The organism is Sinanaerobacter chloroacetimidivorans, from assembly GCF_018128545.1.
GTDB lineage: Bacteria > Bacillota > Clostridia > Peptostreptococcales > Anaerovoracaceae > Sinanaerobacter > Sinanaerobacter chloroacetimidivorans.
Map to the genome: position 1 here is coordinate 115344 of NZ_JAGSND010000011.1, position 40456 is coordinate 155799.

Sequence of the window (40456 nt, forward strand, 5' to 3'; positions counted from 1 at the left end):
ATATAGATATCTATGATAGACTTATTCATCATGCAGATACTATGGGAGACTACTTTACAGAAGGTTTATTTAATTATATAGCTTTGAATCAGCAAAGCACTAATAACACTATAACCTAGTGAATTTTATAAACTATTTATAATATTTTATAAAGAACGTCTTAAATCAGCACCACCCGTTTTACGGGTGGTGCTGATTTAAGCGGAAAAAGGATTCGAACATCCGACGAGACGGGAAGAATCATAAAAATATAGTTTTCTGGCAATTAATTGATTATAATGTATTTATAAATAACAAAGGATTAATAGGAGGAATCACTTATGAAAGATCAAAATTGCGCATATTGCATGCAGGGTGAGCTCGTCGCTCAATTTGGATATCCATGCTGTGAACTGGAGCACAGTATCGTTTATATATTCAAGGAACAGAGTCACAAAGGACGCTGTATCGTTGCATCGAAACAGCATGTAAGCGAACTGGTTGATTTTACTGATGAAGAACGTAACGGGTATTTTTCTGATATGGCGAAAGTAGCTAACGCTCTTCATAAAGCCTTCAACCCGGATAAAGTCAATTATGGAGCCTATGGAGACACCGGAAAGCACCTTCATTTCCATCTGGTGCCTAAGTACAAGGATGGTGTGGAGTGGGCAACAACCTTCGAAATGAACAGCGGAAAAGTGAAGTTAACTGATTCAGAGTATGAGGCATTGGCCGAACAGATTCGTTCTAATATGCTATAAAACTCGGGTACGCTATAGGTCCGGAGGTTGTTCGAATCATCTTATGAGTTTAAAAGACCCTATAACTTCAATAGTTATAGGGTTTTAATCTTTCTGTTGCACCAAATTATTATGGGGCCATCCTATCTAACTTGACAGGTTACCCAGCCATGAATTCCCCCTAACTCTTCTTGGGAAGAATATTATCCAGAATTAGTGCAAGCAGGATCCCGTCAACCAAGCCGTTAGGCAAAATATATGCGGCTACACCCGGAAGCGCCTGAAAGGTCTCTTCCGGCAAAAACATCGTGCCAATCCCGACGATCAGTGAAATACCGATAACAAAACACTCTCTGTTGGTTAGTTTCGTATTTTGCAGTTCTTTCAGACCCTGGCCCAAAATCAGGGCAAAAATCACGAGGAGCGCGCCGCATCCAACTGCCATCGGAATTGTGGCCAGCAACATTCCCACCGGGGTAATCATTCCCATTAAAATCATCACAGCACCAGCCAGTATAAAAGGTGATCTGGCGGCAACACCTGTCATCGCAAGAAATCCTGTGGAAGATAAGTATGGCATAAATGCGATGATGGAAAAAACACCGGTCAATGAGGTCGTGAAACCATGTATGGAAAAGGAACGATTCCATTGTTTTACGGAAACTTGATCTTCCATCAATTCCGCCATGCTTTTGATGCTGGTATAGGTCATGGACAGCAGAACAAGTGAGGCGAGCACACAAGTCGCTGTGACTCCTGCATCAAAGGTTGGCTTTCCCCAGGCAAATATCTCCGGCAGGGAAATCCATCCCTTTCCGGTCTGGTAGGGCGAATTTGTCATCCCTAGAAATGCTGCTGCGATCCATCCGGTCAGGATGCCGATTAACGTTGAAATGCTCTGCAAAAATCCCCTGGTGAAAAGATTCAGCATTAAGTTGATCACCACAACCCCGAAAAACACTGCGGCCACTTTGAAGTCTGCCGTTTGATTGGTCGCTGTGATTCCAAGCATACCCTTCACAATACTTGGACTGATCTGAAGAACCATCAAGAGAATCAAAACACTGTTGACCGCAGGAGTGAACAGTTTTGTAACACGCGGAATCCATCCCGCCATCGTGATCAGTATCACGACGATGCCCGCAATCATCAATCCTCCTTCCATGTCTGTACGCAGAGTCGGCAGATCCTTCCCCACCGCAGGAGCGAGGCCTGCCATAAGAGTCAGAATACCGATCCAAAACCCGGCCGGAGCCTCAAGAATGGGATATCCATGTCCGAATTTCACCTGCAGGATCGAAATGACCCCGCTGATGAGAAAGGTTCTTTGCAGCATGTCTGCAATTTCATTTTGGGAAAGTCCCAGCAGCGGCCCGGCTACCACTGGCATTACCACCGTAGATAGCGCAATAAAGATCACATGTTGGAACCCATAGATCATATTTTTTCGGATCGTAAGTTTATCATTCAGTTTATACAGCATCGTTGTCTATTGCCCCTTCAACTGCAGCAATGATATTTTGATAGCCTGTGCATCTGCAGAGATTTCCCGAAAGAGCGATCTTGATTTCTTCCTGCGTAGGGTGTGGATTTTTTAAAAGTAAGGCTTTTGCACTCATAAGCATTCCGGGAGTACAAAACCCGCATTGCACTGCATGATGGTCGATGAAGGACTGCTGAAGGCGGTCAAGCTTGCCATCCTGCTCAAGGGCTTCAATGGTTATAATTTCGGCTCCATTGATCTGAGGTGCGAGTACAAGACAGGAGTTCACAGCAATTCCATCCATCAGCACGGTGCAAGCGCCGCATTCGCCCGAGCTGCAGCCCTCCTTTGTTCCTGTGAGAAATAGTTCTTCACGAAGCAGGTTTAAAAGTGTCATTTCAGGGTCAACAGCCATACCAACTTCTTTTCCGTTTAACAGAAAACGAATTTCCAATTTTTCCATATCTTATTCCTCCTTTCCCAAAGCCTCTTTAATAAGTGAAACCGTAAACTTTTCAATAACCGGAAGCTTATAGGCGCTTGACGAGCGTGTTCCGGTCTGTGTAAATACGTACTCTGCTGCAAGTTTCCCCGCCTTGTTCAGAAGGTCCGCGGTTAATTCCCGGCCTGTCAGAAATTCTTCTACGGCTCTGATTCTTTCCGGTTTTGAGGTAGACGCTCCTAAAGCAAACTTCACGCTCTCCGCGATGTTGTTATGCAGCCGGAATACACAGCATCCGTTTATTCTTGCAATAGCCAAAGCATTTCGCCTTCCGATTTTTTTAAAAGAGGAGCGGATGTCTGCTGCAGGATGTTTCAATATAATGCTTGTCAGTATTTCACTGCCTTTTAGTGCGATTTTCTTGCTGTCAAGTATAAAATCTTCCAGCGCCAAGATCCGGATGTCAACGGTTCCATCCGCAGCAAGTGATTGAAGCTCCATTTCTGCATCAAGGCAGAGAAGCGGAGTCAAACTATCTGCGGCTGCACTGGCATTGCAGATATTGCCGCCGATTGTGCCCCGGTTTCTGATCTGTGGCGAACCGATGGTCGCCGCAGCATTACAAAGCATCTTTGCCGCATTTCTTAAAATCTCCGAGTCTGAGATCTCCGTAAAGCTGGTCATTGCGCCGATTCTTATGCGGCCTCCCGCTGCTTCTATACCTTTTAGCTCATGAACCTTGGATAAATCGATCACGCTTCCTTCAGGTCCCTTGTCATTGTGCAAGGCGACCACAAGATCCGTTCCGCCTGCGAGCAGGGAAGATCCTTCATAATCTCTTCTCAGCTGAAGTGCTTTGATTAAAGTATCGGGTTGAAAAAATTCCCTAATCATTGCGTCTCCCCTCCTTTTAACATTCTTTCCGGTTCTTCAGAACCGTTGACAGAATTTAGGCTAGAAAATCGCAAATCTTTAATTTGCTGATTTTCATCGTTAATAGATCCCAGCCTTTCGCTTTCTTGAATTGCTGCGAACACGCTCTCCAAATCTGCCGGAAGCTTCCGTATTCTGACACCTAGTGCATTTTCAATGGCGTTGATCACCGCAGGTGCAAGGGTTGCGGTGGAGGATTCTCCGATTCCCTTTACCCCCAGCGGATTGACCCCCGGTTGCTTCGGTTCCAGAGGCATCGGTCTGAAGTTATGGAAGTCCAAGGTTGTGGGCAGTAAATATCCATCAAAATTCAGCGTTTTTACCTGGCCCTTCTGGATCACAACTTCTTCTGTCAAAGTAAAGCCCAGGGCCATAGAAGCCCCTCCGGCGATTTGACCCTTAACCTCGGGTTCATTCAATACCCGGCCAACATCGTGAATCGCAACTAAATCTATGATTTCAACCTTTCCTGAGGATAAATCGATTTCAACCTCTGCGCCGCAGGCTCCATAGTTAAAGGAGGCATAGGTATCGCCGCAGTTTTTATCAAAATCCCACCACACCGGGGGGAGCGACCACCAACCGTAACCGAAAACACCCGGAAGCTTTGTATAGCATAGAGTGATGGCATCCTGGAAGCTGATTTGTTTTTCTTTATTTTTTGTAAAGATGCTGTTATTTTCGAATATTAATTCCTCGGAAGCAACCGACCAAGCTTCAGCCACGACTTTAGCGATTCTAATTTTGGCATCTTCTGCAGCAACGACTGCGGCATTCCCTGATGTGATCGTTCCTCTGGAGCCTACTGTTGCTCCGCTGTCCGGCAAATAGGCAGTATCCAGCGGGCTGACCTTCAGGTGATCAATGCTGACTCCTAGAGTCTTACTGACCATCTGAAGCACAATATTGCTTCCTCCCTGGCCCATTTCTGCGATTCCGGTGAGTACCGTTACGCTTCCATCCCGTTCAATATGAATGTTTACAGCTGCAGCGTCCAGGGTTGTAACTCCGGCCCCGTTGGCCTCCCCGCGGAATATGCAGGAGATGCCTCTTCCCCGTACCTTTCCCTCTTGTAGGGCTGCAGGCTTTTCATGAAGAGGAAAAACCTGTTCAAGCTTGTCGAGACACTCTATCAGATTGACGCTTTTCAGTTCCTGACTGGTTGCAGTAATCGAACCTTCCCGGTAGGCGTTGAGGCGCCTGATCTCCAGAGGATCCATCCCAAGTTCTTTCGCAAGTTCGCTCATCAGCGACTCTGAGGCAAAGTCTACCTGAGGCGAGCCAAAGCCTCGAACTGCGTCAGAATATACATTATTTGTATAGGCACCGACAATGGTTGTAGAGACGTTTTCGATATTATAGGGTCCAGTTGCCTCTACGGTAGCTCTCCATATGGTAGCTTTACTCTTTGTTATGTATGCGCCTACATCCACAAGGCCGTTAATTTCTATTGCAGTAATGTGTCCGTTCTTTTTGGCGCCTATTTTATATTTTAATTTGAAGGGGTGTCTTTTACTCCCCTCAAGCAGCACTTCCTCCCGGCTCCAGGTCATTTTACATGGTCTTCCGGTAAGCATTGCAGCCATGGCCGCACGGGAAGCTATGACATTGATATCACAGTCCTTTCCTCCAAAAGCACCGCCAATGGCAGGCTGAATCAGTCTGACCCGATTTTCGCTGAGGCCGCAGGCAGCGGCTACAGCTCTTTTCACATTAAAGGGGCCTTTTCCCGGGCAGTATACAGAGATACCGTCGGCTTCCGGCACAACGATGGCGCCATCCGGTTCTATAGCTGCATGCATTGCCCTTTGGGTAGCGTATTCCCTTTCAAGTATGACATCTGCCTCCTTAAAACCTTCAGCAATATTACCCTTTACGGTTTTATGGGTGATTGCACAATTCGAGTCGCCGTGCAAGATGGGAGCACCTGGTTCAAATGCCTCTTCGGGAGTAAAAATAGCCGGAAGTTCCTCATACTCTACTTTTACAAGTTTTGCTGCCTTTAATGCCAGTGACTTTGTCTCTGCTACAACAAGGGCTACGCCGTCTCCGGTACACTTCACCGCCTCCGCAGCAAGTACGGGCTTATCGTTTGGCAAATGATTTCTTCCAAAAACGTCCTTTGCAGTGAGTACTCTCACAACACCCTTCAACTTCAGGGCCTCCGAGCTGTCAATATGTAAAATCCTTGCATGGGGAACGGGAATTCTGACTGTTTGTACGTAGAGCATCCCGGGAAATTTTAAATCATCCACATACTTGGCTTTGCCGGTTATCTTCCCATAGGCATCCTGCCTGTCAATTGGGCTTACTTTTTCATTTTCCACGCGTTTCGCCTCCTTTGGTTTGATCGGCGGCATCAGCGGCGGGTTTCATGCCCCTGCCAACGCCTATAGCATTTCCTTCATGGAAGAATAGTCATAATAGGTCTGAAATCCTCCGGTGTGAAGGAAAACCACCCTTGAGCCCTTTTGGATTGCACCACTTCTGATCAGTCCGATGAGCCCGGCCAGCGTTTTTCCTGAGTAAACAGGATCAAGAAGGATTCCTTCGGTCCTTGCCAGAAGCTCTATGGCCTCCTTCAATTCAACAGTGGGTCTGGAATAGCCTTCTCCAACGTACTCCTCATAGCAGCGGATCTTATCCTTCTGGGGCGTTTCCAGATTCAGAAGGGAGGCCGTTCCTTCAAGGGCTCCGGAAACAGAATTCAGCTGTCGCTCATTCTTTTGAGCAACATTGATTCCAATGACGGAAGCCGGGTAGCCAGCCTGCTCAAATCCGAGTATCAAGCCCGCCTGTGTTCCTCCGGTACCGCTTGGGCATACCACATAGTCGAAATCAAGATTTCGTTCTCTGCCCTGCTGGATCAGTTCCTCGGCACAAAGGATATACCCGCAATTTCCCAGAGGACAGGTTCCGCCTCTTGCGAGTATGTAAGGCTTCCTGCCTTGCACCTCAAGGTCTGCTTTCATGTCCAGTGCAAGCTCCATGGTATGAAGCGGTCCGGTAACGGGAGCTCCGCAGCTGACTGTCCTTGAGACACCGGCAAACTCATATAAGTGCTTATTTGGGTCAAGCTCGTAATCGTAGTCTGACTTTGCCCAGTTTTCAAGAATCAGCTCGGTTTTCATCCCCTCTATATTGGCCATTAAGATGGCCATGAGGTTATGATTACACTGAACCGTACTTGCTGTAATGATCGTGTCAGCAGAAAGATCCACTGCTTCCTGGAAGAGAAATTCCAGCTTTCTAGTCTTGTTGCCGCCGAAAGGAAGCAGGTCATCCCGCTTTATATAGAGTTCCACGTTCCCGCCTAGAGCCTGTGATAAATGAGCCAGTCTCTGCAGCGGGGTTATCTGCGTAATATACCTTCTTCTTGGAATATCCTTGATTTTTTCAAAAAAACTCTTTTCTGACATATCCATTCACTCCTTCTGCTTTGCTTCCATCTCTACAATCAGCTCTTCCAAATGAGAAATGGCAGCCTGTAATGCTTTTCCTTCATTACGCTCAGCAAGAGCATCATAAATCGACTCATGACGTACAGCCAGATTTTTCAAACCCTTGTCTGAAAGTTTTTTCGTCGCAATATAAGTCCATTCTCTTATATAGCATTGACTCCACAACCGAAGCAGCATTTTATTCTCAGAAACTTCAATGATCTTCTGATGAAACAATGCATCAAGCTTTATGTATAAATCAAACTCATGGTTCTCTGCAGCAGCTTCCATCTCCTTCATTACGTTGAAAAGGTCCTGAAGCTGTTCATCGGTAATGTTTTGCACCGCATACATCATTCCCAGGGTCTCAAGGCTGATCCGCACTTTATAGGAATCCTTCACATCCTTGATTGTATGCTCTTTTACATAACATCCTTGAAACGGTATGTTTTCTACAAGTCCTATTATTTCAAGCTCTCTGATTGCTTCCCTTACAGGAGACTGTGATACGCCAAGTTCCTTTGCACACCGTGTCTCTACAATGCGGTCTCCTGGTTTCAATTCTCCCGAAAGGATCGATTCTTTTATGTAATCACAGATTTCTTCCCGAAATAAGCTACGTTTTTTTAGTTGCTTTTTAGTTGCTTCCTCTGCCATAATGAGTCCTTCCTACCAAGTATACATTTATGGAATTTGGTTAAATCATCTTGTGGGAGTATCTTGTTTCTTTCTTCAGTTACCTTTTACGTCTGTCACTGACATAGGCAATCAGTAAAGCGAACAGTACGATGCCAAATCCCAGCCATTTTCCTGCATCTCCCCAGCCCAAAGCAACAAGAAGGTTTGTAAGTGTCTGAAGGAAAATAGAGCCTAAAATTACTCTGAAATAATTTCCTTCTCCGCCTACAAGAGATACTCCTCCAACTACCACTGCGGCTATGCTCGGCATAACATAGCTTGAACCCATATCTTTAAAGGCAATGCCCATATTTCCGATCAACAAAAGTCCTATCAGACTCGCTGCAACTCCGCTGATCATAAAGGCAACAAGCCTTACTGCCTTAACGTTTACACCGCTTAGGTAGGCAGTTTTTTCGTTTGTGCCGACCCCAAAGAGCATTAAGCCCCATCTCGTTTTATAAAGAAGGATCATTACAATCACAGCCAGAGAGATCAAAACGAACAAAATATTGGGAAAGATTCCTGTTGATTTAGCCGCAATGATTTCCAGGATCGGGGACGGTTTACCCGTAATATTTCTGCCTGCTGTATATACGTTGATAATCCCCTGTATGATACTGGCCATTGCCATTGTAACAACCAGCGGAGGAAGCTTTATATAAGCAATCAGTGCTCCGTTTGCGAAACCGATCACAGCACCGACGACCAAAGCGACCAGGATGGCCGGTAACAGGTTCCCGTTTTGTCCGTCCATAATCGATGCAGTCAGAATTGCGGTCAGTGTTGCCGTATAACCCACAGACAAATCGAGCCCGGCGCCTCCCGCGGCTATAACGATCATCTGGCATAGCGCAAACAATGCGATAAAAGAAGATAGCTTGATTGTCAGAAGGATTTGTCCTACACTGAAAAAGTTTGATACAATGGCCTCCCCCAGTATAAACAGCAATATAATCAGAAGGAAAGCAACAATAGTTTTTTTATTTTCATTGAGAATTACGCTTAGCGTACCCTTCTGCGCAATGCTCATGTTCTCTGCATTTTTCATGGTATTCATATCATTCTTTCTCCTTTAGCATGGCCTTTTTATTGATGTGAGAATATGCCATGGAACCTGATATGGCAACAATGATAATCAGCCCGCTGACAAGGGTCTGATATGCGTTTGGAATGTTGGCAAAAAATATAATCTTATTTACAAAGCTTAAAATCAAGGCTCCGACAATGGCCATATAGACGCTTCCCCGGCCTCCGGTCAGTGCAATCCCCCCAACAACTGCGGCTGCGATGGCCTTTAAGGTCATCGGGTCTCCCATTCTCGCATCTCCCGATTGGTTCTGCCCTACAAAGAACAGCGCTGCCAGAAAAATGAATACGGAATTGATAATACATGCCATCATTTGCACCTTTGCAGTGTTGATTCCTGTGGAATAAGCACTGTCATTATTACTGCCCACTGCATAGATATATCTGCCGGTCTTAGTCTTACTTATGAAATACCAGAACAGGCAGCCGACAATCAATAACCCCAGAGCAGGCTGTAAAACCGAGCCGATTGCCTGAACAAACCCGGGAACTCCCTCTGCTGCCTTAGCATCATAGAAGATCTTAAACCATTTTACCGATTCTCCGCCGGGAGTAGGCCTGATAAAAAGCGCTGCTCCAAGCCATATGTAAGAGGTTGCGAAGGTGATGATGACCGGCGGAATTCTCAGATATCCGATCCCTATCCCATTGATCACACCAATGAGCACAGCAACTGCAAAGGCAATGACAAGAGCGTAAGCTCCAGTAACCGGACTATCCTGCTTCATGATATAAGTCAATACACAGGTAAGAAGCGAAAGGGCCGCACCTGCAGAGAGGTCGAGGCCTCCGGATATAATCACCACCGCCTGCCCCATTGCCAGCAGGATCAGCGGAACAAAAGCATTGATATTTCTGACGACGGAACCACGTTCAAAAAAGTTATCCTGAAGGATAGCGGTAACGGCAAACATTACCAATAGAATCAACATGCTTGAAAACTCTTGCTTTAAAACAATCTTCTTAAAGCTTGAACTGAGTGAAACCTTTGTAATTTTATTCATCTAGTTCACCTCCGTTGTCCGATTGACACGCATTGAAGCGGAAACAATTGCATCCTCATTGATATCACACCCTTCAAGTGTTTCTACAAGCTGTCCTTCATACATGATCAGCACCCTGTCGCAATATTGAATCAGCTCTTCACTGTCGCTTGCATACAGGATGACACTTGTATTCTTTTCCTTTACCATATCTACAATATATTGATATAAGTCCCTTTTCGCACCGATATCGACCCCCTTGGCCGGATCGGCAAGAAGTAATACATTGATATCAAAGGTGAGCCACTTCCCGACAACAACCTTCTGCTGATTTCCCCCCGAAAGAGTTCCCACAGGTGTATCAATATTATGTGTTTTAACAGAAAGTGCCTTTACGATTTGCTCACATTCCTTCCTGTATTTTTTGGATGGTGTAAAAATTGGCTGACGCTTTAAAGCCAGTTTGGGGAATATGGTATTTTTATAGACGGAGTCCTTGAGGAACAGCCCCTCAAGCTGCCTGTCACCGGGGACAAGCAGAATGCTGTTTCTTACAGCATTTACAGGCTTTGTAAGCTTTATTTTTCTTCCTTTGAGTTCAGCTTCACATTTCATCTCCGGATAAGCCCCTGCAAGTGCCAGCAAAAGTTCGTTCTGGCCCTGTCCTGCAAGACCTCCGATTCCTAAGACTTCACCTTTTCTCAGTTCAAAAGAGATGTCTCTCAGATGCTTTCCGTAGTTCATTCCCTTTATACTTAAAACAGTTTCACCGGCAATCTGTCTGTTCTCTATTTCACATTCTGTCTTTTTTGAGTCTCCTGTTATGTAGCCAATGATTCTTTCAGCATCCTTACCTTCTTTATGAAAATCGATGCTTGCTACGTTTTCCCCGTTTCTGAATATGATAACATCATCGCAAATCTCCATGACTTCCCACATTCTATGTGAAGTAAAAATCATCGAGACACCATGATTGGCAAGTTCACGCATGTAATGAAAAAGGTTTTTTACCTGTGCCTGTTCCAGAGCTGCTGTGGGTTCATCAAGGATGAGCAGCTTTGGCTCTGCAGAGATCGCCTTTGCGATTTCCACGATTTGCATTTCCCCGGGATTCAGCTGATTGACCTTCTTATTGATATCAAGCCCCGGATGAAGCTTGCTGATGATCTCCTCGGATATCTCCCTGGCGCACTTATTATCTAATCCAATCCCTTTTTTCTGCTCTGCCCCGAGAACGATGTTCTGCCACACGGTTAAATCAGGTATCAGACTCAAGTTCTGAAATACCATAGCGATACCGGCCTGTCTGGCCTCATTAGGATTTTTATATTTGACACACTTTCCGTTATAATTAATTTCACCGCAGTCCGCATCATAAACACCGGTAATTATTTTTGAAATGGTGCTTTTGCCGGAACCATTTGCCCCCAGGAGACCGGTTATCTTCCCTCTTCGACATACCAGATTTCCATCTGAAAGGGCGACCACTCCGCCGAAACACTTTCTGATTCCTTTTACTTCCAAAATCATACAAGTTCCACCCGTCTTTCATTCACTAACTTCGTATATTATCTCGCCCAATTTTACGCACCTAACCACATTTGCAGAGCAAATGTCCGGCCGGTGTGATTATAATAATTTAGGGAGGCAGTAGTTCTGCCTCCTAAATAATTAATTCAGTGTTAATATGCTATTATTTGAACAGTTCGTCCACCTTGTCCTGCGGCATGATTTCGCTCAAGAGGTAATCGTCCGGCTTGTCCTTAAGCATTTCCCAAGCTTCATCAAAGTTCTCGTCGGTATAGAAGGAGCTAACTTCATAGTAATATGTACCGTCTTTTAAAACATCGTCTTTAAATTCCATGCCATTATAAAGATTTAAAGCGATTCTGAAGCCGGTTCCGCCGATCCCCGGAGGATTTGGCTGTGCACAGGCCTTGAAGTCTGCGCCTGCATCACGAAGCTTTTTCCATTCTTTGAAGAACGCTGTTCCCGGATCTCCGAACATCACCTTTGGCAGCTTGCCTGCATCCTGGAATGCAGATAACACACCAAAGCCCATACTGTCTTGTGTAATTGCACCGTCAATCTGCTGTCCGGAACCGATGATCTGAGTTGTTACTTCTTTCGCCTTTGTCTGATCCCATCCTCCAGAGGTGCTGGCAATCATCTTAATGTCAGGGTACTTCTTCAGTACATCCTCTGTAGCCTTGATACGTTCATTATTAGCCGGATGTCCATCAAGTCCGTAAACCTGAATTACAGTGCCTTTACCGACTGTCTTACAGATAAAATCTACATTTTTTACATTCCAGACATAGTGGTCAAGCGTTACATTCACAACGTCAGGAGCAGTTACTGTAGCGTCAAAGGCAAGTACCAGGATTCCCGCATCCTGAGCTTCCTTGATAACACCGTTCAACGCATCGGGAGAATTCGGATTAACAAGTATGATGTCAACACCCTCTGAAATGAAGTCACGAATGATATTTGCCTGCTCAGTCGCATCCCCATTGTTCACGTTATTGACAATTTTGTAGTTGGCAATTTTTCCTGCATCCAGGTACTCTTTTCCAACTTCATCTAAAGCGTCAATCATGATATTACGCCATGAAGTACCTGAAGAACCTGTTGAAATTCCAACCGTAGGAAGGTCATTGGAAACATCTCCCTGACCGTTTGATTCGTCCGTTTTTGATGATCCACAGCCTGCCAACAAGGTCATGCTCATAAGCAATACCACAAGCGCCAGAGCAATTAGCTTGGTTCCTTTTCTTTTCATACATTTGCCTCCTCAAATAATTTTTTATTGTTTATTTTGAAACCCTGAAAAACATATGTCATCAAGATTGCCAAACAATAGGACAAGGCTTTGGTTATACATACTCGACCGCATTTTTTATATATAATCGATTATGTAATACTATTTTATCACAATCAAATGGTAATTCAAGAAATATTTATATATAATCGATTATATTTTTTTGATTCGCAAGGAAACGTTTATTGCATCGTGCATTTTTATACAGATTGCATGACATTATATAATAAACTGATCAATATGCCTCTTGCTGAGAACCACCGAATCTTTTATGTCCTCAAGGGAATCTTCAAAGGATTTGTCTTCCACTTCGATACATGCATATCCCTTGTACCTGATATCTGTAAGAGCTGAAATGAATTTACCCCAGTCCACATCACCAAGCCCCGGAAGCTTCGGGGAATGGAACTCCAGCGGAGTCGCCATAATTCCTACCTCGTCCAGCTTATCCTGGTACACCTTCGCATCCTTGATATGAATATGGAACAGCTTATCTTTAAATTCATAGATCGGCTTTATGTAGTCCATCTGCATCCACAGAGGATGGGATGGGTCGTAGTTCAGTCCAAAATAATCGCTTGGTATTTCCTGGAACATTCTTCTCCAGATTGCGGGAGTAGAAGCAAGGTTCACTCCCCCCGGCCATTCGTCATTTGTAAAGTACATTGCACAATTTTCGATTGCCACCTTTACGTCATGTTCTTCTGCAAACTGAATGATTGGCGGCCATATTTCCCTGAACTTCTCAAAGTTCTCATCTACATTTTTGGACTTATCCCTTCCAATAAAGGTACAGACTGTCTTTACCCCCAACTTTTGCGCAGCTACGATCATCTTCTTAATGTGCGCCACATAAAAGTCGCTTTTTTCCTTATCCGGATCCAATGGATTCGGATAGTAGCCGAGTGCAGAAATCTCAACACCCTTTTGTTTCATATAATTATGGATGTAGCTGATCTTATCCTCGCTGATGTCTGAAACATCGATATGGGTTACCCCGGCATATCTTCTTTCTGCTTTCCCTACCGGCCAACACATCATTTCAAGACAGGAAAAACCCTTTTCAGCTGCAAAATCAACAACCTCTTCAAAACTTAGACCAGCCAGGATCGCACTTACTAAACCTAGTTTCATCAATTTCTCTCCTTTTACGCACCTAGCCCCATTTGCGCAGCAAATGTCGGCAGGCGCCATACGGGAATTCCCCGGCTTTAGCCGGATTGGAATTCTTCCGTTCAATCAAACAAATAGTAAACTTACTTATTTTAATAATTAAAGTTTTACCCAGGCGCCTTTCTTATTGCTCTCAACGATCTTTTCACAAAGTATGATTTCCCTCAATCCGGCCTCAAAGGTAGGATATTCCTCCTTTACGACCCCTGCGTTCTCAGAAATCGCTTTGTAAATCTTAATAAAGTTTTGCTTGAAGGTATCCGGGAACCCTTCGTTGTGGCCTCCAGGATAGTTTACAAGGGCTCCAGCCTCAGGATACAGGATGGAGGGGTCTTTCAGAAGAGACTCATTTGCTGTATCTCTTCTGCCGATCCAAATTTCATTCGGCTTCTCTGATATCCAAGACGCTGATTTTTTTGAACCTGCAATTTCAAAGGAAAGGCAATTTTTTTTCCCTGCAAATACCTGACTTACTGTCATGACTCCTCTTGCACCGTTGCCGAACCGTATCATCACAGTTGCATAATCCTCCGTATTGATCGGCACATCCTGATAATCCTCAGAAGTCAGCATCTTTCCTGAATAGGTGTCAACCGGTTTCAAAGGCTTTTTCCTTACCTTGTGGAAGGTTGCAAAATCTGCAAAAACCTCAGTTGCCCTGAGCCCGGTCACAAATTCAATCAGATCCATCCAATGAGACCCGATATCTGCAATGGCCCTTGATTCTCCGGACAGTTCGGGCTCCAGTCTCCAGTTATAATCCGTTTCATAGAACAGCCAGTCTTGAAGATAGGAGCCGTTCACAGAGAAAATTTCTCCCAGGTCCCCTTTCTCAACCATAGCCTTAAGCTGATGAATCAGGGGATAAAATCTAATGTTAAAGTTCGTAGCATTTATAAGCCCCTTTTCCTTTGCAAGAGCTGCCAGCTCCTCTGCCTCTTCCTTTGTGGTTGTCAGAGGCTTTTCACAAATTACATGCTTACCTGCATTCAGGGCATCCTTTGCCATCTGAAAATGCAGATAGTTAGGGGTACAAATATGTACGGAATCAATTTCAGGATTTTTCAGCATTTCGCTGTAATCGCTGTAATAGTTTTCAACACCGAGCTCCTCTGCCTTTGCCTCGGTGCATCGTTTGCTCCCGCAAATTGCTGCCACTTCCACGTTATTCAGCCTTTTCAGCGCTTCAACGTGTGCGGTCCCTATAAAGCCCATGCCTGCAACTGCAGCCTTGATTTTTTTCATACCTTTGCTTTCCCTCCGTTCTTCGTTTAATAGTTATCGTGCATGATGCTTTCCTTTTTTTCATCCAGAACAACAGGTACAGATTTATACCCTACACCCATTCTGTCGATTCCCATATCAATCAGCTGCAGAAAGTGTTCTCTGGTTCGAATGCAGCCGCTTCCTTTCACCTGGCACTTGCCATCGACTTCTTCCATCATCACTTTTATGATTTCGGGTGTCGCACCGTGTGCCTCAAACCCGGTTAAAAAACCCGTACTGGTTTTTACAAAGTCTGCTCCCGCTTTTACCGCACATTGGCAAGCGTTTCTTACCTGTTCTTCGTCCAGTGCATCTGTCTCAAAGATTACTTTTAACTTTCTGCCATATTGATGTGCCATATCTGCGCAGGCTTTGATATCTTCCGTGACCTTGTCATACATACCGCCGCGGATCCATCCGAAGTTTGCTACGACATCGATTTCCTTTACCGTATCATATTTTGCTGCAATCTCAATTTGTTTTACTTTTGACTCCGAAGAACTTGTTCCGAACGGAAAATCGCATACCGGGCAGAGCATGGTCTCGCTCCCCTTTACATAGGGTTCGCATAAATCCAGATATCCCGGATTGATGCAAATGGTTGCACAGCCCAGCCTTACTCCGTCCTTTGTTAAATCAATGATCTCCTGTTCTGTGAATTCCGGCTTTAATACAGAATAATCAATGTACTTAGCTAATTCGGTTACGGTCATTTCACTGGCTTTTTTACTTGGTCTCATACTGATTTTCTCCTTCCCAAATTTCCTTTGGTTACTATAACATTTGATACGTTATATGCATTATGTACCAAATGTATGATACATTTAATGTAGCACCCTGAAATTTTTATGTCAATACATTTTTTCTTGCAATTTGTCCGAAACAACGATATAATCCCATTTATAAAATGTATCATACAATCAAATCATTTAGGAGGTCTTATGTGCGCGGAAAAAATTCAGTCCTTTGCTGCTTCTTTATCCGGTCTATCTGCCTTATTAAATCAACCAGTCAAGACGCAAAAGGTCTTTGTTGGATTTGACGGCTTTATTGATGAAATCATTCATGTGGTAGATATCCGGTTTTCCCCTGATTCTTATAAAAGGATCTCTACCATTCAAGCCTATGCAGACCGAATAGCACACGGAAGCGGTATGAGTACGAATATCGAATTGGTAAGTCAGCAGATAAAAATGGGCGGTAACGGGCCGATTCTGGCCAACTCTCTGCTCAATTACGCGGTTGATGTTACCTATATGGGATCTGTAGGTTTTCCCGATCTTGATCCGACATTTCATGCTCTTCATCGATGCAGAGAGATTATCTGCCTTGGTCCTCCTGCAGTGACCGATGCTTTGGAATTCAACGATGGTAAGATTATTGCTTCCAAGCTGACTTCACTGAATGCGGTGACTTGGGAAAATATAAAAAAACATTGTTCCCTGCCTCAGCTCATTGCACTGTTTGAAGAATGTCATTATCTCGTCTTCTCAAATTGGTCCATGATCGTCGGTATGAATCAGATCTGGGAAGAATTTCTGAACGTCGCAGCACCTAATATTACGACATCCGAAAAGACTGTATTCTTTGATTTGGCCGACCCGGAAAAGCGCACAAAAGAGGATCTGCAAATTGCTCTTTCCCATATAATCAATTTTACGAAAGCAGGATTTCGTGTTACACTAAGTATGAATTTAAAAGAAGCCTGTGAAATCAGCGAGGCACTAGGCAAAACAATAACGGATTACGCGGCGGCCGACCCACAGGCGATTCTTGATTTTTTATCCGATCGGTTAGAACTTTTCTGCATTGTAATCCATCTTGTTGATCGGGCATGCTGCCGACACGGCAATTCCTATTACGAAGTGAACGGGCCTTACTGTGCCGATCCGAAACTTACCACAGGCGCCGGTGACAATTTTAATGCAGGATTTTTATATGGTATGATGCGCAGCTTCTCCTTTACAGATTGCCTTTATATGGGCTGTGCAACCTCCGGTTATTATGTACGCTATGCCAAAAGTCCCGTCCTTCAGGAATTAATCGGTTTTCTTAATCTATGGAAAGAAAATCCAACATCAATTTAACGGAAAATTCCTGCCAATCAAAGATTGGCCGGATTTAGGTGCAAAAAGGAGGCTTTTCTTATGGATATCGAATACTTTAAAAATACATTTCAGTTTTCAGAAGGGGCAGATGTTCCCCTGTATGTACAACTGGCTGCCTATCTTCGTATTCAGATTCAAAACGGCGTATTACAACCAGGTGATATGATGATTGCCGAAAAAAGTTTATGTGAAATATTAAATGTAAGCAGAACAACAGTCCGGCAATCGATGAATAAATTGGTGGAAGAAGGCCTCCTTGTCCGTTACCGCGGAAAAGGTACCTTTATTGCGAATTCTAAAATAAAGCGAAACATGAATCACCTCTATAATTTTACGGAAGACATGAAACTGATTGATGCCAAACCCAGTTCGAAAGTCATAAAGGCAGAGGTTCTGGAAAGGTGTCCTGATGCTATCGCGGACATTTTAAAGCTTCCCACCGCACAAACACCCGTGTTTTATCTGGAGCGTCTGCGTCTTGCCAATCAGGAACCCATACTATGGGAGCGTACTTATATTCCCTATTATCTCTGCAATAAAATTGAAACTTTCGATTTCAATAAGAACTCCCTGTACCAGATCCTGAATGAAACCTATCATCTAGATATGTATCACGCAAAAGAGTCCTTAGACGCAATTATTCTAACCAGAAGCGAGGCCGCTCTGCTGGAATGCTCCACAAAAAATGCAGGATATAAAATCACAAGAATATCCTATCTAGACTCCGGGTTTGCATTTGAATATACAACTTCCGTGACACGAGCAGATAAATGCACCTATCAATTTGATTTGTATAAAAATACCGCTTCTAAAAAGACCCCCTTGGAAATCAAACGGAATATCAATGTATAGTCTTCCAAGCCAACGTTCTCATGAAACAAGGTTACCGGCTGGGCTTTTTTTAAAAGATCGCAGCCGGCTCTCGGAGGGTGTTTATTGATTTTTCATCAGGTAGTTGTAGCATTTCACCACGTTTGTTCTCTGGATGTACTCCATCATTTCCTCCTGACCGATGTCCACCGGACAGCGGTCTTCAAAGCTGATGTTTTTAATACATTCCTCCAAAGACCAGCCCTTTTGAATTCCTTTTGCAACCGCTGCAATCCATTCATAGATAAAGGCACGCTGCTCACGGATAAATTCCTTGCCTACCACCGGGCCATGGCCCGGCACAAACCAGTCTACATCCAGTGTTTCCAGGAAATCCAGGGTTTTAAACAGAGGATCGATATCTGCCGAATGAAGCCATGTCTGGCAGCCTGAGAATAAGGTATCCCCGGTAAAGGCTACTCGTTCCTCCGGAACAACAACACAAAGCTGTGAAGTGGAATGCCCCGGAGTATGATACAGTTCGAAGGTATGGTCTCCCAGTTTGAGTGTCATACGATCACTGAAAGTGATTTGAGGGCGGTTAACAATGTACTCCTCACGGGAAGGCATCAAATGCAGGCATTCTTTATCCTGGCGCTGAATGACATCCACGCTGTAGTCATAGCAGTCCAGTTCTCCGGCAACCGTCCAGAATAATTCATTCAGCTTCTCATGTCCGATTACGGTGGTTTCGCCTGCAAACCAATGATTGCCAAAGATGTGGTCAATATGTCCTTCTGTATTGATCAGATATTTGATCGGTCCCTTCTCTTCGGCAAATTTACGCATTTCCAGTAATGTTGAAATCCATTGAGCCGTATCGATAAAGACTGAGCCCTCCCTTGTAAAAACAATTCCTGGATTGCAACCTCTGATTTTTGTTTCTATGTATACATTTGGTGTTAACATTTGCATATCGACGTTCTCCTCTGCTCTGCTAAAATTTTTAATTATTTTTTGCTCTTTCTGCTGCTTCCTCCACAGCATGGCGAGTCCACACACGCACCATTTGCTTTCGGTATTCAGCTGTGGCACGTTGGTCGGAAATCGGAGTGCAGTTTTTTTCTGCTGCTTCCGCTGCCTGTTCGATCAAATCGGCAGTCAGTTTCTTTCCAATCAGCAGTTTTTCCGCTTCTGAAGCCCGAATCGGTTTTGGAGCGACTGCAGCTAATGAAATACGGGCATCCTCTATGGTTCCGTCCTCTTGCAGGATCAACCGGCAAGCTACTCCAACGATTGAAATATCCGTATCTCCTCGAATTGCAAATTTCTTGTAAACCGCTCCCGTACGGGGTTTCGGTACGGCGACTTTGAATTTCAGAAGAAATTCTCCCGTACTCAGTACAGTGGTTCCGGGACCGGTGAAGAACTCATCGATGGCCACTTCCCGAGTCCCTTCAGGTCCGGCAATGACAGCTTTTGCATCCATTGCAATCAATCCCTGGATTGCATCCGCACTTGGAGAAGCATTACAGGCATTTCCGCCGATGGTGGCAATATTTCTGATCTGCATGGAGGACACATTTCCGGCGGCTTCCATAATCACTTTGTAGTCTTTTTCCAGGGACTTATCCAGGGAAATTTTTCTCAGCTGTGCCGCAGCGCCTAATTCCAGGCTGTCCTTTTGTATTGCGATGGTGTCGATATCCGGAAGCTTTCCGATGCCCACCACTGCTTTCGGTTTCCAGATCTTGTTCTTAAGTCGTGGGACCAAGTCGGTTCCACCGGCAAGAATTTTCGCATCGGAACCATATTCTTTTAAGATTTGAACGCATTCCTCAACCGTAGTTGGTTCAAAATATTTCTCAAAACGCATCTTCTACACCTCCCCGCAGCTTTCGCTATATTCACCGTCACGTACCGCTTCAATGGATTCAACCACCTTCTTGTACCCGACGCAGCGGCAGACATTTCCATGGAGACCCTCTCTGATGTCTTCTTCTGTTGCCTTTGGATTCTCATCCAGAATCGCTTTCGCCGTCAGGATCATGCCGGGAGTACAAAAACCGCACTGAACCGCAAAATGATCGATAAACGACTGCTGTAAAGGATGCAGACTGTTCTCGCGTTCCAGTCCCTCGATGGTGGTAATGGAATGTCCGTTGGCCTGAGGGATCAGTATCGTGCAGCTCTTCACTGCCATGCCGTCCATCAAAACAGTACAGACTCCGCAGTTGGAATCATCACAGCCCTTTTTCGTACCGATCAGATTCAGTTCTTCCCTGAGTATTTCAAGGAGCGTTCTGTCCGGACTTACATATAACGTATACTTTCTGCCATTGACAGTGATCTTAATTTCCATTCTTTCCATGTTATTTAGCCGCCTCCTTTGCCTTCTTTTCATTGATAAGAGCTAAAATTCGCTCTGCGGTCATAGGATAGCCGGTTACTCTGACACCAACCGCTTTATAAATTGCATGCGCGATTGCCGGACCTACAGGGATCGTGATGGATTCCGCCATACCCTTTGCACCATGAGGCCCGTCAGGCAGCGGATCCGGATTGATAAAGGCATGCACATTTTCGTTTGTTGGCATATCTAAAATTGTCGGAAGCCGATAATCACTAAAATTTGCATTGGCGATTTTTCCGTCTTCATTAAAAATATGTTCTTCATTGATAGAAAAGCCAATGGCCATATGGACGCCGCCTTCGATCTGTACTTCAACCAGTTTCGGATTGATAGGATTTCCTGTATCCGCGGACGAGGCGATCTTCAGGACCTTGACCTGCCCTGTTTCTTCATTGACAGCCACTTCGACTGCTGCTGCGGAATATTGGAACCAATTCCACACACGGTCGGACAAACCCTTTTCATCCCATTGATGGATCGGAGCAGGGCAGAACAGGCCATGCCCTACCACAGGGGTACCCTTCTGCAGTCCCCAGTTGCCCTGGGTAAACATGGAGGTTGGCTTGAATAAAGACGGAATATCCGCTTCTTGTATGTAGGATCCGGACAGAATGGCTTTTCTTCCTCTGATTTCGACTTTAGAAGGATGCAAACCATAAACCCGGGCAACTTCTTCTTTTAACTTGGCAATGGCATCTTCACAGGCCAGCTTTACCGCATTGCCCGTATTATACGTAGTACGGCTGGATGCGGAATAGTTGTCATATGGTGTGATCGCAGTGTCACCCTTGGTAACCTTGATCTCGGAAAGCGGCACATGAAATTCGTTGGCAGCGATCTGGGCCAAGGCCGTCGTTGCACCCATACCATTTTCGTCGCAGCTGATGAACAGCTGAATGCTTCCGTCGCTGTTATACCATACTTCGGCTTCAGAACGTCCCAGCGGCGTATTCTGCTTGCCGCCTACTGCACAACCGCGTCCTTTTTTCCATACGCCCGTATCCTGTTCGGGTTCTTCCTCAACTTTGACCGCATCTGCAACGCTTTGCAGACATTTTTTCAGTCCGATGCTCGTGATCAGTTCACCGTGAGCATCTCTTTCTCCCTTATCGATGATGTTTTTCATCCGGATCTCTACAGGGCTTATACCCAGTTCGTCAGCCAGTTGATTCACAAGGCACTCTATGCCAAATTCCGATTCCGGACAGCCAAGTCCGCGATATTCTGCCGCGGGCACCGTATTGGTGGCAACAGCACAGGTATCCATCCTCAGATTTGGGAACCGATAAACCGGAATTACACCGGAGGAGGAAAGCCGCCCGCTGAAGAATGTATTATTTACACAGGCTCCGATTTCTTCCGCCAGATAATAGTCATTGGCTACAATCGTTCCGTCTTTCATGGCACCCAGCTTCACCTTGGTAATACAAGGCCAGTTGGAAGGTGCTCCGGTAAAAACTTCTTCTCTGTTGAACTGGAACGAAACAGTCCTTTTCGTTCTCAAACACATCAATGCAGTAATTATTTCTACATATGGGTTCAGACGGGAACCAAAGCTTCCTCCCATATAAGGTTGAATGACCCGCACCATGCTTTCTTTGATGCCAAGGATCCTGCAGATGCCCTGTTTGATAACACCATGCACACCTGCGCCGTTGGACCACATGGTGATCCCGCCATCAGAATCATAACGGCAGATCGCATTGGCGCATTCCAGCGGACTGGCCGTTTTCTTTCCGGTCCAGAATTCACCTTCTACAATAACTTCAGCCTTTTCCATGGCCGCAGGCACATCACCGGCATGCATCTTAAACGCTCCCACGACGTTTGGAGACACGCGGTTTGAAGCTCGGTCTCCCGGTCTATCGGAAAATCCCAGCGGGCGTGTTTCGTATTCCGGATCTATTACCGATACGGGATTCGGATTGATTGCCGCATAATAATCCAAAACTGCCGGCAGTTTTTCATAATCCACTTTAATTAATTCCACTGCGTTCTCAGCGATTTCCTTTGTTTCTGCGCAGACCAGAGCAACCATCTGGCCGGCCCAAAGTGTTTCGTCCTTGGCGATGATTGCTGCCTTGGGGTATTGATCCCAATCAATTCCGGGTTCATCCCCTGTCATAATATAGATCACTCCATCCAGCGCCTTTGCTTTACTGATATCCAATTTCTTGATTTTTGCATGAGCATACGGACTGCGTAATGCTTTCATATGTGCCAAAACAGGGAATTGGTTGACGTAATCACTGGCATACAGACCTTTTCCGGTGACCTTGTCATAAGCATCAATTCTTATCTCGCTTTTGCCAATTAATCCTTCCACAGTTTACCTCCTGATATTCTAGTCATAGCTTAGTGCTATGCTGTGCTGATTCAATCATTTTCTCCGCCTAATCTTCTGCAATATCCAGCTCATCGATAAGCTGTTCGAAATGGCGGCTTATCTCCGTCGATGCTCGTTCCGCGTCCCGCGCCGCAATCGCTTCATACAAACCTTCGTGACGGACGGACAGCTGTTCCAGTGTCCGGTGTGAAACCCAAGTCCCTATGTAGGTCAGATCATGAATGTTGCATTGATCCCAGGAGCGGAGCAAGATATTATTTTTAGAAATCGCAACAATTTTCTTATGAAATAAGACGTCTTTCTTTATATAGAGATCAAAATTATTCTCTTCGGCAGCAATCTCCATTTCTTTTAAAATGGAATGGAGCTCTTTTATCTTGTTTTCATCCACATTTTTCACTGCATCCTGAATCCCCAGCAATTCCAGATACATACGAACTTTATAAGAATCCCGCATATCTTTCTTTGTGACTTTTCGAACGAAACATCCTTGATACGGAATGTTTTCCACAATCCCGATCATTTCCAGTTCCCGTATTGCCTCCCTCACTGGGGATTGTGATACGCCCAGCTCTTTTGCCCAGCGGGTTTCGATGATCCGGTCTCCCGGTTTCAGCTCACCCAACATAATCGCCTTCTTGATGGCATTCCTGATTTCATCCCTGTACAGGGGCCGCTTTTCAATCGGTTTCCTTTTTAAGGTATCCATCCTTCACCTCCTTTTGATTTATATGAGGAAATATCGTTTTTATATAATCGATTATATTTATTATATAATTATATCAGCTAATCAAATGATGTCAATATTGTGTTAAGAGATTCATGGAAAATGAAATCATTAATTTTAAGCCTTGAAGCCTTCAACGTAAAAAGTGGCGATATGTACTATCAGATAAAAAAAAGCAAAACACCCGCTGCCGAGCATTTTGCTTTCCTATCATGATTTATTTGTTATGCTTTCTTATCCAATTCCTCAATCAGTTCCTGGAAATGCTGATAGATTGCTTCTTTCGCACGTTTCTCATCCCGCGCCGCAATTGCATCATATAAATCTTTGTGGCGGACTGCCAACGCTTCCAGGGTTTGCTCAGAAAGCTGTGTTCCAAAAAAAGTTGAATCCTGTATGTGGCTTTGTTTCCATAAACGGATCAGGAGCTTATTTTGAGAAATTTCTATGATCTTTTCATGAAACTGTTCATTCTTTTTTGTATATGAATTAAAAGCGCTTTTCTTTGCTTCCGCTTCCATCTCTTCAAGAATTTGATATATTTCCTTTAACTGGGCTTCTGTCGCACTCTCAACTGCATCTTGAATCCCCAACATTTCCAAATACATACGGACCCGATAGGCATCCTTCATATCCTGCTTTGTGATTTTCCGAACAAAACAGCCCTGATAAGGGATATTTTCCACCAGGCCGATCATCTCAAGTTCTCTGATCGCCTCGCGCACCGGCGATTGGGATACGCCCAGGTCTTTCGCCCATTGGGTTTCTACAATTCGGTCGCCCGGCTTCAAATCACCTGAAACGATGGCATCTCGGATGGCATTCCCTATTTCTTCCCTGTATAATGGTCTCTTTTCAATAGGTTTTCTCTTTATCTTTGTCATATTCTACCTCTTACTATATATTAACAATTATATAATAGCAAAAATACTTGTTCAAAGTCAATGCAATTATTTAATCGATTGTTTGTAATCGTTGATATATAAACAGGTAAATCGTTTGCTCAAAAAAAGAAAGAAGCCCGGCGAGGTACTTCTTTCATGAAATAGAAAAGGAGGAGAGAACCTGATATGTATTGTATTGTTTTATTCTTTTGGAATGTCCCAGTTAAAATAACATAAATATGGTGCTGACGCTCTTCGGCGAAAATCTTCCTGTGCCTCTTTTGTCCAGTCGTAAATTCCTTTACCCGTTTTCATGCCAAGGTTGTTTTCACTTACCAGGTTATTGATGTAATCCGGGGTTGTGTTCGCATTGCTCAGTGTCGGCAGCAAATAATCCTCAATACACTTTACCATATCCAGCCCTGCGGCATCCTGATGTTCAAAAAGGCCGACAGAAGTATATCGCGGCGAAAAACTGTACATCAATGCCTTATCGATATCCCTTGGCGTAGCCAGTCCTTCCTCAACAATATGTATCGCTTCTCGAAGGAGTGCATGCTGCAGCCTGTTTGCAACAAATCCAGGAGCGCATCTCTGCATGATAATCACCTTTCTCCCCGTTGACTCGAGTACATCATAGGCGGTTTTAGCTGTCTCTTCCGACGTATATGCACTTTTAACAACCTCAACAAAGGGCACGAGATGCGGCGGGTTGTACGGATGAGCCACCACCAATTTTTCCTTATTCCTGCTCAGACCCTCTGCAAGAATATCGGCGGACAGAGCGGAAGTCGATGATGCCAATACTTTAAATTGTTTGCAGTGCTCTTCGATTTTTTCATAAACGCAGTATTTTACTTCCGTCCGCTCCACTACGCATTCAAAAATAAAATCGGCATCGGAAATATCACTGTAATCATAAGTAATGCGCAGCAGCTTTCCGCACCGCTCAGCCTGTTCCTCTGTCACAAGTCCTTTTTCAATCAAGTCCTTAAAGCACGTATTATAAAGCGCTTTCCCGTTATTTTGCCCCCGTTCGCTGAATGCAAGCATCGTCGTGGGATAACCGTTTCCTGTAAACAGTGCCGCCATGCTGGCTCCGATCATACCGGTTCCGATAATAGCGACATGATTTATATTTTCCATTCTCATATTTTATCATCGCCCTTTCTATTTTATATTTCTGGTCCAACCCAATTTTATTTTTTATATAATCGATTATATTTAAATTATAGTATCTTATACCTAAAAGTCAAGTTTTTGTATTTGATAGATTCACTGATATACATATCGGTTGATTTGTAATATAATGGATAAAACGTGAAAAAAGGTGGTACAACATGAAGGACAAAGAAAAAATATTTTGGATTACTCACACAGCAATTTTTATCGCCTTGCTGATTGTGCTGCAGGCCGCAACTGCACCGTTAGGGAACGTTATGATAACAGGGACGATTGTCAATCTGCTGCTCATTGTTTCGGCCATGACGTGCGGACTGGCGTCGGGGCTTTCTGTTGCTGTTATTTCACCCATCATAGCGAAGTTTTTCGGTATCGGCCCACTTTGGATCTTAATTCCCTTTATTGCTGCGGGTAATATTGTGCTGATCTTGCTTTGGTATTTCATAGGTAATCAAAATAGAGGTCAGAAGTACATTGCCTATATCGTGGCATTGGCTACTGCTGCAGCCGCAAAGTTTTTTGTTTTATATATCGGAATTGTGCAAGTAGCGGTTCCACTATTTTTGAACTTACCTGAACAACAGGCATCGATTATTTCACATATGTTTTCGATCCCTCAGCTTATCACTGCGCTAGCTGGGGGTATCATCGCCGCTATGATCCTTCCGTCACTTAAGAAGGCTATCAAGGTTTCGTAATCCGCGATATTCCCCCAGTAAGAATCAATCTCTATCAGAAATTTATAAGTTTAATTGTAAGGTACCTTATAAAATAAGTTGACATCTTATTAAGGTACCTTTATAATATGATCATAAGGTACCTTCAAATCTATTTGTCTAGTGAAAAGGAGAAGATTTTATGATTGAAATAAATTTCGATTTGATAGAACAATTTACACGGATTGAGTGGTTATTCCACCGTTATCATCAACAGAACCATACACAGCATGGTCCTATGGGGGACCCTCGAAGAGGCCAGGGCAGGGTTCTCGCAATTTTAAAAATGAAACCGGAAATCAGCCAAAAAGAACTGTCTTACCTGCTTGATATGCGACCGCAATCATTGGGAGAGTTACTTTCTAAATTAGAGAAAAACGGATACATCAAACGTACTCCGTCTGAGACTGACCGTCGTGTAATGAATATTGAGCTTACCCAGGAAGGAACCGAAGCAACGGAGCAGGAATTCAGCTTTGACAAACTGTTTGAATGTCTAGAAGAAGAGGAACAGAAAAATTTAAGTAACTATCTAAGCCGTATCATCCAGGTTTTAGAATCCGAGCTTGTGGAAGAGCAGCAAGAACGTCATTTTCACCGCCACAATTTTGGCGGCAAGTTCTTTGATCATCCCTTTGGCAGACATCCAAACGGGCCAGCCAGAGGCTTCCATGGAGAAAATCCAAACGGGCCAGCCAGAGGCTTTCATGCTGTCAGACGTACTGCTCCACCGAATAAGTCTGACGAAGAATAAATAAAAAAATGACAGCACGATATAAAGGCGCCGCCGTAACACTTCAAAAGTTAGCGCCTTTATTTTTTTGCGCCTTTTTTTGTGCAGGAGTCTGCACAAACGAATTTTTATGAACCAGAAAAGGAGTCTTATTTAGATGAAAATATCTCCATTTTGATCTTAGAAAATCTGATATTTGCAGTAAATGGCGTAATCTGGACTATTACAGTTTCAGAAGGTTTGACTTTTATAGTAGGTCTGACACTTTGGATGGTACTCTTAAAAACATCGGCAAAACAGCGACAGACATAGCCTATCGCTGTTCATAAAACCGATGTTCATAAAACCTATAGGGTACCGATTATCACCTGCTACATCATAAACCCAAAGATCACAAACAGTATCGTTGCCAGAACAAACGGGATCACGATGTATGGAATTGCACACCTTGCATAATCCATATTTCTGATCTGGGTTGCGCCGCAGGTGATGGTGGCTGCATCACTGAAAAAGCACGCCTGACTCCCGAATGCCGAAGCAGAGATGATAGAAGCGGAGGCGAGGGACAGATTTACATCCATTGCGACGGCCAGCGGAATGATAATCGGAAATGAAATTGCAGCAATTCCCCAAAAACTCCCTACAACAAACATGAGGATCGCTACCGTTACAAAGCATACTGCAGGAAGCAGACCTGGGCTGATGACACTGGACACATTGGTAATCACGTAATCGGTAAGTCCCAGAGCATCGTTGGCCTGCTGCAAGATGAACGCCATTATGATCAGCATGATAACAAAGAGCATATCCTTGAAGCCATCTACAAGTCCATCGCAAAGCTCCCAGAATTTCATCAGACGTTGAGGCACAAACATGACAAAGCAGACTGCAAGACCGATTATCACGCCATATAAGGCCTCGCCGGTTGCAATGGTGACCACACCGGTAATGACCATAGGGACGATGAAATTCCATGCAGTTGACTTCTTAGTGTCTTCCGCCCCTGTCTGATCCCGATACTGCTCATAGGTGCTGTCTGGCAAAGTCTGACCGGCCTTTGCACGCTCTTCAGCCTTCTTCAAGGGACCATACATGGGTATGATGCCGAGAATTACTAATGGTACGATGAATACGGCAATCCAAGGGTAGAACATGAACGGAATTGCGGCAAAATAAGAGGATGAACCGCCTTCAATACCGACCGCTTCCATCTGTGCAAGCATGAATGCAAACCAGGTGGTTGCCGGAATCAAAACGCATACTGTAGTGCCCGTTGAGTTGATGATGTATGCCAGATATTCTCTTGAAATTTGAAACTTGTCCGAGACCTTTCTCATGGCAGCGCCTACAGCCATGGCATTGATATAATCGTCGATAAATACTGCAATACCAAGGAGCCAGGTAACCAGCAAAGCCTTTTTTCTCGTGGTTGCAATCTTTTGAACCACATCGGAAAATCCGCTTGCTCCGCCCCCCTTTTCAAGCCATCTGATCAGTACCCCAAAGAGACCCACCACCAAAGCAATCCATACCGTTGTTGCATCCATCATCACCTTGTAAGCAGCATCGATAAAAGCTGTAAAAAATCCCGTTGGTCCTGCAACAATCACAAATCCAGATAAAGCGCCTGCCAATAAAGGTTCCATGATTCTTCTTGTCGTTAATGCTAAAATAATTACAATTGCGGATGGAATTAAACACACAACTCCATAATCCATTTTTTACCTCCTATCCAATTGATAATTTTTTATAGGTTCTTATTTTTAAGTTCAAATAAATTGCTCTATAATGTCCAAACCTTGTTTTTCTGCCGGAGAATTTTGCCGGGAAGCCTGTCTTCTATGGCCTTTTCTTCAGAGACAATCGTCACACCGTTTACGATAACGTACTCGATACCTGAAGGAGAAGCATCCGGTCGGCCTATCCCGACATAATCCGCATTATCTTTTACCTTCTTGATGTCAAGCACTACAAGATCCGCATCTGCGCCGGTTCCGATCCAGCCCTTTGTATCCGATATTCCCATCTGCTTCGCCGGCATATAGCTTGATTTTTTTACAGCTTCCATCACCGATAAAGCACCTTGTTCTCTGACTAACCTTTGAAATACCCTTGGAAAAGTACCTGCATCCTGGGGGTGGCCATTGCCGGGTTTCTCTGATAATCCGGCATCAGTGGAAATCATTGTATACGGCTGTTTGATGGCAAGTGCAAGATCGGGAATAACACCCACAAAAGCGGTTCCAACCGTTTCTTCTTCGTACTTCTTGATATCCTCTATCATTTCCGGCGTAGCTCTCTGCCCTGCATATTTACCGGTAGAAATCATCAGATCACTGATCTGGCATCCGTACCTCTCATGCCACCCGTCATCAAATACGGCCGACTTAACAAAAGTTGCGAATGCTTCATAGATCCCGGAGTCACATAGTACGGGCAGGTTTTTCTTTGCCGCATTATCGATCATGCATAAAGCCATCTGTGTAACTTCAGGGTGGACACCAAACTGATAGGCCAAATGGGAAATCTGAACTCTTGCGCCTGTTTGTTCCGAAATAGAGATGGCTTCTTTCAGGCCGCGTGCAAAGTCCAGCGCATCAGTCCTGATATGTATGGCGACCAGCTTGTCAAATTTTGAAGCCAGCTCGGCAAGAGGCATATATTCCTCGGGAGCTGCACCCGGTGCATACTCAAGACCGAGAGAGATGCCAAAGGCCCCTTCTTCCAAGGCCCGCTCAGCAATCTTCGTCATTTCTTCAATCTGACTTGGAGACGCCGCAGCATGCGGATCCCGGATGCCTGCCATTTCTCTTAAAGTCCAGGAATGCCCAACCAAAGTTGCAAAATTAATGGGGTATCCCTTTTCTTCCATTGACTCAAGATATGCTTTGATCGGCATTTCGGGCGTCATTCCGCAGTTGCCGGATAGGCAGGTAGTGATGCCTTGCTTCGCCGAAAGCCATACCGGATAAAGCGGAAAATTTAGATGAGAGTGTATGTCAATGAATCCCGGACAAACAATTTTATTTCTCGCATCTATCATTTCTTTTCCTTGCAGCTTCTCCCTGCACACCACGGCAATCTTGCCGTCTTTGATGCCAATATTGCCTACGGTCTGAACTTCTCTCTTCGGCTCTATAATGGTGCCGTTGTTGACCACGATATCATACAGCATAGGAAATGAACCTCCCCAATATTATGATTGTGATGTTGCAAACATTACACTTTACCCTTATAATTTTAACATAATTCCAAATATTTGAAATTATCTGTCAATACGATTTTTATAATTAATTGGATTACAGATTTACTCTAATCGGATTATATTCCTATAGAGCAATACATAAATATATGCTATAGAGAAGGATTGAGAAAGCGAGGGGATAGGATTGACGAATAATCAGATTATTTTGCTGAATGATATTATATTAAAGATCCATACTGCGAAAGATTTTGAAGATATGAGGAAGATCGTCCTGTCTTCCCTGCGGTTTTTAGTTCCCTGCGTCGGTATTGCTTTTTACCTGGCATCCAGATCCGAACAATACAGGCTGACCGACGGACTTGGTATCGGCATATCAGAGGAATGCATGTCGATCTATTTGGAGGAATTTCAGGAATACGATCAGACTATATGGTCCTATGCGACTCCCGTTTCTAAAGTATATAACGAATCCGCCTTTATTCAGAATGAAGCAAAACAAAATACAGATTTCTATTATAGGATCTACGCTCCCCTGAAAATATTTTATCAGGCAGCTTTAACCATCATACAGAACGGAATTTTTCTTGGCGTTATTGCAATTTTTAGAACGAAGGAGGAAGGTGAATTTCAGCCGGAAGAATTATTTAACCTGGAACTGCTGGCCTCGCATCTGGGAGCCCGGATGTACCAACATCTCCGGTCAATCAACGTAAAACAGACAAATAATCCGGACCGGGAAATCTTATTGAACAACTATCATCTTACCTTGCGTGAGACAGAAGTTTTATATGCAATTCTCAATGAAAAGGAGAAGCAGGAAATCTGCGAGCATTTATGTATCAGCCCTAACACTTTAAAAAAGCATATTATGAATCTTTATAAGAAGTTTCAGGTGCATAGTTTGGTGGGGTTGTTCCAGGCAGCAGCTCAAATCAAAATTTATTAAAATTTGGATACGATTCCAGTTATTTCGTTATGATTTCTATTTATATTATAAATTCTTTTAGGTCATACTAATTCTAGATCGGACAACTAAAAAACTTCTTCGCTGAAATAATCATCCGAAGGTCATTCAAAGTTGCCCTTTTACCTGTTGTTGGAATATAGCTCAATGGTGGAGCAATCGGCTGTTAACCGAGAGGCTGTGGGTTCGAGCCCCACTTTTCCAGCCAATATAAAAAAGTCACTCAGATTCTAATTCGGTCTCTGGGTGACTTTTACATAGTTTAAATAAACCCTGTGTCTTTCATATGACAAACTATTTTTCGAATGTAATCCAAACTGATTTCGGGCCATTCGAGTTCAAATTTTTTCAGATGATCTCTGGTTATTTTAGTGTCTGGCTCGATGGCAAATTTGTAGTTTAATGCTTTTCTATCATGTAAATCATTAATAAGCCCAAACAAGATATTCTGTCTGGATTCGCTGCTCGAAATCTCCTTTATATAATTCTCGAACTTTCTGCTATCGAGCTCTTCAATATTCAGAGATAGTAGGTTAAACATACTGATCAACTCTTTTATTTTGATTTTCTTAGGATTTAATATATGGAAAGCTCTTCCTCTGGATTCTCCTTTCATTGACAGGATCGATACCATTTTGCTCGCATAATCAATAGGGGTGAATTCAATCTCCTGAGCCAGCAGATATTTTGGGATAGCTTTCATGTCAATGATAGATTTTAATCTGTTATAAAAGGCATTTTCTCTTATATTTTTTTGAAAAATTCCATCACAATATCTTCCGGTCAGATTCCCCATTCTGAAAATGGTTGCTTCCAACCCCTCTCCCATGGCTTTCAGGATTATATTTTCCGCCTCAAATTTGCTTCTGACATAGAGATTGTCCTTATAATTCTGACCGATATCAAAATCCTTTTCCGTGAATCGCATTCTTCTTTTCGGCTCATTCACAAGATATTCTCCGGACACGCTAACCGTGGAAACATGATTCAAAGGCAGTTTAAACTGATTTGCAAACCGGACAACCTGCTGGGTTCCGATCACATTTGCCTTCTGAAAATCGGGATAATTGCCGTAATGCTTTACAATTGCTGCAGAATGAATCACAACATCCACCTTGCGCCCTAATTTTTCATATTCTTTGTCACTGAGTCCCAGATTGTGCTGAGAGACATCCCCTTTTACTGCAAAAATCCTATTCTCTATAACGGTTTGATCCAACTGTGGGAAATAATCCTTCAGCAAATTCAGCAATCTGTCCCTTGCGTCTTTTTTATTTTTCCCTCTGACCAGACAATAAATATCCTGATTGCCTGCGGTTAATAGTTCCTTTAGAATATGTATACCGAGAAACCCTGTGGAACCGGTCAGAAGAACGCTGCCTGATTCGATATCTTTCTTCGCATTTTTGTATTTTCTGATTCTGGGCATTGAATAAATAATATTGGATTCCGCAGAAAGATTTTCGTTGGTAATCTCCCCGATACGATCAGAAAGCTGCCTGATGGTGGGATATCGATAAAAATCCTGCATTGTCAGGTTCCAGTCGAAAGCATAGGTGACGATTTGAATTTGGATGATTCCCAGAGAATCGCAGCCTAACTCAAAAAAGTTGTCATCAATTCCGATTTTCCTTACTTTTAAAATTTTAGAGCATATCTTTGCAAGGATTTTTTCTTCGTTATTCCTTGGTGCGGTATATTTGGCCCTCTTTTGATTATTACGGTCAGGATCCGGCAATTGTTTTCGGTCAACCTTTCCATTGGGTGACAGCGGTATCTTTTCCAGCTGAACATAAAAGGCTGGGACCATGTATTCCGGCAGACTTTCCGATAGATAAGATTTTAAGTTCACCGTTTTGATATCCTGCGGGGATACGATATAGGCACACAGATATTTATTTCCTTCTTCCGAATTTTTGGCTACAACAACGGCATCATCTATAAATTTAAGGTTCAATAGCTGGGTCTCAATTTCTCCCAATTCGATCCGGAACCCTTTGATCTTGACCTGGTTGTCAATTCTGCCAAAAAATTCAACATTGCCGTCGTTCATGTACCGTGCAAGGTCTCCCGTACGGTATAAATATTCCTTCTTGCAGTATGGATTTTTTATGAATTTCTCGGCGGTTAGATCCGGATTATTGATATAGCCTTTCGTGACTCCCTTGCCCCCTATGCAAAGCTCACCTGAAAATCCTATCGGCAGGAGCTTGCATTGTTCATTAACGATTAACAATTTCATGTTTGTCATTGGTTTCCCAATGGGCGTGCTGCCGGCGGAGGGAATTTTATCAAGAGGTTCTTCATAATAACTGGTATCAATGGTGGCTTCTGTAACGCCGTAACTGTTTATCACTCTCATTTGACTGCCATATCTCTCAACGATTTCTTTATAGTTTTTGATGGGGCAAATGTCGGAACCGATAATCAGCAGCTTTAAGCAGCTGATATCCAATTGATTGTCATAGACGTAATCCATGAATGGAATCAACAAAGCAGGTGTTGACTCTAAAATATTGATCCTGTGTTTTTCAACCAATGCATATAAATTTCGCGGGTTGTATTGATCTTTATTTCTGCAGATGATCATCTCTCCGCCGTTGAATAATGCCCGGGCTAAATCACCGGCAAAGACATCGAAGGAAAAACTCGCTATTTGCAGCAATTTAACGGGGAACTGATCCAGGTCATATTCTTTTCTCCATGCAAAAGAAGCATTTACAAAATTTTCATTTGTTACCATGACTCCTTTTGGTTTTCCGGTGGAGCCTGATGTATAAATCACGTAAACAAGGTTTTGAGGTTTCGCACAATGGATTGTATTGGAATCATCCCCAATATAAATTTTAGGATCATCAATCTCAACAATCGCACCAGCTTTACCCTCAGCGTTCTTACCTTCAGCAAGGATTCCAGATTCGCCATCAGCAGGCTCACCGAGTTCTGTCATAAAAGGAATTCTATCTTTTAAATGAGACTGGATCAGTAATAGATTCACACCGCTGTCCTGAAGCATGTACGATATTCTCTCCGGCGGATATTCCGGATCAATGGGCAGATATGCTCCTCCGGCTTTTAAGACACCAAAGACTCCGATGATCATTTCCAGGGAACGGTTCACCATGATTCCCGCAATGGTGTCAGGCGTCACCCCTTTACGGCTTAACACCCTTGCCAATTGATTTGCCTTCTGATTTAGTTCCCTGTAAGTTAAATACTGATCTTCAAATCTAACCGCAATGGCATCCGGTGTTTTTTCCGCTTGCTCCTCAAATAATTGGCAGGCTGTTATATCTCCGGGGAAATTAAAAAATGTATGATTGAATTCGTTCAAGATCCTGTTTCGTTCGATCTCATCCACTAATTCCATATCACAGATTTTCCCAGTTTCGTCCTTTGTTCCCTGCCGAAGAAAAAGCATGATCCTTTTTTGTAAATCATCGATCTCTTCTTCTGTAAATAAATCCTCCAGGTAATCAAAATGCAGTATAAAGGCGCCGGTATCGTCCCTGTCATCGATATGCAGGCAAAGAGATTCGGCTACACTTCCATTGGGATACCAGGTTGTTTTAAATTGAAAATCGTGATTTGTTTTCAAAATTTTTGAATTTTGATAGGAAACGCTGAAATCAAAAAGATTTGTGGATATCTTATGCTTTTTACGGATTTCGGACAACAGGATATTGTAGGGATACCTTTGATGACGGAACACTTCCATATGCTCTTTACCCATTTGTCTGCACAATTCCAAAAAAGTACTCTGCTGATCCATTCGGATCGTTAATGGCACCGTACTGATAAACATCCCCGTCATTGCTTTTTCCTTTGCCCCGCTCCTGTTTAAAACCAATGAGCCGAAGGAAACTTCCCAAAAACCCAGGAATTTTCCGGCATAAATACAAAGCGCTGTTTCAAAGACAACAGCCGGTGATAGTGCGTGTTCTTCACAAAATTGCCGGATGATGGCTGCCTCTTTACCATCAACAATATAAGTTTTACGGCCGGCATTTGAGCTGTAATAATCCTTGGTTTTCAGCTTGATGGAAGTTGGATTGGGCTTCTGGGGGAATTTTTCAGACCAATACTCACCATCGATCCGATATTTGGAGGAGTTCAAATAATCCTTCTCACTTTTTAAATAATCCAAATAGGAAGGTTTCCTGTCTGCGGCATTCCCGTTGCCTTCCTTTAGATTTTTGTAATTCTCCATTGTTTGGGTTCCTAAAAGAGAGATGGTCCACGCATCTCCGATGATATGGTGGAATTTGACGTAATAACCCTGTTCCCCGTCCCAGGACTTCATTAAATAGAATTCAAACAGATCAGAATCGATTAAATTGAATGGCGTTTTCATTTTGTTTAAGAGCCAGAAATCTTGCTCTTCTTTTGTTTTTCCGCAGAAGTCAATGATTCCAAAAGTTCTTTTTTGATATTCGGACACATATTGGACAGGTTTCTCTCCTATTACTTTGATCTGTAATCTTATAGAATCATTGCTTTCTATAAATTGATTGATAGCCTGTTCCCAAAGCTTGAAGTCCAATTCTTCTTTTAAGAGAAGGGTACCTCCTATGTTGCTGATGGAGGTACCTTGAAAAAATCTTTCCGTATCCCATATTCTCATCTGGGGTTGTGTTAAATCTAAATATTCTACCATAATGAACACCCCTTAAATTGCAGTAAATTGATGATCCGGCAAAAAAACTAGTCATCAATATCAATGATTTTATTTTCTATTAATTGAATAACAACTTCAACAATCTCAGGATCAAATTGCGTACCAGATCCTATTTTCAACTCATTAATCGTATCGCTTAAGCTTCTTCTTTTTCTGTAAATCCTGTCGGTTGTCATGGCATCCAGCGCATCCGCCACACAAAGGATTCTTGCCAGAAGAGGGATTTCATTACCTGACAATCCTTTCGGATATCCTTTTCCATCATATCGTTCATGGTGATACAAAACGATAGGTACAATTTCTTTAAACATGGGGACTGCCGCCAATATCACAGCCCCGCGCTGCGGATGCTTTTTCACTTCTTCATATTCTTCCTCGGTAAGACGTCCCGCTTTTTTTAAGATTCCATCATCTATGCCGATCTTTCCCACATCGTGGAAGGTTCCGCTGTCCCTGACCAAATCGATCAATTTGTCTGGCAGGTCCATTGCTCTTCCGATCTTTACGGCATACTCCGAAACCATTTCCGAATGACCGCCCGTATAATGATCTTTTGCATCAATTGCCAGTCTGATGGTTTCCACAGTGTTGACATACCAGGTGCCCATTTCTCCTTTCGTATGCTGCAGCTCCTCATTGATGGCCTTAATCGTATTTTGAAGTAAAAAATTGGTAATGGCATTTGTGGCAATGGCAGTATAAATCGTAAGCTGCTGAACCAGATCCTGATCAATTGCCTTGTTGTTGAACTGCACATACAGGATTCCCAGCGTGCCATACCGTTCATCGCTGAGGGGAATAAAGATACCATTCCCGAATACATTTATTTTTTTCTCTGAACGTGCAAAATGAATCTGCTCCAGGAGTTCATCGCTTATGGCATGAAAACCCTCTTCAAACGTACCGATTCCGCAAAAAAAATTGCCGTCTCTATTGTTGTTTTCATAATTGGTGATATTATCTACCAGGATAAAAGCATTCTGAGTGTCTACAATGGGGACAAGCTCTTCAAGGATATCATTGATCATCAGGTTGATGGATTGTATTTTATAAATATTAGGAACTGCCACTAAAATCTTATTGAATCCGTCCCTGGTTTTCTTGACCTTTTTCATCATATCTACGGACTTCAGAGCAGATTTTATCAGGATCAACAATTGATTATTGTCGTTGGACTTTTCACAATACCCTGTAATATCCAAAGTATTCATGATTTCCAATGCCGGGGCTTCCGCATAGCCGGTTAACAGCAGAATGTACAGATCTTTATCGAATTTTCTAATTGCCTCGACCACCTTATCCCCGCGCATTTCATCCATAAGATAATCAAGGATCAGCAGATCATAGGTATCCGACTGCAGCTTCATCAAGGCATTTTCTACTATCGTCTCCCCTTCCACCTGATATCCGTAACTCTTTAGGACCTCTACTTTTTTAGCAACATATTTGCCGTCGTCATCAAGCAGTAAAATCTTATAGTCATGGAGGTTTGTTGCATTATTCCGTATCCGCATAATTATTTTTCCTCTTTCCTGATTGGTAAAGTAATAATGAATTTCGATCCTTTTCCTTCTTCCGTTACGAAACTCAGGCTTCCGTTAAATTTAGCCTTAATAATAGAATTCGAAATGTAAAGTCCAATCCCTGTTCCCTTGTTCCCTTTTGTCGTCACCATTCTGTTTAATAATTTATCCTGAATGTTTGGCGGAATGCCCATGCCATAATCCTGTACGATAATTTCCAGTTCCTCTTTATCCTTTAAAATGTAAAGATCGATCTGGCCGTCACCTGTGGCATAGGCTTGAATTGCATTGGATATCAGTACATCAATAACCTGAATAAGGTTTCCGATATCTCCGGTAATCTTATCCTCCTCCGACATGTTCGTATGAATATCCAGCTTGCAGCTGTTTTTCCTCAACTCGTTTGTCATCAGGATGTTAATGCCTTTTATCAAATCCTTTATGGCAAACTGCTCATCTTCGGACTTGTCCAGATCCGCAGAGTGGTTTTTAACCATATTGATGACACTATTAATATAATTCAAAGTCTCCTGTAAATCTTTCACATGTTCTTTTATTTCTTCTGCAATTTTATGGTGGTCTTCTTTCGTTACCATATCGACATCGATAGATTGGTCATACTCTTCGGCGAGGTTTGCGATGCAAAACGTGGCATCAGATGCGGTTGATATAGGAGTTTTCAAGCTGTGGGCAATCCCGCCGATCAATTGTCCCAGCGATGCCATTCGTTCCTGCTGTATGAGAACCTCCTGGTTATCTCCGATTTGATTGATATGATTTTGAACCAATCTTTGAATTTTGTTAAAAGCGATAACCAAATCCGAAGTTTCATCATTGGATGTAATAGGAAGTCTTTTATCAAGACCTATGTATTCGTTTGAGGCTATTTCGTTTAACCTGTGTGCAACGGTTAGTATGTCGTCAGACATTGCTTTTGATAAAAAATAGAGAACAATGCTGCAAATCAATAAAATAAAGATAAATCCAATAACATAAAAAATAACCAGGTTGTTGGAAACGATATCGAATTTGATGCCTGCAATATAGTTCCCGTCTATTCCCGGAACATTGACAATGGCCCCCCGGATTTCTTCCGTAACATCATAGACATATCCGCCGTTATCCATGGACATTTCCCATAAATAAGTTATGAAGTAGTCGCCTAATGGCTCATTATCACTGGTAATGATGTGATGATCGGGAGTGATGATAAATCTTGTATCCTTCTGATCGTTTACAGGCCTGATACTGTAAAGCTGTTCTTTAATTTGCTCCAGGGTCCATTCCTGATGTCTGTAATCTGAAAAGGTATCCTGCAAAGATTCCATATAACCGTCACAGATCAAGTTGCCCTTATCCTCAATATTGTAAGAGTATCCAACCAATGAAGTAATAGAAATGGCCACGATGAATATGGGCAGTACTTGCAGAAACAGTTTAAATACGATGGGAATTCTGATTCCGCCTATATTGGTATCCGATTCAAGTCTCAGCAACAATCTTTTTAAAGAATTCTGTGATACAACCAGTGTTATGATGGATACTAATGTAAAAAATGTAATGACTAAAATAAATACTCTGAAGAAAACTGAAAGCGAGGCATTTTCCAGTATAAAAAGCGGCAGGATCAGCAGCGTAACAAGGACCGCTGCAACGCCAATCTGGATGATATAGATCTGATACGGTAAATTAAGCAATTTCCGCTTCATCTTTAACAAATGTTCCGGCACCACATCTCCGGGATTATTCAGGTATTTTTCAAATTCCTTTACCCCTCTCAGGGACAGGATGATAATGACAAAGCCGATGAATAATCCGAATAACAGCATAATAACAAACTGCCACGTATAGCTTAAGCCGTGCAGTTCATCAATATAGGCGTATCCTGGCGCATAGTTCAATAACACAGGAACCAATTGGTAAAAAATAGAAGTGACAAATATGACTGCTATCGTATATGTAAATAGAATATTAGCCATAATGTTATTTCTAAGAAACTGTAATAATCTAGATTTCATATACTGTATCTCCAAATTACATATTACGATAAACTTCCATAATATCTGAACATGTTTAGACGAAAATTGTCCTTCTTTGACTACATTTTACTATTAACGCAATATACCGTCAATATTTATAAATGGCCTTTGAAAAAAAACAAAAACCCTGCAATTTAATCCGCTGCAGGGTTAATAGATGATACCTGATTCTATTGCGTTTCGCGATCCTTAAAAATTTTCATCACATACATAACCGCCCTCGTGTTTATGCATCATAGCGTGCCCATGGGGCATGTAAAATACTTTGAACTGCGGATTGTCTGCCGACTGATAGATTTTAGATGCATTCCTGCTGTTTTGGATCATCATATCCTTATACTTCTTATCGTCGGTGAATTTCACATCCCCCGTCAGCTGAACATAGGTCAGATTCTCATCTGTTGCACAAAAGCTGGCTTTTGGATTTGATTGCAGCTGGGAATAAACGGCTTTATCATCCGAGGTATAAAAAAACACGCCGTCGTCCGTTTTAAAGCCGTACTCGAACGGCCTTACATAGGGTTGTCCGTCGGCAGAGGTTGCAAGATTTCCGAATTTATTTTGTTCTAAAAAATTGATAATCTCCTTCATGTATAAGCTCCTTTCACGTTTTCACAACAGCCCCCCGGCTGTCTGGTGACATTATTTCAGCTTGTGAAAAAAAATTTTAAGACTCTTCGTTTTTTTGATAAACATTATAGTGTGACTGTAAGGTTTCGAATCCAATCGCATCATAGATCTGCTTTGTCACATTGCCGTCGTCCTTTAGCTGCACTGCGTCCGGATTCTGCCTTTCAGCAGTTTTTTCTGTCTCCGTACCCGTATCGTATGCTCTGAAGTTCTCTTTCTTTACATAATATATTTCTTTCTCTTTGCTCACAGAATTCACCTCCCAGCGTTAATATTTCCAAGAGTACGATATAATATGTCAAGCTCCGGTTCTTTTTTATCCCAACAGTAATTTTTATACGGTAAAACGAATAAAAAATCATCTGCCGAATAGAAAAAGAACCATCAAAATGTTCAGCACCCCAAATGTTGGACGTTAATTTAAGCAGCAACTTGGGAATGAGTTCGATATTCAACAGGACTCATTC

The 40456-nt window shown here is 43.1% G+C and carries 34 protein-coding genes and 1 tRNA gene (1 of these 35 running past the window's edge); 8 read left to right on the forward strand and 27 right to left on the reverse strand.

What is annotated here, in order from left to right:
• Together KCX82_RS15400 and KCX82_RS15405 are read left to right on the forward strand one after the other, a co-directional pair.
• Window positions 1-119, forward strand: partial view of a hypothetical protein gene (locus tag KCX82_RS15400; RefSeq protein ID WP_227019381.1) — the final stretch only. The gene continues 475 nt to the left of window position 1, outside the view; only the last 119 of its 594 coding nucleotides appear in the window; its start codon lies off the left edge, out of view; its stop codon occupies window positions 117-119.
• Window positions 120-320: 201 nt separating this feature from the next.
• Complete coding sequence (locus KCX82_RS15405) at window positions 321-743, forward strand: HIT family protein (RefSeq protein WP_227019382.1); 423 nt, start codon at window positions 321-323, stop codon at window positions 741-743.
• Window positions 744-903: 160 nt separating this feature from the next.
• Here the strand turns inward: KCX82_RS15405 and KCX82_RS15410 are convergent, their stop codons facing one another.
• From KCX82_RS15410 to deoC, 13 genes are all read right to left on the reverse strand, one after another.
• Window positions 904-2205: a uracil-xanthine permease family protein gene (locus tag KCX82_RS15410; RefSeq protein WP_227019383.1), complete on the reverse strand. Its 1302-nt coding sequence runs from the start codon at window positions 2203-2205 to the stop codon at window positions 904-906.
• The gene (locus KCX82_RS15415; protein WP_227019384.1) at window positions 2195-2668 is read right to left on the reverse strand and encodes a (2Fe-2S)-binding protein; all 474 of its coding nucleotides are present in this window, start codon (window positions 2666-2668) and stop codon (window positions 2195-2197) included. Before KCX82_RS15415 ends, KCX82_RS15410 begins: the two co-directional genes overlap by 11 nt.
• Before the next feature lie 3 nt (window positions 2669-2671).
• Window positions 2672-3541 (reverse strand): FAD binding domain-containing protein, encoded by an 870-nt coding sequence (locus KCX82_RS15420; RefSeq protein ID WP_227019385.1) that lies wholly within the window; start codon window positions 3539-3541, stop codon window positions 2672-2674.
• Entirely contained in the window at window positions 3538-5907 is a 2370-nt protein-coding gene (locus tag KCX82_RS15425) for a xanthine dehydrogenase family protein molybdopterin-binding subunit (protein ID WP_227019386.1), read from the reverse strand. The genes KCX82_RS15420 and KCX82_RS15425 overlap by 4 nt, the downstream gene beginning before the upstream one ends.
• Before the next feature lie 63 nt (window positions 5908-5970).
• A complete protein-coding gene (locus KCX82_RS15430) occupies window positions 5971-6999 on the reverse strand; it encodes a D-cysteine desulfhydrase family protein (protein WP_227019387.1) in 1029 nt (342 codons plus the stop codon).
• Between the two features lie 6 nt (window positions 7000-7005).
• Window positions 7006-7677, reverse strand: a complete 672-nt coding sequence (locus KCX82_RS15435) for a GntR family transcriptional regulator (protein ID WP_227019388.1) — start codon at window positions 7675-7677, stop codon at window positions 7006-7008.
• Between the two features lie 79 nt (window positions 7678-7756).
• Complete coding sequence (locus KCX82_RS15440) at window positions 7757-8758, reverse strand: ABC transporter permease (protein WP_227019389.1); 1002 nt, start codon at window positions 8756-8758, stop codon at window positions 7757-7759.
• A 1-nt stretch (window position 8759) separates the two neighbouring features.
• Window positions 8760-9791 (reverse strand): ABC transporter permease, encoded by a 1032-nt coding sequence (locus tag KCX82_RS15445; protein WP_227019390.1) that lies wholly within the window; start codon window positions 9789-9791, stop codon window positions 8760-8762.
• On the reverse strand, window positions 9792-11300 hold the full coding sequence (locus tag KCX82_RS15450) for a sugar ABC transporter ATP-binding protein (protein ID WP_227019391.1): 1509 nt from the start codon (window positions 11298-11300) through the stop codon (window positions 9792-9794). It abuts the gene before it with no gap.
• Window positions 11301-11463: 163 nt separating this feature from the next.
• Window positions 11464-12552 carry a substrate-binding domain-containing protein gene (locus tag KCX82_RS15455; protein WP_227019392.1) on the reverse strand — a complete coding sequence of 363 codons (1089 nt, stop codon included), beginning with the start codon at window positions 12550-12552 and terminating at the stop codon, window positions 11464-11466.
• A gap of 258 nt (window positions 12553-12810) precedes the next feature.
• Entirely contained in the window at window positions 12811-13725 is a 915-nt protein-coding gene (locus tag KCX82_RS15460) for a sugar phosphate isomerase/epimerase family protein (RefSeq protein WP_227019393.1), read from the reverse strand.
• Between the two features lie 138 nt (window positions 13726-13863).
• Window positions 13864-15009, reverse strand: coding sequence for a Gfo/Idh/MocA family protein (locus KCX82_RS15465; protein WP_227019394.1), 1146 nt, complete (start codon window positions 15007-15009; stop codon window positions 13864-13866).
• A 26-nt stretch (window positions 15010-15035) separates the two neighbouring features.
• Window positions 15036-15770 (reverse strand): deoxyribose-phosphate aldolase, encoded by a 735-nt coding sequence (deoC, locus tag KCX82_RS15470; protein WP_227019395.1) that lies wholly within the window; start codon window positions 15768-15770, stop codon window positions 15036-15038.
• Window positions 15771-15971: 201 nt separating this feature from the next.
• Here deoC and KCX82_RS15475 point away from each other — a divergent pair, with 201 nt between their 5' ends.
• Window positions 15972-17117 (forward strand): PfkB family carbohydrate kinase, encoded by a 1146-nt coding sequence (locus tag KCX82_RS15475; RefSeq protein WP_227019396.1) that lies wholly within the window; start codon window positions 15972-15974, stop codon window positions 17115-17117.
• 60 nt (window positions 17118-17177) lie between these two features.
• Complete coding sequence (locus KCX82_RS15480; RefSeq protein WP_227019397.1) at window positions 17178-17990, forward strand: GntR family transcriptional regulator; 813 nt, start codon at window positions 17178-17180, stop codon at window positions 17988-17990.
• An 81-nt stretch (window positions 17991-18071) separates the two neighbouring features.
• On the opposite strand, the gene KCX82_RS15485 is transcribed toward KCX82_RS15480, so the two are convergent.
• The 7 genes from KCX82_RS15485 to KCX82_RS15515 all read right to left on the reverse strand — a co-directional run bounded on the left by KCX82_RS15485 (window position 18072) and on the right by KCX82_RS15515 (window position 25465).
• Window positions 18072-18923 (reverse strand): MBL fold metallo-hydrolase, encoded by an 852-nt coding sequence (locus tag KCX82_RS15485; RefSeq protein ID WP_227019398.1) that lies wholly within the window; start codon window positions 18921-18923, stop codon window positions 18072-18074.
• 31 nt (window positions 18924-18954) lie between these two features.
• Window positions 18955-19824 (reverse strand): FAD binding domain-containing protein, encoded by an 870-nt coding sequence (locus KCX82_RS15490; RefSeq protein WP_227019399.1) that lies wholly within the window; start codon window positions 19822-19824, stop codon window positions 18955-18957.
• 3 nt (window positions 19825-19827) lie between these two features.
• Complete coding sequence (locus tag KCX82_RS15495) at window positions 19828-20319, reverse strand: (2Fe-2S)-binding protein (protein ID WP_227019400.1); 492 nt, start codon at window positions 20317-20319, stop codon at window positions 19828-19830.
• A 1-nt stretch (window position 20320) separates the two neighbouring features.
• Window positions 20321-22687, reverse strand: a complete 2367-nt coding sequence (locus tag KCX82_RS15500; protein ID WP_227019401.1) for a xanthine dehydrogenase family protein molybdopterin-binding subunit — start codon at window positions 22685-22687, stop codon at window positions 20321-20323.
• Between the two features lie 67 nt (window positions 22688-22754).
• Complete coding sequence (locus tag KCX82_RS15505; protein ID WP_227019402.1) at window positions 22755-23417, reverse strand: GntR family transcriptional regulator; 663 nt, start codon at window positions 23415-23417, stop codon at window positions 22755-22757.
• A gap of 242 nt (window positions 23418-23659) precedes the next feature.
• Window positions 23660-24319 (reverse strand): GntR family transcriptional regulator, encoded by a 660-nt coding sequence (locus KCX82_RS15510; RefSeq protein WP_227019403.1) that lies wholly within the window; start codon window positions 24317-24319, stop codon window positions 23660-23662.
• Between the two features lie 201 nt (window positions 24320-24520).
• Entirely contained in the window at window positions 24521-25465 is a 945-nt protein-coding gene (locus KCX82_RS15515) for a 3-hydroxyacyl-CoA dehydrogenase family protein (RefSeq protein ID WP_227019404.1), read from the reverse strand.
• 194 nt (window positions 25466-25659) lie between these two features.
• Here KCX82_RS15515 and KCX82_RS15520 point away from each other — a divergent pair, with 194 nt between their 5' ends.
• Window positions 25660-26199: an ECF transporter S component gene (locus KCX82_RS15520; protein ID WP_227019405.1), complete on the forward strand. Its 540-nt coding sequence runs from the start codon at window positions 25660-25662 to the stop codon at window positions 26197-26199.
• A gap of 160 nt (window positions 26200-26359) precedes the next feature.
• On the forward strand, window positions 26360-26971 hold the full coding sequence (locus KCX82_RS15525) for a MarR family winged helix-turn-helix transcriptional regulator (RefSeq protein ID WP_227019406.1): 612 nt from the start codon (window positions 26360-26362) through the stop codon (window positions 26969-26971).
• A gap of 350 nt (window positions 26972-27321) precedes the next feature.
• Here KCX82_RS15525 and KCX82_RS15530 read toward each other — a convergent pair whose 3' ends face one another.
• Window positions 27322-28668: a Na+/H+ antiporter NhaC family protein gene (locus KCX82_RS15530; protein ID WP_227019407.1), complete on the reverse strand. Its 1347-nt coding sequence runs from the start codon at window positions 28666-28668 to the stop codon at window positions 27322-27324.
• A 65-nt stretch (window positions 28669-28733) separates the two neighbouring features.
• Window positions 28734-30125, reverse strand: a complete 1392-nt coding sequence (locus KCX82_RS15535) for an amidohydrolase family protein (protein ID WP_227019408.1) — start codon at window positions 30123-30125, stop codon at window positions 28734-28736.
• A gap of 214 nt (window positions 30126-30339) precedes the next feature.
• Here KCX82_RS15535 and KCX82_RS15540 point away from each other — a divergent pair, with 214 nt between their 5' ends.
• Window positions 30340-31101 (forward strand): helix-turn-helix transcriptional regulator, encoded by a 762-nt coding sequence (locus KCX82_RS15540; protein ID WP_227019409.1) that lies wholly within the window; start codon window positions 30340-30342, stop codon window positions 31099-31101.
• Between the two features lie 151 nt (window positions 31102-31252).
• A tRNA-Asn gene (locus KCX82_RS15545) sits at window positions 31253-31327 on the forward strand.
• Window positions 31328-31381: 54 nt separating this feature from the next.
• Here the strand turns inward: KCX82_RS15545 and KCX82_RS15550 are convergent.
• The 5 genes from KCX82_RS15550 to KCX82_RS15570 all read right to left on the reverse strand — a co-directional run bounded on the left by KCX82_RS15550 (window position 31382) and on the right by KCX82_RS15570 (window position 40239).
• Window positions 31382-35776, reverse strand: a complete 4395-nt coding sequence (locus KCX82_RS15550) for a non-ribosomal peptide synthetase (protein WP_227019410.1) — start codon at window positions 35774-35776, stop codon at window positions 31382-31384.
• Between the two features lie 47 nt (window positions 35777-35823).
• Window positions 35824-37311, reverse strand: a complete 1488-nt coding sequence (locus KCX82_RS15555) for a response regulator (RefSeq protein ID WP_227019411.1) — start codon at window positions 37309-37311, stop codon at window positions 35824-35826.
• 2 nt (window positions 37312-37313) lie between these two features.
• Entirely contained in the window at window positions 37314-39338 is a 2025-nt protein-coding gene (locus KCX82_RS15560; protein WP_227019412.1) for an ATP-binding protein, read from the reverse strand.
• Window positions 39339-39548: 210 nt separating this feature from the next.
• On the reverse strand, window positions 39549-39950 hold the full coding sequence (locus KCX82_RS15565; RefSeq protein WP_227019413.1) for a pyridoxamine 5'-phosphate oxidase family protein: 402 nt from the start codon (window positions 39948-39950) through the stop codon (window positions 39549-39551).
• 76 nt (window positions 39951-40026) lie between these two features.
• Window positions 40027-40239: a hypothetical protein gene (locus KCX82_RS15570; RefSeq protein ID WP_227019414.1), complete on the reverse strand. Its 213-nt coding sequence runs from the start codon at window positions 40237-40239 to the stop codon at window positions 40027-40029.
• Between the last annotated feature and the right edge of the window lie 217 nt (window positions 40240-40456).

What these genes read in the sequence shown, in the direction of transcription:
- KCX82_RS15405 (WP_227019382.1), top strand. Translation starts at nt 321, where the DNA reads ATGAAAGATCAAAATTGCGCATATTGCATGCAGGGTGAGCTCGTCGCT.
- KCX82_RS15410 (WP_227019383.1), bottom strand. Translation starts at nt 2,205, where the DNA reads ATGCTGTATAAACTGAATGATAAACTTACGATCCGAAAAAATATGATC.
- KCX82_RS15415 (WP_227019384.1), bottom strand. Translation starts at nt 2,668, where the DNA reads ATGGAAAAATTGGAAATTCGTTTTCTGTTAAACGGAAAAGAAGTTGGT.
- KCX82_RS15420 (WP_227019385.1), bottom strand. Translation starts at nt 3,541, where the DNA reads ATGATTAGGGAATTTTTTCAACCCGATACTTTAATCAAAGCACTTCAG.
- KCX82_RS15430 (WP_227019387.1), bottom strand. Translation starts at nt 6,999, where the DNA reads ATGTCAGAAAAGAGTTTTTTTGAAAAAATCAAGGATATTCCAAGAAGA.
- KCX82_RS15435 (WP_227019388.1), bottom strand. Translation starts at nt 7,677, where the DNA reads ATGGCAGAGGAAGCAACTAAAAAGCAACTAAAAAAACGTAGCTTATTT.
- KCX82_RS15440 (WP_227019389.1), bottom strand. Translation starts at nt 8,758, where the DNA reads ATGAATACCATGAAAAATGCAGAGAACATGAGCATTGCGCAGAAGGGT.
- KCX82_RS15445 (WP_227019390.1), bottom strand. Translation starts at nt 9,791, where the DNA reads ATGAATAAAATTACAAAGGTTTCACTCAGTTCAAGCTTTAAGAAGATT.
- KCX82_RS15450 (WP_227019391.1), bottom strand. Translation starts at nt 11,300, where the DNA reads ATGATTTTGGAAGTAAAAGGAATCAGAAAGTGTTTCGGCGGAGTGGTC.
- KCX82_RS15455 (WP_227019392.1), bottom strand. Translation starts at nt 12,552, where the DNA reads ATGAAAAGAAAAGGAACCAAGCTAATTGCTCTGGCGCTTGTGGTATTG.
- KCX82_RS15460 (WP_227019393.1), bottom strand. Translation starts at nt 13,725, where the DNA reads ATGAAACTAGGTTTAGTAAGTGCGATCCTGGCTGGTCTAAGTTTTGAA.
- KCX82_RS15465 (WP_227019394.1), bottom strand. Translation starts at nt 15,009, where the DNA reads ATGAAAAAAATCAAGGCTGCAGTTGCAGGCATGGGCTTTATAGGGACC.
- deoC (WP_227019395.1), bottom strand. Translation starts at nt 15,770, where the DNA reads ATGAGACCAAGTAAAAAAGCCAGTGAAATGACCGTAACCGAATTAGCT.
- KCX82_RS15475 (WP_227019396.1), top strand. Translation starts at nt 15,972, where the DNA reads ATGTGCGCGGAAAAAATTCAGTCCTTTGCTGCTTCTTTATCCGGTCTA.
- KCX82_RS15480 (WP_227019397.1), top strand. Translation starts at nt 17,178, where the DNA reads ATGGATATCGAATACTTTAAAAATACATTTCAGTTTTCAGAAGGGGCA.
- KCX82_RS15485 (WP_227019398.1), bottom strand. Translation starts at nt 18,923, where the DNA reads ATGCAAATGTTAACACCAAATGTATACATAGAAACAAAAATCAGAGGT.
- KCX82_RS15490 (WP_227019399.1), bottom strand. Translation starts at nt 19,824, where the DNA reads ATGCGTTTTGAGAAATATTTTGAACCAACTACGGTTGAGGAATGCGTT.
- KCX82_RS15495 (WP_227019400.1), bottom strand. Translation starts at nt 20,319, where the DNA reads ATGGAAAGAATGGAAATTAAGATCACTGTCAATGGCAGAAAGTATACG.
- KCX82_RS15505 (WP_227019402.1), bottom strand. Translation starts at nt 23,417, where the DNA reads ATGGATACCTTAAAAAGGAAACCGATTGAAAAGCGGCCCCTGTACAGG.
- KCX82_RS15510 (WP_227019403.1), bottom strand. Translation starts at nt 24,319, where the DNA reads ATGACAAAGATAAAGAGAAAACCTATTGAAAAGAGACCATTATACAGG.
- KCX82_RS15515 (WP_227019404.1), bottom strand. Translation starts at nt 25,465, where the DNA reads ATGGAAAATATAAATCATGTCGCTATTATCGGAACCGGTATGATCGGA.
- KCX82_RS15520 (WP_227019405.1), top strand. Translation starts at nt 25,660, where the DNA reads ATGAAGGACAAAGAAAAAATATTTTGGATTACTCACACAGCAATTTTT.
- KCX82_RS15525 (WP_227019406.1), top strand. Translation starts at nt 26,360, where the DNA reads ATGATTGAAATAAATTTCGATTTGATAGAACAATTTACACGGATTGAG.
- KCX82_RS15530 (WP_227019407.1), bottom strand. Translation starts at nt 28,668, where the DNA reads ATGGATTATGGAGTTGTGTGTTTAATTCCATCCGCAATTGTAATTATT.
- KCX82_RS15535 (WP_227019408.1), bottom strand. Translation starts at nt 30,125, where the DNA reads ATGCTGTATGATATCGTGGTCAACAACGGCACCATTATAGAGCCGAAG.
- KCX82_RS15550 (WP_227019410.1), bottom strand. Translation starts at nt 35,776, where the DNA reads ATGGTAGAATATTTAGATTTAACACAACCCCAGATGAGAATATGGGAT.
- KCX82_RS15555 (WP_227019411.1), bottom strand. Translation starts at nt 37,311, where the DNA reads ATGCGGATACGGAATAATGCAACAAACCTCCATGACTATAAGATTTTA.
- KCX82_RS15560 (WP_227019412.1), bottom strand. Translation starts at nt 39,338, where the DNA reads ATGAAATCTAGATTATTACAGTTTCTTAGAAATAACATTATGGCTAAT.
- KCX82_RS15565 (WP_227019413.1), bottom strand. Translation starts at nt 39,950, where the DNA reads ATGAAGGAGATTATCAATTTTTTAGAACAAAATAAATTCGGAAATCTT.